Origin of the sequence: Rhodococcus sp. LB1, assembly GCF_001583455.1 — a bacterium.
GTDB classification, from domain to species: Bacteria; Actinomycetota; Actinomycetes; order Mycobacteriales; family Mycobacteriaceae; genus Rhodococcus_F; species Rhodococcus_F opacus.
The window spans coordinates 1-54,522 of the sequence record NZ_LTCZ01000398.1; the positions used below are offsets into that span (position 1 = coordinate 1).

Below are 54,522 nucleotides of genomic sequence, written 5' to 3' on the forward strand. Positions count from 1 at the left end.
CTGGACGTGCTGGCACGTCCGCTGGCCTCGGCCGACACCGAGCGACTGTCGGCGCTGGCCGCCGCACTCGCGGACGCCGCGCACAACCGCGACGTCGCGACCGTGAACACCTCGCTGCCCAGCGGATGGCGGAACCTGGCGTCCGCGCCGCAGAGCAAGACGTTCACGGGAACCGACGGTGACATCGAGATCCGGTACCTGCTCACCCGGTACGGGCTGAAGGCCGAGGGCTTCGACGACGTCGCGCTCGTGTCGGCCACGGCGCGGCACGTCGCACTGGACGTCGCGGGGCTGCGCCGCTCGTTCGAGGTGTCCCGGTACGGGGACGACGTGTTCGTCGACTCCGCCCTGGGCCCGGTGAGCCTGCTCGCCGCACCGCGATTCACCGATCCGAGCGCCGTCATCGCCGAGGGGTCGCTGCTCGCGCCGATGCCGGGTTCCGTCATCCGCCTCGGCGCCGCGGCCGGCGACTCCGTGACCGCCGGTCAGCCGATCGTGTGGCTCGAGGCGATGAAGATGGAACACACGATCAAGGCGCCGGCTTCCGGTGTCCTCACCGAACTTTCCGTGACCGCCGGTCAGCAGGTCGACGTGGGAACGGTCCTGGCAGTAGTCGAAGCAGTGCAGCCTGAAGGAGTGTCATGAGCTTCATCGAGACAGAAGAACAGAAGGAACTCCGCGCCTCCGTGTCGAGGCTCGGGGAGCGATTCAACTACGTCGACTACGTGCTGCCCCGGGCGCGGCGCAGCGAACCGCTGACCGAATTGTGGAACGAGGCAGGTAAACTCGGCTTCCTCGGCGTCAACCTCCCCGAGGAGTACGGGGGCGGCGGCGCAGGTATCTACGAACTCGCCCTCGTCCAGGAAGAACTCGCGGCCCACGGCGCCGGCCTCCTGCTGGTGGTCGTGTCGCCGGCCATCTGCGGCACGATCATCGGCAAGTACGGCACCGAGGAGCAGAAGCAGACCTGGCTCCCCGGCATCGCCGACGGTTCGAAGATCATGGCGTTCGGCATCACCGAGGCCGACGCGGGTTCGAACTCGCACCAGATCACGACCACCGCTCGTCGAGACGGTGACGATTGGCTGCTGTCGGGGAACAAGATCTACATTTCCGGGGTCGACCAGGCCGACGCCGTGCTGATCGTCGCGCGGACCGAGGACTCGAAGACGGGCAAGCTGAAGCCCGCGCTGTTCATCGTCCCCACCGACGCCGAGAACTTCGTGAAGACGCCGATGGAGATGGACATCGTCGAGCCCGACCACCAGTTCATGCTGTTCCTCGACGACGTCCGGCTACCCGCCGACGGCCTCGTCGGTGAGGCCGATGCGGCGTTGATGCAGCTGTTCGCGGGTCTCAACCCCGAACGCATCCTCGGCGCCGCCATGGCGATCGGCATGGGCCGCTACGCGCTGGACGCCGCGGTGCGGTTCGCGAAGGAACGCACGGTGTGGAAGCAGCCGATCGGCGCGCACCAGGGCATCTCGCATCCGCTGGCGCAGATCAAGATCGAACTCGAACTCGCCAAGCTGATGATGCAGAAGGCGGCCGTCCTCTACGACACTGGCGACGACTTCGGCGCCGCCGAGGCCGCCAACATGGCCAAGTACGCCGCCGCCGAGGCCAGCATCAAGGCACTCGACCAGGCCGTCCAGACGCACGGCGGCGCAGGCCTGACCAAGGAATACGGTCTCGCGGCGATGCTCGGCGCGGCACGCATCGCCCGTGTTGCCCCGGTGAGCCGGGAAATGATCCTCAACTTCGTCTCCCAGCACTCGCTCGGGCTGCCGAAGTCGTACTGATGTCGAACGGACAGCACATGACCGACGTGGAAGCCGACCGGTACGTCCGGTACGAGGTGAATCGGGGGTTCGCCACCCTCACCCTCGATTCGCCCCACAACAGGAACGCGATCTCCGGCAGGCTCGTGGACGAACTGCTGCAGGGATTGCGGGACGCCGCCGCGGACGACGACGTCCGCAGCGTCGTCCTCACCCACACCGGCGGCACGTTCTGCGCCGGCGCGGATCTGAGTGAGACGTCCGGCGACGTCCGCTCGCGCACCCGGCAGATGGCCGACCTGCTGCGGGCCATCGTCGAGTTGCCCAAGCCGGTGATCGCCCGGATCGACGGTCACGTCCGGGCCGGGGGCATGGGTTTGGTCGGGGCCTGCGACATCGCCGTCGCCGGCCCGCGCAGCACGTTCGCGCTCACCGAGGTCCGGCTCGGACTCGCCGCGTCGATCATCTCGTTGACCGTGTTGCCCCGGATCGATTCGCGCGCCGCGAGCCGCTACCTCCTCACGGGCGAGAAGTTCGGTGCCCACGAGGCGGAGGCCATCGGGCTGATCAGCGAGTCCGCCGAGGATCCCGAGGACACCGTCGAGGAAGTGCTCGACCAGTTGCGGCAGGCGTCGCCGCAGGGCCTGGCCGAGTCGAAGACCCTGACGACGCGCGGTGTGCTCGCCGATTTCGACCGCTACACCGACGAGCTGACCGCCCAGTCGGCGAGGCTGTTCGAATCCGAGGAGGCACGGGAAGGCATGATGGCGTTCCTGCAGAAGCGGCCGCCGAGATGGGCCTCCGGCCCCGTGCGTGGTTGACGAGTCTCAGGACTCGTCGAGCACTCACGGGCGCGCAGCGCGACGAGAGGAAGTGACACATGACCCGCGAACCGAAGCAGGACCGTAGCCGGGTCACGCGCGGGCACCTCCTCGAGGTCACCATCGACTGCCTCGCCGAGCTGGGGTGGGGTGCCACCACGGTGAGCCTCGTCGCGCAGCGCGCCGGGGTGTCCCGCGGCGCGACCCAGCACCATTTCCCCACCCGCGAGGACCTCATCACCGCGGCGCTCGAGGTCATGTTCGACGCCCGGATGGAGCAGGCCCGGCGCGAGGCCACCGACCTGCCGACCGGGGAGGGGCGCACCGAGGCCGTGGTGTCGCGGCTCGTCGACTACTACACGGGCACCCTGTTCAAGGCGGCGCTGCAGGTCTGGACGGCTGCGGCCGCCGACCCCGAACTCCGGGCCCGGATCGTGCCGCTCGAGGAACGGTTCGGGCGGGTCGCACACCGCACCGCCGTCGAACACTTCGGATTCGACGACGCCGATCCGGTGGCGCACCGGCTCGTCCAGGCCACCCTGGATCTCGCCCGCGGACTCGGCCTCGCCGACGTGCTCACGGACGACTCCAAACGACGAGGGGAGATCGTGCGGCAGTGGGCGGCGCAGCTGGATGCGGCGTTACCGTCGGCACAGCCGCGGCCGCTGGACGCGGCCGTTCTCGACTGACCGGGCAAAGAGCGCGGGGATCGGTAGAGTCACCGACCATGGGCCGGAAATGGGGAGCGCTCGTCCTGATCACCGTCGCCGCCGGTCTGGCCGGCTGTGGGGGAGACGGAGACGATTCCGGTACCGATCCTGCCGCGCAGCAACTCCCGCAGGTGACCGATCCGGGCCCGTTCTTCGGTCAGTGCGGTTCGGTCACCGACGACGAGGTCGCGAAGGCGTTCGGGATGCCGCCCTTCACCGGCGTGACGCGAAATTCCGTCGGCTGCGAGTGGGAAACCGCGGGAATAGGCGGTCCCAGCGTGACGTTCTCCTGGTACCGCGGCAGTCCCATCGGCCGCGAGCGGGCAGGTTCCGAGCTGATCGGCAGGCCGGCCACCGACATCGACGTCCAGGGGCATCCCGGATTCATCGCATCGTCCGAAGGAATTCTGTGTGAACTCGGCGTGGAGTTCGGGGGCGACTTCGTCCACTGGTCGGTGATGTACGCGGACGCGCAACCCGCGGCGGACCCGTGCACGGTGGCGCGCGATCTCGCCGAACTCAGCGTGTCGAGGGCCAAATGAGCGGGGGAGTGATGAACGGCGGGACGTGGCGTGCCGTGCGGGTGCTGGCCGCGGCCACGGCGGTCGGGCTGATCGCGGGGTGCGGGTCGACGATCGAGGGCTCGCCCAGGGCGGAGGGGGCGTCCTCGTCCGGTGACACCGAACAGTTCACGGCCCTGTTGGAGGAGTGCAACGCCGTCGCCGACGAACAGATCGCCCAGACCGTCGGCGCCGACGCCATCGAACGGGGCTTCTTCGGCGCGATCTGCCGCTGGGACGCGGTCGGCTCCAACGGTCCCGTGAAGGTGACGTTCAACTGGTTCGAGACGGGTTCACTCGACACGGAGAAGTCGACCGGCGAGAAGCTCGGCTACACCGTGGAGTCCGCCACCATCCAGGGGCGCAAGGCCGTCGTGATGCGTCCCCCCGGCGATCCGGGGGCGTGCGGAGTGACGGTCGGATCACCCTCCGCGGGCGTCGTCGGCTGGTGGGTACAGTTCCAGACGGGGGCGGCAGACCCGTGTGAAGCGGCATCGACGCTTGCGGATCTGACGCTCAATCTGAGTAGTTGATGTGCCCGTGTCCGTACCGACAGCTCCGAGCAGTACCCCACATCGCAGGTCAGCCCTTACCACTGCCAGCCCACTTTGACCTTCCGGCGCGCCGCCGGGTATCGTTGTGGGTCGTGTCCGGCATGCCCGGGCCGATCTGTGTGCCTAGCGAGGTATTGCCGTGCGCGCGTTCGTGCAGATTTCTGCATGGAACGAGCATCCGGCTGCCTGTGTGGGGGTATGCGACACACCCGACCTCGGGTGCAGCTCGAGGTGCGGGTGAGGGGCAGCAGCTCTCTTGCCCCAACTGCTAGATCCCTAATTTCAGAACAGCCAAGGTTGCTTGTCCAGAGCAGTCTGTTCAACACGAAGAAAGCCGGTAAATGCCAACCATCAACCAGCTGGTCCGCAAGGGCCGCCGCGACAAGACCGCGAAGGTCAAGACGGCAGCCCTCAAGGGCAGCCCGCAGCGTCGTGGCGTGTGCACCCGCGTGTACACCACCACCCCGAAGAAGCCGAACTCGGCGCTCCGTAAGGTCGCGCGTGTGCGCTTGACCAGCTCCGTCGAGGTCACCGCTTACATCCCGGGCGAGGGTCACAACCTGCAGGAGCACTCGATGGTGCTCGTCCGCGGTGGTCGTGTGAAGGACCTCCCCGGTGTGCGCTACAAGATCATCCGTGGCTCGCTCGACACCCAGGGTGTCAAGGGCCGCAAGCAGGCCCGCAGCCGCTACGGCGCCAAGAAGGAGAAGAGCTAATGCCACGTAAGGGCCCCGCTCCGAAGCGTCCGCTCATCAACGACCCGGTCTACGGTTCGCCCCTGGTGACGCAGCTCGTCAACAAGATTCTCCTGGACGGCAAGAAGTCCACCGCCGAGCGCATCGTCTACGAAGCACTCGAGCAGGCGCGCGAGAAGACCGGTACCGATCCGGTCGTCACCCTCAAGCGCGCACTGGACAACGTCAAGCCTGCCCTCGAGGTCCGCAGCCGCCGTGTCGGTGGCGCCACCTACCAGGTGCCGGTCGAGGTCCGTCCGGGCCGCTCCACCACCCTCGCGCTCCGCTGGCTCGTGACCTTCTCCCGGCAGCGCCGCGAGAAGACCATGGTCGAGCGTCTCGCCAACGAGCTCCTCGATGCCAGCAACGGCTTGGGTGCCGCTGTGAAGCGCCGTGAGGACACTCACAAGATGGCCGAAGCCAACAAGGCATTCGCCCACTACCGCTGGTGACGTCACGTCGGAGCAGTCACCTACCGTGACTGCTCCGGCGTCGTCGCACGTCGGGCCCCTACCGGGGACCGGCTGATCTACAACTCGAGACAATGGCCCCGCTGGTGGAACACCGGGGAGGCCGACACCCGATACACGAGCTACGAGCGGGGAAGAATCCTGTGGCACAGGAAGTGCTGACCGACCTGAACAAGGTCCGCAACATCGGCATCATGGCGCACATCGATGCCGGCAAGACCACGACCACCGAGCGCATCCTGTTCTACACCGGTGTCAACTACAAGATCGGTGAGACGCACGACGGTGCCTCGACCACGGACTGGATGGAACAGGAGAAGGAACGCGGCATCACGATCACCTCTGCCGCGGTGACCTGCTTCTGGAACAACAACCAGATCAACATCATCGACACGCCGGGCCACGTCGACTTCACCGTCGAGGTGGAGCGTTCGCTCCGCGTGCTCGACGGTGCCGTCGCAGTGTTCGACGGCAAAGAGGGCGTCGAGCCCCAGTCGGAGCAGGTGTGGCGTCAGGCCGCCAAGTACGACGTTCCGCGCATCTGTTTCGTCAACAAGATGGACAAGATGGGCGCGGACTTCTACTTCACGGTCCAGACCATCATCGACCGCCTCGGCGCGAAGCCGCTCGTTCTCCAGCTGCCGATCGGCGCCGAGGACGACTTCGACGGCGTCGTCGACCTGGTCGAGATGAAGGCTGTCACCTGGCGTGGCACGGTCGCCATCGGCGCCGAGCCCACCATCGAGGAGATCCCGGCCGATCTCGCCGACAAGGCTGCCGAGTACCGCGAGAAGCTGCTCGAGACGGTCGCCGAGTCCGACGAGAAGCTCATGGAGAAGTACTTCGCCGGCGAGGAGCTCTCCGTCGAGGAGATCAAGGGCGCCATCCGCAAGATGACGGTCAACTCCGAGCTGTACCCGGTGCTGTGTGGTTCCGCGTTCAAGAACAAGGGCGTTCAGCCCATGCTCGACGCGGTCATCGACTACCTGCCGAACCCGCTGGACATCGGCGAGGTCCAGGGTCACGCCCTGGGCAACGAAGAAGAGATCCTCACGCGTAAGCCGAGCAAGGAAGAGCCGTTCTCGGCTCTGGCCTTCAAGATCGCTTCGCACCCGTTCTTCGGCAAGCTGACGTTCGTCCGCGTGTACTCCGGCCGGATCGATCCGGGCGCCCAGGTCATGAACGCGACCAAGGGCAAGAAGGAGCGCATCGGAAAGCTCTTCCAGATGCACGCCAACAAGGAGAACCCGGTCGACGAGGCCGTGGCCGGCCACATCTACGCGATGATCGGTCTGAAGGACACCACGACCGGTGACACCCTGTGTGCACAGGACGCGCCGATCGTGCTCGAGTCCATGAGCTTCCCGGACCCGGTCATCCAGGTCTCGATCGAGCCCAAGACCAAGTCCGACCAGGAGAAGCTGGGCACCGCGATCCAGAAGCTCGCCGAAGAGGACCCGACGTTCTCCGTCGAACTCGACGAGGAGACCGGCCAGACCGTCATCGGCGGCATGGGCGAGCTCCACCTCGACATCCTCGTCGACCGTATGCGTCGCGAGTTCAAGGTCGAGGCCAACGTCGGCAAGCCGCAGGTTGCCTACCGCGAGACCATCACCAAGAAGGTCGAGAAGCACGACTTCACCCACAAGAAGCAGACGGGTGGATCGGGCCAGTTCGCCAAGGTGATCATCGCGCTGGAGCCGTTCGTCGGCGAAGACGGTGCCACCTACGAGTTCGAGAACAAGGTCTCCGGCGGCCGCATCCCTCGCGAGTACATCCCTTCCGTGGATGCAGGCGCGCAGGACGCGATGCAGTACGGCGTTCTTGCCGGCTACCCGCTGGTGAACCTGAAGCTGTCGCTGCTCGACGGTGCGTACCACGACGTCGACTCGTCGGAAATGGCCTTCAAGGTTGCCGGTTCGCAGGCGCTGAAGGAAGCCGCCCGCAAGGCCGGCCCGGTCATTCTCGAGCCGCTCATGGCTGTCGAGGTCACCACACCCGAGGAGTACATGGGTGACGTGATCGGCGACCTGAACTCCCGCCGTGGCCAGATCCAGGCCATGGAGGAACGCAGTGGTGCCCGTGTCGTGAAGGCGCTGGTTCCGCTCTCGGAGATGTTTGGTTACATCGGTGATCTGCGGTCGAAGACCCAGGGCCGGGCGAACTTCTCCATGGTGTTCGATTCCTACGCAGAGGTTCCCGCGAACGTCTCGAAGGAAATCATCGCCAAGGCGACCGGCGAGTAACCTCGGTTCCAGCCGGCCGAAGCACGACCCAGTAATAACAACCGCACTGCTGCATACCGCAAGCATCAATCAGTCCAGGAGGACACACAGTGGCGAAGGCGAAGTTCGAGCGGACGAAGCCGCACGTGAACATCGGCACCATCGGTCACGTCGACCACGGCAAGACCACGCTGACCGCGGCCATCACCAAGGTTCTGCACGACGCGTACCCGGATCTCAACGAGGCTTCGGCCTTCGACGAGATCGACAAGGCTCCTGAGGAGAAGGCTCGCGGTATCACGATCAACATCTCGCATGTTGAGTACCAGACCGAGAAGCGCCACTACGCGCACGTCGATGCTCCCGGTCACGCCGACTACATCAAGAACATGATCACCGGTGCGGCGCAGATGGACGGCGCCATCCTCGTGGTCGCGGCCACCGACGGCCCGATGCCCCAGACGCGTGAGCACGTGCTGCTCGCCCGCCAGGTCGGCGTGCCGTACATCCTCGTCGCCCTGAACAAGGCCGACATGGTGGACGACGACGAGATCATCGAGCTCGTCGAGATGGAGGTCCGTGAGCTCCTCGCTGCGCAGGAGTTCGACGAGGACGCTCCGGTTGTCAAGGTCTCCGCACTCAAGGCGCTCGAGGGCGACCCGGAGTGGACCAAGAACATCCTCGAGCTCATGGCTGCGGTCGACGAGTCCATCCCGGACCCGGTCCGCGAGACCGAGAAGCCCTTCCTCATGCCCGTCGAGGACGTCTTCACGATCACCGGTCGTGGCACCGTCGTCACCGGTCGTATCGAGCGTGGCGTGATCAACGTCAACGAGGACGTCGAGATCGTCGGCATCAAGGAAACCAAGACCAAGACCACGGTCACGGGTATCGAGATGTTCCGCAAGCTCCTCGACTCGGGCCAGGCCGGTGACAACGTCGGTCTGCTGGTTCGTGGTATCAAGCGCGAAGATGTCGAGCGTGGACAGGTTGTCGTCAAGCCCGGCACCACCACCCCGCACACCGAGTTCGAGGGCCAGGCGTACATCCTGTCCAAGGACGAGGGCGGCCGCCACACGCCGTTCTTCAACAACTACCGTCCGCAGTTCTACTTCCGTACCACGGACGTGACGGGCGTTGTGACGCTGCCCGAGGGCACCGAGATGGTCATGCCCGGTGACAACACCGAGATGTCCGTCAAGCTGATCCAGCCCGTCGCCATGGACGAGGGCCTGCGCTTCGCGATCCGCGAAGGCGGCCGTACCGTCGGCGCCGGCAAGGTCACGAAGATCAACAAGTGATCTAGCTCCACCAACGCCAATGGCGCTCACCCTCCGGGTGGGCGCCATTGGCGTTTTCGGGGTACGGACTCAGCGGTAGTTCAGCGCATCCCATTCTCGGATGTCGCCGGGATGTGCGATACCTTCGAGAACGAACGGGTCGCGGGCGATGAACTGTTCTGCTCGCTCGCGGCTGCTGAAGATCGCCATCGATCCGTTATGCGCCGAGTCGTCGAACGGTCCGATACCCAGGAGCCCACCTTCCGCGGCGAACGCGTCGAGGTACTCCCGGTGCCGTGGATAGATCTCCGGGATCCGGGCGGCGGTGGTCGGATCGGTCGTGTAGAACACCACGTACTCCATGGCACCGAACCTACCGAGACCGGAACACCCGCGTCAGCTTTCGACGTGCGCCGGGTGGTCGGCGCGGTCGAGGTGGAGCAGGACCTGGGTGGCGACCTCTTCACCGCCGAGGGTCGATGCGACCCACGACGCGACGTCCTCGGATTTGCGGGTGAAGTCGTAGATGTCGAGGGTGGGGTCGGCGGTCACGACGATCGACAGGGTGGGGAGGCCGCGTTCGATGACGGCGCGAGCGCGTGTCTGCCGGACTCCGGGGTACTGTGCGAGTTCACTGGCGACCCCGTTGGCGAGGGAGCCGAGATCGACGGTGACGTAGGTGCCCGATTCGCGATCCGGTACGGCGACGGGGGACGTGCGTCGCCGGGTGAGGTCCAGGGCGAGGAGCACGATCCCGAAGACCAGTCCCACGACGACCGTGGCGGCGAGCGCCCAGCCCCACCAGTCCTGGTCGGGGAGTGCGGTGACGCGCGCGCGGTCGTACCGCGACACCCATTCGCGGACGATCGGAACCTGCAGGTCCCAGGCCACGGCGTAGACGCCGAACCCGAGGAGTGCGAGCCCGACGATCAGGACGATGACCCGGTTGACGGCGGCGGTCCGATGTCTCACGGCTTCACCTGCACTCGGAGTTCGGGGGACGTGCCGAGCAGCGACAGCGTCGGTTCCACTGCCTCGCGGACGGAGATGGCCACGTCGCCGGCGGGTGTCGATTCGGTGCGCACCACGCGGACGGTGACGTGCTTGCGGTCGACTGTCGTGTGCGCCGACAGCACCCCGGGGACGGTCTTGGCGTGGCTACTGGAATTGCGAGCGAGGTCGGTGGGGCGCAGCCAGACGATCGGGGTCTCACCCACCGCGAGCGGCAGGTGGGTGCGCGGCCGCGGTTTGAGGGCCGCGACGATGAACACGACCCCCAGGACGATCGCGCCTGCCGCGACGGGGACGATCCACTCGGACCAGTGCAGGCGGCCCAGCCATTGCACGGTGTTGCGGATCCAGGGCGCGTTGGCGAAGGTGCCGCGCATGATGAGCAGCTCACGCGCCGCGACGACCGCGAGACCGAGGGCTCCGACGGCGACGATGATTGCGGCGGGCACGGCGGCCGGGGTCGCGCGCGGCGTGCGTGGCCGGATGGGCGTCACCGGGGCGGGCGGCACGGCCGGGTCGCCTTGTTCGGAGTAGCGGCTTTCGGTCGAACTGTCTTCGGGGGCTGCGGATTCCGTTCCGACGACCACGATGTTGAGTTCGATGACCGGCATGCCCGTCATCTGCTCGACCTGACGGTGCACCTGCGCGCGGAGCCGGCGGTTGACGAGGTCGAGGTGGCACGGCCACTGCACCGCGATGTACAGGTTGATCGCGACGGCGCCCGCTCCCGTCGAGACGTCGGCGCGGGGCAGTTCCCGGCCCGTCAGGCGGGACAGCCCACCGGACTGCTTTACTACGCCGGGTACCTGGAGCGCCGCGGCGACGGCGATCTTCACGACGGCGCGCTCCTTGATGACCAGTTCGCCGCGCAGGGCGGTGTCGTCGAGCGCCGCGTCGTCGTGGGGACCGGCGGGGGGTGCGGTGAAGGGTTCAGCCACGGCCGCGGCTTCGGAGGATGGCGCCGAGGTCGAGGTGGCCGTCGCGGTGCGCGCCGACGGCCATACCCAGCGCGCCGAGGAGGACTGCGAAGACGAATCCGCTGAAACCACCGAGGATCCCGGCGATGGCGAGAAGTAACCCGACGATCAGGCCTGTGATTGTGCTGTTCATTGAGCTTGTCCTGTCTCTGTCAGGAGATCTTCGATGGTCACGTCGACGGGGACGTCCACCAGCGATTCCACTGCGGCCCGCACTCTTTCGGCGGTGTCGACGACGTTGGCGGGGTAGCGCGCCGCGAGGTGGACGGCACAGGACGTGGGGCCGACGGTCACCCCGGTCACCCGGCGTCCGGGCAGGTAGGTCGCGACTTCACCGAACGCGCCGCCGTGCATCGCTGCCACCCCGGGCGTTGCGAGGACGGCCGCGACGATGCGTTCGGAGATGTCCTCGGCGTGGGTATCCGGTGGAAGTGGTCCGGTCACTGCACCCTCGGTTTGCCGTCGAGCTCGGACGCGGCCTCGGATTCGTCGAACAGCATGACGTCGAAGACGGTGATGTTCACTTCGGTCACTTCGAGCCCGGTCATGCGCTCGACGGCCGCGATGACGTTGCGGCGGATGCCGACCGCGAGTTCGTGCAGTGCGACGCCGTACTCCGCGACGATGCCGATGTCGATGGCGGCCTGTTTCTCGCCGACTTCGACGGCGACGCCCTGGGCGTGGTTGACGCGGGCGCCGGGGATCCGATCGCGGAGAGCGCCGACAGCGCGTGCGGTGCCGCCGCCGACGTCGTAGACGCCGTTGATCTCACGGGTGGCGATACCGGCGATCTTGGCGACCACGGCGTCCGCGATGATGGTCCGTCCCTCGGAACTGACGAGTTCCGGCGTCGCCCCGGCACCGAACTGCACGCGGCTGCGTGCGCCTGAATCGCTGGTCATCGTGGATCCCCTTCGAGTCGCCTGCCTTCTCTTCAACAGTAATGATCACCGACCGTACGCGGGGTCTCCCACGCGCCTTTGCGCCCGCGGATCTGCCGACGGGAGGCACCGAAAAATATTTGATATGACTACCCGGTAGCATCTGACGTGATGCAGGTAACAGAGGCACGGCACGACGGAAGGAACTCCATGGCGGAAGAGCCCACCGGTGAGGACGCCGCTCCCCAGGCCCGGACGCCGGCCGTCACCGCGAGTGTGGTGGTTCTGGCCGTCCTCGCGCTCGCGTTTCTCGCGGTGAGCGGCTACTTCGGCTACACGCACCGGCAGGCGGAGCAGGAGGCGCAGCAGAGATCCGAAATCCTCGATGCAGCGCGCCAGGGCGTCGTGAATCTGACGACGATGGACTTCGAGCGGGCCGACGAAGACGTGCAGAAGGTGCTCGACGGTTCGGCCGGAGAATTTCGCGACGAATTCGACGCTCGGTCCGCTGACCTGATCGCGGTCATGCAGGAGGCGAAGGTCAAGTCCCAGGGGGAGGTGCGCCAGGCTGCGATCGAGGCGCAGAACGGCGACTCCGCGGACGTGCTCGTGGCGGTCGCGCAGAAGGTGTCCAACGCGGGCGGCGCTGCCGAGGAACCGCGCGGTCAGAGAATGCGCGTGACGATGCAACTCGAGGACGGCACATACAAGATCGTGAAGGCAGGGGTCGTGCAGTGAGTACCGACGCATCGCCGAAGTCGCGCAGACTCCTCCTGATCCTGGGCGCGCTCACCGCGGTCGTGGCCGTGCTGGCGGGGGTCCTGTACTTCACGCTCTACCGGCCCGACCAGCGTGTCGACGACACCGTCCGCGCCGCCGTCACCGATACCGCTTCGCAGGGCGCGATCGCCCTGCTGTCGTACAAGCCGGACACGGTGGAGAACGACGTCGGTGCCGCGAAGGAACGCCTGACGGGGGAGTTCCTCGACTACTACACCCAGTTCACGACGGACGTCGTCGTGCCGGCGGCCAAGGAGAGTCAGGTGGCCACCCAGGCGACGGTGGCCGCGTCCGGTCCGGTCGAGGTGGCGGCCGACACCGCGACCGTGCTGCTGTTCGTCAACCAGACCACCACCAGTGCGGCGAAACCGGAACCGGCGGTGACGGCGACGAGCATCAACGTCGAGCTGACCAAGTCCGGCGAGAACTGGCTGATTTCCGGCTTCGATCCGGTCTGGTCGCACGGGTAGCGTTGGCGCCCATGAGTACTCTTCGAGAGGTCGGCGACCGCGAGTCGTGGCGTTGCTGGCTGTGTGACGAACCGGTGGATCCCGACATGTCGGTCAACGATCCGCGCGGCCCCAGCATCGACAGCGTCGTCACCGCGAAGAAAGCCAAGGCGAAGGGCGGCGTCGAACGCCTCGCCCACCGCGCGTGCAACACCAAGAAGGGTGCCGTCAAACCGGTCGTGCCGTGGCCCGACCGGTTGTTCGTCGTCGATCCCGCTCCGATCATCGGTGTGGTCGAACAGCTCGGCCGCAAGGGTGGCCGGGTGGCGGTGGCGCGGTGCCCGGGCAAATCGGACGCCGAGGACGCGGCGGAGTGGTTGCTCGACAGGTTGTCCCGTCTCGCACCGGAACTGAACGTCGAGACGCAGATCGACGCCGCCGGAGGTGCGTACCTGCTCGTCCTCCGCACCGCCTGAAAGTACTCACGGGCGGCGGAGCCGCACGAGGGAGTAACGTCGGGACCAGAACATGAATCCGACCTCGAGTGCGAAGGAATTCCGATGAATCTGGCCTTGACCGACGAGGAGCTGGCGTTCCGCGACGAGATGCGAACGTTCTTCACCACGCAGATTCCGGCGGAGATCCGCGAGCGGTATGCGCGTGGAGAGGAAGTGGGGAAGGAAGGGTTCATCGAGTCCCAGCGGATTCTGAACTCCAACGGTCTCGCGACGCCGCACTGGCCGGTCGAGTGGGGCGGCCGCGACTGGACGCCGGTGCAGAAGCACATCTGGCTCGACGAACTGCAGCTCGCGTCGGTACCCGAGCCGCTTGCGTTCAACACCAGCATGGTCGGCCCCGTCATCGCGGCATTCGGTTCGCAGGAGCAGAAGGAGAAGTTCCTTCCCCCGACCGCCAACCTCGACATCTGGTGGTGCCAGGGATTCTCCGAACCCGAGGCCGGCTCCGACCTCGCGTCGCTGAAGACCCGCGCCGTCCGCGACGGCGACGACTACGTGATCAACGGCCAGAAGACGTGGACCACCCTGGCGCAGCACGCCGACTGGATCTTCGTCCTCGCCCGCACCAACCCGGACGCTCCCAAGAAGCAGGCCGGTATCTCGTTCATCCTCGTCGACATGAAGACGCCCGGCGTCACGGTGCGCCCGATCAAGCTGATCGACGGCGGCTACGAGGTCAACGAGATCTTCTTCGAGGACGTGCGCGTGCCGGCCGAGAACCTCGTGGGCGAGGAGAACCAGGGCTGGAGCTACGCCAAGTTCCTGCTCGGCAACGAGCGCACCGGTGTGACCCGGCTGGGATTCTCCAAAGTCCGTCTCGCGCAGGCGAAGGAACGCGCCGCCGAGATCTCGGTCGGCGAGGGGACGCTGCTCGACGACCCGCTGTTCGCCGCCCGGATCGCCGAACTGGAGAACGAGATCATCGCGCTCGAACTCACCCAGCTGCGGGTGGTCGCCAGTTCGGCCGACGGCAAGCCGAACCCGGCGTCGTCGCTGCTGAAGCTGCGCGGGTCCGAACTGCAGCAGGCCACCCTCGAACTGCTGACCGACGTCGCGGGACCCGACTCCCTGCCCTTCGCCGCCGGTGACGGCATCTCCTCGCCGCTCTGGGCGCAGCGGACGGCCCCGACCTACCTGAACTACCGCAAGGTTTCCATCTACAGCGGATCGAGCGAAGTGCAGCGCAGCATCATCGCCTCCTCGATCCTCGGATTGTGAGGGCGTGACATGGACTTCGAACTGACCGACGAACAGAAACTGCTGCGCGACACCACCCGCGAACTGCTCGGCCGCAGCTACGACGCGGAGAAGCGCAACGCCGTCACCGACACCGAGCAGGGGTGGAGCCCGCAGGTGTGGAAGCAACTCGCCGAGGTCGGACTGCTGGGTCTGAGCTTCGACGAGGAAGACGGCGGAATGGGCGCCGGACCTGTCGAGGTCGCGTCGGTGATGACGGAGATCGGCCGCCGCCTCGCGCCCGAACCCGTCCTCGACGCCGTGCTCGTTCCCGGCGGTCTGATCGCCGCGTCCGGCAGCACGGAGCAGCGGCGCCGGATTCTGCCGGACGTGTCAGAGGGCAACGTCCTGCTGGCCTTCGCCGATCGGGAACCGGGTGTGCGCTGGCCGTCCACCCAGGTGTCCACGACCGCGAAGAAGGACGGCGACGCGTGGACCCTCACCGGTACCAAGAATCCCGTTCCGCACGGCGGCAGCGCGAACACCCTGGTCGTGACGGCGGCACTCCCGGACGGGGGGGTCGGACTGTTCCTCGTCGACGCCGACGCCAGCGGCTTGACCCGCACCGCCTACGCGACCCACGACGGTCTGCGGGCCGCGCAGGTCGAATTGTCGGACACCCCGGCTGAGCCTCTCGGTGAGGGCGGTGACGCGTCGTCGGCGATCGAGGGCGCGCAGATCCGGGCGCAGGCGGCACTGTGTGCGGAGGCCGTCGGCGCGATGGAGGAAGCTCTGCGACTGACCACCGAGTACCTGAAGACCCGCAAGCAGTTCGGTGTTCCGATCGCGAAGTTCCAGACGCTCACGCACCGTGCGGCCGACATGTATGTGCTGCTGGAACTGGCTCGCAGCATGAGTCTCTACGCGACGATGTCGCTGGCCGACGGAACCGTCGATCCGGTGGTCGCGTCCCGTGCCAAGCTGCAGATCGGCCGCTCCGCCCGCACGATCGGGCAGGAAGCGATTCAGATGCACGGCGGCATCGGCATGACGGCCGAGTATCCGGTCGGGCACTACCTGAGCCGGCTGACCGCCATCGAGCACACCCTCGGCGGGTCCGACGACCACCTGCGGGTGCTCGCGTCGGCGACAACCCAGGGCACCATCAGCATCATCTAGCCGCGCCCGTGAGTACTTCTCAACCGCCCGCGGTTGAGAAGTACTCACGGGTCCAGGTCTCGGATTGGTATCGGAACACGCGTTTTCGACGTGTCGCACAGGGACCCCAGTGTGACGCGGCTAACGTTCTGCGCGCACACCAGAACTCACGGGGGATGTACGTAATCTCGGTGAAGGAGCATTGCCATGGGGTCCGGTCCAGTCAAAGCGATCATGTGGAGCCTGCTTTTCGTGGGACTCGTCGGTGCGGGAGTCGGGATCTCCGAACTGCACGTCCCGTGGACGGTCGCATCGCTGATCGTCGCGTCGGTCTCCGGCCTGGTCCTGCTCAGGATCCGCGCCGACGCGCACCCCGAACTGCACAGCGACCGCCGGATGGCCGCCGGCTGACCCCCCGGTTACTCCGTCTGGAGACTGGCCGCCCACCTGCCGATGTCGCCGCGTTCCAGTGCGAGCGCCAGCAGTTCCGGGAACTTGTCCGGAGTGCAGGCGAACGCGGGAATGCCGAGCCCACCCAGGGCCGCTGCGTTGTCGTGATCGAACGACGGGGCGCCGTCGTCGGACAGTGCCAGCAGAACAACCACCTGGACGCCCGCGTTCTTCATCGCCGCCATCCGCCGCAGCATCTCCGCGCGGATCCCGCCCTCGTACAGGTCCGAGATCAGCACGAACAGCGATTCCGTCGGCCTGTCGATCAGTGACTGGCTGTAGGCGATGGCCCGGTTGATGTCGGTGCCGCCGCCGAGTTGCGTGCCGAACAGCACGTCGACCGGATCGGACAGCTTGTCGGTGAGGTCGACGACCGCAGTGTCGAACACGACCAGCGACGTCTTCAGCGCGCGCATCGAGGCGAGCACCGCGCCGAACACGGACGCATACACGACGCTCGACGCCATCGACCCGGACTGGTCGATGGCGAGGACGACGTCGCGGTGCACGGCCTGCGATCGGCGGCCGTATCCGAGCAGTCGCTCCGGCACCACCGTCTTGTACTCGGGCAGGTAGTGCGCGAGGTTGGCGCGGATGGTGCGGTTCCAGTCGATGTCGCGGTACTTGGGGTTGGTGATGCGGGCCGACCGGTTCAGGGCACCGGTGACGGCGGTCCTGGTCTTCTGCGCGATCCGTTCCTCCACCTCCCGGACCACTTTCTCGACGACCATCCGGGCGGTGGCTTTGCTGGTCTCGGGCATCACCCGGTTCAGGCTCAGGAGCATGCCGACGAGGTGGACGTCCGGTTCGACGGCGTCGAGCAGTTCGGGTTCGAGGAGCAGCTGGGTGAGGCCGAGCCGGTCGATGGCGTCCTTCTGCATCACCTGCACGACGGTGCTCGGGAAGTAGGTGCGGATGTCGCCGAGCCAGCGCGCGACCTTCGGCGCCGATCCGCCGAGACCCGCGCCGCGACGGCGGCTCTTCGACCCTTCACTGCTGGCGTCGTACAGGGCGGCCAGAGCGCCGTCCATCGCCGCGTCCGTCTTGGACGCGAGACCGCCGGTGGACTCCTCGGCGGCGTTGCCGAGCAGCAGCCGCCACCGTCGGAGCCGCTCCGCGTCCTCTGTCACGACCTCACCCCCAGAATGTCCGCGACGGTCCGGATCGCGATCGTGCCCCGACGAGCGTCGACCTCGGCGCGGGCATCTTCCGCGGACCCGCCCTCCACGGACTGCCCGATCGCCCGGCGTTCCCCGGTTTCGAACCCGCCGAACGTGCGCCGCAGCAATGGGAGCACGTCGACGAAGTCCTGCTCGCGCAGTCCCGACACCCAGCCGTCGAGCAGTCGCAGCAGCTGCCGGTCGTGGACCAGCAGCAGCCCTCCGCCGCCGAGGAAGCCGTCGACCCACCCCGCCTTGGCGGAGGGATCGGCGCCGACGGACAGCGCCCGCGACAGTCGGGTGGCGGACTCGGTTTCGCTGACGGTGCCTGCGTCGCGGAGCAATCTGACCATGCGTCCGATCACGAGACCGTTCACGTCGCTGCGGTCGACGAGGCCGGCGAGCGTGCCGAGCCACCGCGCCGACGCACGATCGTCGTCGCGCAGCATCACCGCCGCGTGGACGCCGTCGACGGCGCGGCGCAGGTCGAGTGCGCTGTCGTCGTCCAGACCCGACAGCGCGGAGGGCAGTCCCGCGCAGATGCGGACGAGCAGGCTGTCGGTGACGCGAGTGAGGGACGAGACGTCGGTGCCGCGGACGTCGCCGTATCGCAGCGTGCGGGTGAGCGCGGGCAGGGCATCCATCAGGTGCATCACGTCGTGGTCGAGCGTGGCCGCGGTCTCCAGCGCGCGCAGCAACTCGGCGAGTGCATCCCCGAGATCCGACAGCAAGGCCTGCTCCAGCAGCCCGGTGAGCTGGGCGAGGGAGACGTCACCGGACGACGCCTCCTCGCGCACCTTCGCTGTCGCCGCGGCCTCGACGGTGGTGCCCCACAGCGACGCCTCGATGATCGACACCGCCAGTTCGGGTTTCCAGGTGAGGGACCACGTCTCGCGGAACGTGCCGGTGCCGCGGACGTCGCTGTCGGCCGGCGTGCCCCAGCCGACACCGAGGATCTGCAGGCGATGCAGGAGCCGGGACCGCGCGACGTCGTTGTCTCGGCGCAGGTCGAGGTCGATGGTCTTCTCGGTGGCCTGCTGCTCGAGCCGCAGAGTTTTCGCCCGCGCCCTCAGGTCGGCGTCGAGGGGAACTGTCGGGGTGTCGTCCGGGACGGCGCCGAGTGCCTCGCCGACGACGAGTCGCCGCGTGATCAGGTCGAGCAGCACGTCGTCGCCGTCGCACATCACGGCGCGGGTGGCCTCGGTGACCTCGGAGAGACCGGCCAGCGGCCGCGCACGCATCGCTGCCAACGTGTCTGCGAGACGGACGGATTCGATGACATGCGCACTCGATACGGGAAGGTCCTCGTCCCGCAGCACCCGCGCGACCTTCGTGAGCCATCGGGTGATCGTCCGGTCCGGTGCGGTGAACAGGTGGTGATACCAGCCGGGGGAGGTGATCCCGGCGCCGTACCCCGACGCCGCGGACAGTCGTGAGTGTGTCCACGGCACCCACGTGAGCGAGGTCTTGATCTTGGGGATTCCCTTGAGGATTCGCGCGTCCGAGGTGGCCGGTCCGAGAGGACCGGCGAGTGCCGGGGCGTGCCAGGCGCCGCACACCACCGCGATCCGTTGCGCGCCGCCCTTGATCACCTTCCGCAGCGTCTGGCGCATGTACGCCTCGCGCCTGCTGGTGGATTCGTCGAGTTCGACGGTGTCCCGCAGGGCGGTCATGGCCTCGGTGATCGCGTCGAACGAGTCGGGACCCGAACCTGATTCGATGACGGCGTCCCACCAGCGTTCGGTGTCGTCGTAGCCCGCCGCGGCGGCCAACTGGGTCAGCGGATCCTCGGAGCGGGGCTCGGAGTCGTCGGCGGCGAGGGTGTTGGCGGCGGGAAGGTCGCAGAAGCGGACGTCGACGCCGCGTCCGGCCGCCCACGACAGCGCCTGCCACTCCGGGGAGAACACGGCGAACGGCCAGAATGCCGCCGTCCTGGGCTCCCCGGTGGCATACGCGAGCAGGGCTACCGGAGGTTCCATGGTGTCGGAGACGGTCAACGCGACCAGTGGATCGGCGTCCGCGGGCCCTTCGATGAGGACGGCGTCGGGGACGAATTCGTCGAGGGCGCGACGCACCGATCGTGCCGAACCGGGCCCGTGGTGGCGGATGCCGAAGACACGGACGTCGGAGTTCACCCGGTGACCTCGCGGCACGCCCGGTAGAAGTCGGCCCAGTCCTCCCGTTCACGGACCACGGCCTCGAGGTATTCGGTCCACACCACCTTGTCGGCCACCGGGTCCTTCAGCACCGACCCGAGGATGCCGGCGGCGACGTCGGACGGACGGAGCACCCCGTCGCCGAAGTGCGCGGCGAGGGCGAGTCCGTTGGTGACGACCGAGATCGCCTCCGCCGTCGACAGCGTTCCGGACGGCGACTTCAGTGTGGTGCGGCCGTCGCCGGTGACGCCCGACCGGAGTTCGCGGAACACGGTGACCACACGCCGGATCTCGTCGACGGTCGCCGGGACCTTCGGCAGTTCCAGCGAGGACCCGAGTTGCTCGACGCGCCGCGCGACGATGGCGACCTCGTCCTCCTCGTTGGCGGGCAGGGGCAGTACCACCGTGTTGAACCGCCTGCGCAGCGCGGAGGACAGTTCGTTGACCCCGCGGTCGCGGTCGTTCGCGGTGGCGATCAGGTTGAAACCCTTGGCGGCCTGCACCTCGGTGCCCAGTTCGGGGATGGGCAGCGTCTTCTCCGACAGCACGGTGATGAGTGCGTCCTGCACATCGGCGGGAATGCGGGTGAGTTCCTCGACCCGTGCGATCCGCCCGCCCTGCATGGCCGTCATGACGGGGGACGGGACGAGTGCGCCCGCTGTCGGGCCCTCGGCGAGAAGCCGGGCGTAGTTCCAGCCGTACCGGATGGCCTCCTCCGGTGTCCCCGACGTTCCCTGGACGAGCAGGGTCGACTCGCCGGAGACCGCCGCCGACAGGTGTTCGGACACCCACGTCTTGGCGGTTCCGGGGACGCCGAGCAGAAGCAACGCGCGATCGGTCGCGAGCGTCGCGACGGCCACTTCGATGAGCCGGCGGGGACCGACGTATTTGGGGGTGATGACAGTGCCGTCGTCGAGTTCGCCGCCGAGCAGGTACGTGACGACCGCCCACGGAGACAATTTCCACGACGGTGGCCGGGGCCGGGTGTCGTGCGCGGCGAGGGCGGCGAGTTCGTCGGCGTAGGCCTGCTCGGCGTGGGGGCGTAGCAGGTCGGCCTGGGCGGCCGCGATCTCGGTCACTCGAGCTCCTTCAGGACTGTTCTGCGGTGGTCGATGTTGGTGGCGACAGTGGCGAATGCCTGGTGCCAGCCGGGATCCCGGGTGCGTTCGGCGGCTGCTCGGAGAAGCGGCGCCGCAGCGAACGGGAAGTGCGTCTCGGCGCTGCGGAGGGTCGAGTAGTGGCTGTGCCGGGAGAATTGCCCGAGGTCCTTGCCGGTCTCGGCGTGCCGTCCGGCGACGTTTTCGAGGCGAGTGATCACCCGCTCGGCCAGGTCGAGCGGCCAGGGGTGGGGCAGACCGTCGAACAGCGCGGCGCCGTCGACGCCCAGCAGGTAGGAGTCGGCGCGACCCGACAGGATGTATGCGAGGCGTTCGCGGGCGGGGACGATCGGCACGACGCGGCGTTCGGTCTTCCGCCCTTCGCGGTGCAGCAGAGCCGACGCCCAGCGCGGATTGCGTTGCAGCACGGTCGCGGTGGTCCACGCCTCCGTCATCACCTCCCGCCACTGGTCTTCGATCCGGATCTCCAACGCGGTGGAGGCGGAGCCGATCATGTCTTCCCACACCGACAAGGGCGCGGCGGTGACCACCATCCGCAACCACCAGCTGCGGATTCCCTTGTTCTTGAAGTGGACGTCCTCGATGCCGTCACGACGGGCCGAATCATCAAGCGAACCGGGCATGTTCACCACGAGACGGGTGCGCAGCGGCTTCTTCTCCACCCGCACCCATGCCCGGGCGCGAGCCGCCATCCGCTCGGCGTATGCGGAGTTCGGCAGCTGCCGCAGCAACTGGACCGCCTGCTGGCGCACCTCTTTCCGCCGGTCGTCGAGTGCGTGCTCGAGCAAGGCGGAGTCGGCGTCACTCAGCCCCGTTCCGAGAACGGCGATGAACGCCGCCCGGTGCTCGCCCCGTTCGGAATCCCAGGTGCGGCTCAATTCGGCCATCGCGACCGCCGGGTTCACCGCCCGCATGGTCGTGAGCCATTGCAGTCGTTCCTGGTGTGCGCCGTGCGTCCACACGTCGGTGCGATCGGACCGGCGGACCAGCATCGACCAGTCCTGGTTCTGCGCGGCGAGCCATTGGCCGCGGGGACCCACCAGTCGGAGAATGCTCTCGCGGTGGGTGTCGTTGGTGCGGGCCACGGCCATCAGGTCGGCGACGAGATGATCCGGCGCGCGGTAATCCCGCTCGGCCACGACCGCGAACCACTCGGTGAGAGTCCACGACTTGGCCGCGAGCAACTGCATCAGATGCGACGCGGACGCGGGCGGCAACTGCAGTCTCGGATCGTCCTCGGCAGGCGCGGGCAGCACGCGCGCGGTGGCGGCGACTCCGCCGTCGCGGTACGCGTTCTCGAGGGCGGCGGCGCCCAGCAGTGTCTCCGCCGGATCGCCGTTGACCGTCTGTGCCAGTTCGCCGGTGGCCAGATCCTCGAACGACGGGGCGGTCCGTGCCGTGCCGAGAAGGGCGGCGGACAGGAGTTCGCTCATCGCCGACTCCCCGCCACCGCGGCCGTGGGTGTGCCGGCCCCGAGCGGGTACACGTCGCCGCGATCGAACACCGACACGGGAACCAGCGCTTCGCTGGTCCACTCACCGAACACGGTGACGGGACGGCCGCCGGACAGTCCGAGGAGCCGCCACAGCACGGGGTCTTCGCCGGAGAGCGGCAACGCGCGCCCCTGCGCGTCGACGACGAACCAGTGCCCGTCGTCGAACGCCGGGGTGACGCCGGTGAGCAGAGCCGGCCACGAGCGGACCCACGGGTCGGCTCCGACCGCGGCGGCGAAGTGGTCGAGAGCGGTGTCGATGTCGCTCGGTGCGACCGTGGTGAACGGTTCGGGGGTCTCGTGGGCGTCGCCGAACTGGGCGCGCAGCGTCGCGGCGCCGGGGTAGAAGTGCAGGGTGGCGTCGACGAGCGATCCCAGCGGCGGGACCACTGTCGAGAAGTTCGCGGAGCCGTGCGCGAAGTCCAGGAGGATCGCGCGGCGACCGTGGTCGCGGCCGATCAACCACACCTTGCGGGTGAAGAGGCGCTTCTCCTCGGTGGTCTGCATTCCCAGGACCATCCACCGGTCGCGGACTCCCGGCTCGCTGCGCACGCTGTCGGTGGCCACCGGGTATCCCACGTGTGAGCGCACCGAGGCCTGCAGGGGTTCCGGTAGTTCGCTCAGACGGCGATGGGCGACGACGAGAAGGTGCAGCCTGGCGTACTCGCGGAGCAAGCGGTCCGGCCAGTCTGCTCGGGTGGCCACGACGATCGGCAGGCGACGCAGCGCGGACGCGACGCCGGGCGCCTGCGCGTCGACCATCCGGGCCGCGATCGCGTCGAACGCGGACGCCGAGATGTCGGCTGCGCCGAGCCCGCCGCGGATCTGGTCGGTGAGCCACAGGTCGAGTTCGTCGAGGCCCGCCGTCACCCGCTCGGCCCGGCGTTCGGTGGCCTTCGCACCGGCCGTCTTGGTGGTCGCAGCCGCCGGCACGGCTGCCCGCCCGGCCCTGCGGCTCAGCCATTCCGCCGCAAACGGGGGCGGTTCGGACTGCTCCGGGACCCGGCCCTGCGACCAGATCAGCAACAACCCGAGCGTGTGTTTGCAGGGAAATTTCCGGCTCGGACACGAGCAGTTGTACGCCGGCCCGAAGAGGTCGACGACCGATCGATACGGGGTCTTGCCGCTGCCCTGGCACAGTCCCCAGAGCGCGCCGCCGTTGCTGCCCGTCTCAGACCACGCGGCCGACAGCTTTCCGGCGGCAGCGAGCGAGCCGGCATCGGGGGCGACCGATGCGACCTGTCCCTCCGACCAAGGCGACGTCACTCCGTCACCGTAGGGGAGTTGTCCGACAGGAAGGGAGGAGGGTGGCCGGAATTGTCGGCCAACTTCGGTGTGGACGTCGGTCTCCCGTGTCAAGCTGTCGTCAGGTACGACAGCGAGGGAGTGGGCCGGTGATCCACGGAAGGTATTTCGAGTTCAAGGGTCGTCCCGCCGTGCGGTTCCGCTGCACGTACCCGTTCGCCGTCCAGAGGCTGTGGGAGGCGGTGTCGGAGCCGGACGAGCTCGCGCGCTGGTTTCCATCGCGGGTCCGCATCGACCCCTACGCCGGTGGCGACATCGAGTTCTTCCCGGAACCGCACAGCGACCCGGAGACGGGGACGGTCCTCGTCTACGGCGCCCCGTACACCCTGGCGTTCACGTGGGGCGGGGACGAGATCCACTTCGAGGTCGAGCCGACTGCGGACGGGTGCGCCCTGACGCTCGTCAACGTCCTCGAGGTCCGCAACACGGCGGCCAGGAACGCGGCCGGGTGGAGTGTCTGCCTTGCCGACCTCGACCGGCACCTCGACGGCTCCGACGCGCCCGGTCACCGTGGAGATGCGTCCGCGGACTGGCGGCCGTTCTATCAGACCTATTTGGGGGAGGGGATGCCGTCCGGTGCGCAGATCCCCGGGGAGTCCGCCTGATCGTGGCCGGCGGCGGTCCGGCGGCGAGGGCGTTCGAACAGGCTCTCCACGTCCGACGCCGGCTCGTCCGGTTCCTCGACCGCGATGTTCCCGCCGGTCCTCAGCCACCCGTTCCGCAGCGACGACGTCAACCAGTTGTCCAGCGCGGCTTGAGTTTCGAACTTCAGCACGATCACGCAGACATCTGAGGTGCTGCTCTCCTTGAGCCATCCTCCGCCGAGGAATCCGGGAAACAGCCGGGCGAGCCCGAGTCCGGTCTGGATCCAATCGGCGAACTCCTCGTCGCAGCCGGGGAGGACCCGGCGGACGATGGTCGTCGTGACGGACGCATCCACAGGCCCGGCTGTTCCGGCGCCCTCGGCCGCGTGCTCCATCGTTTCCTACCTCGGTTCCCGCTCACCCCCGTGACACGTGCCACCTCAAACTACCAGCGGATACGACCTCACAGGTCGTAGAAGGGCGCGGCGTACCTGAACGTGCCGGTGATGCTCGGATCCCAGCGTGCGAGCCGGCGAACCTGGAAGTGGGACGACCACGAGGGCTGGTCCGGCTCGATCCCGACCGACGTTCCGGAGACGAAGCCGAATCGCGGGTAGTAGTCGAGGTGGCCGAGTAGTGCCACCAGGGGTTCGTCTCCGGCGTCGGCGCCGCCGAGCGCGGCGTGCATCAGTGCCGAGCCCACGCCGTCGCGCTGGAGGCCGGGGAGCACGCCGATCGGGCCGAGCGCGAGTACGTCCGTGGAGTCGACTGTCGCGCGGGTCAGGCACACGTGACCGGCGACGGACCCCGCCAGTTCGGCGACGAGGGACAGCTGCGGAATCCATGCGTCGCTCGAGCGCAGCCGGGTCACGAGGCCGACCTCGAGGGGAGCGTCGCCGTCGAACGCCTGCCGGTGGACCTCCGCCACCGCGTCGAGGTCGCCCGGATTCTCGCGTCTGATCAGCATGCGGACAGAGTGCATCGACGGGCCCGCGGCCGCAACGGATTTCTGGCGGCGCTCGTTGTCCGGCCGGTAGCGGTGGACGGAAAGCGTTCTCCAATTGTGACCGTGTGACGTTTCCACCCGACTGAATTTCCGAAGCATCGATAGCAGTATGGGCAGAACGTGAGTCGAGCAAAGGACAACGGGAATCGAGGTGCGGGTGGTCGAGGCCAGAGTGGTCGGATACAGTTGCGGTGTGCAACACAACGAGGTCGAGCCGGAGGAAACGCCCGCATCGGGCGTGGTGGCCGTCCATGACGAACTCGTCCGCCTCGTCCGTCAACTGGTTGCCGGTGACCGCCCTCCCGTCGGATCCCCGACGTTCGCTCAACATTCGCTGCTCTCCTTCGTCGCCCGCAATCCGGGATGCCGGGCCACCCAGATCTCGGACGCATTCGGCGTGCACCGCTCCACGGTGTCGCGTCAACTCCGGGGCTGCATCGACGAGGGATGGGTGCATGCCGAGCCAGGACCGCTCCGCAGCGGTCACCCGCTGAGCCTCACCGACGGCGGTGTCGCGGTGTTGGCCGGCGCCGACGCACGCCGCGTGGAGGAAGTACGGGACCGGGTGGCCTCGTGGTCGGACGGCGAAATCGCCGCGTTCGCCCGGCACCTCCGGAAATTCCGCCAGGGCGGCGACACAGACCACGACAACATCGGAGACGACACCCGTGCGTGAGTACACCAGCGCCCCGACGTTCACCGTCTCCGACCACGAGAACGCCGTGCTGAGGGTGTTCGCGCACGCCGAGAGCCACCCGGATCGGGTGATGTACACGCGCCCGGAGTCCGGCGGATGGGTAGACGTGACGGCCAAGGACTTCGGCGCGCTCGTCATCGGGGTCGCGAAGGGTTTGATCGCCAACGGTGTCCAGCCCGGCGACCGCGTGGCACTGCTGTCGTCGACGAGATTCGAATGGTCGCTGCTCGACTACGCGATCTGGGCGGCGGGCGCCGCGTCCGTTCCGATCTACGACTCTTCCTCGCACGACCAGATCCGGTGGATCATCGAGGATTCGGGGGCCGTCGCCGCGCTCGTGGAGACGCCGGCGCACGCGTCGAGTTTCGAGGGCGACGGCATCCCTTACACGCTGAAGCGCATCCTCACCATCGACGAGGACGCGGTGGGCACGCTCATCAGGGACGGGTTGTCGATCGACGATTCCGAGGTGTTCAAACGCGTGGTGGCGCTGACCGCCAGCGATCTCGCCTCGCTCGTGTACACGTCCGGGACCACGGGCCGTCCCAAGGGCTGCATCCTCACTCACCGGAACTTCCTGTCGGAGGTGCGGGCGTTGCTCGCGGCACCGATCGGTGACGTCGCCCGGCCGGGAAACCGCGTCCTGACGTTCCTTCCGCTGGCACACGTGCTGGCGCGCGCGGTGTCGCTGGCGATGTTCGAGGCCGGTGCGACGCAGGCGCACTGGTCCGACTTCGGCACGGTCACGGGCGAATTCGAACGGTTCCGGCCCAACACCATTCTCGGTGTTCCCCGCGTGTTCGAGAAGGTGCGGGACGGTGCGGCGCGCAAGGCGGCGTCGGCGGGCGGCCTGCAGAAGCGGATCTTCGACTTCGCCGAGGCCACGGCGGTGGCGTACAGCGAGGCCCAGGACGCGGGTGGTCCGTCGTTGCGCCTCCGGTTCGAGCGTGCGCTCGCCGACAAGCTCGTCTACGCGAAACTCCGTGCCGCCCTGGGCGGCGACTGCTGGTGGGCGATCTCGGGTGGCGGCGCGCTCATGCCGAGGCTCGGTCATTTCTTCCGCGGCATGGGAGTTCCGGTCTACGAGGGTTACGGTCTCACCGAATCGACTGCCGCGCACTGCGTGAACGTCCCCGGTGTCCAGAAGATCGGGACGGTCGGTCAGCCCCTGGGCGGCAACAGTGTGCGCATCGCCGAGGACGGTGAGATCGAACTGCGCGGCGGCGTCGTGTTCGGCGGCTACTGGCGCAACGAACACGCCACCCGGGAAGTGCTGGACGACGGCTGGTTCCGCACCGGCGACCTCGGCGACCTGGACGACCAGGGCTACCTCACCATCACCGGCCGCAAGAAGGATCTGCTGGTCACCGCCGGCGGCAAGAATGTGTCGCCGGGACCCCTCGAAGACCGGCTGCGCTCGCACACCCTCGTCTCGCAGGCCGTGGTGGTGGGGGACGGTCGCCCGTTCGTCGGTGCCCTGCTGACCGTCGATCCGCAGGAATTCGACAAGTGGAAGTCCGCGCACGGCAAGCCGTCCGACGCCACGGTGGCGGACCTGCGCGACGACGAGGAGCTGCGCGGGGATCTGCAGGACGCGGTGGACGACGCGAACACCACCGTGTCGCACACGGAGTCGATCAAACGGTTCGTCGTCCTCGGCCGCGACCTCTCGGAGGCCGACGGGGAACTGACCGCCACCCTGAAGATCAAGCGTCCCGTGGTGACCGAGCGCTTCGCCGACGACATCGCGAGCCTGTACCGGCGGGGCTGACCCGTTACGGTGGCGGCATGACAACAGCGTTCGTTCTGTCGGGCGGGGCGAGCCTCGGGGCCATCGAGGTCGGCATGTTGCAGACCCTCATCGGCAGGGGAATTCGGCCGGACCTCATCGTCGGCACGTCCGTCGGCGCGCTCAACGGCGCCTGGCTCGCCGGCGGCTCCTCCGACGCAGACCTGCGCGAACTCGCCGACCTGTGGCGCGGTCTCACCCGCAGTGCGGTGTTTCCCACCGGGTTGCTCACCGGATTCACCGGTTTCGTCGGTCTCCGGAACCATCTGGTGTCCAACCGCGCCATCCGGAGGCTGCTGGAGAAGAATCTGCGGTTCGAGCGGATGGAGGACGCGCCGATCCCGTTGCACGTCATCGCCGCCGACGTGCTGACCGGCAAGGACGTCCGGTTGTCGACGGGGCCGGCCGTCGACGCCGTCACCGCCAGCGCGGCGCTGCCCGGCATTCTCCCACCCGTGGTGATCGACGGCCGCGCGCTGATGGACGGTGGGGTCGTCAACAACACGCCGATCTCCCACGCGATCGAACTGGGGGCCACGACCGTGTGGGTGCTCCCCACCGGATATGCGTGCACGCTGTCGAAGGTCCCCGGAAGTGCCCTGGGTATGGGGCTGCTCGGTGTGACCCTCGCGATCAATCAGCGGCTCGCCCTCGACATCGAGCGGTACGAGAGCGCCGCCGACATCCGGGTGGTGCCCCCGCTGTGCCCGCTGGACACGAGTCCCGCCGACTTCGGCGACGCCGACGAGCTGATCACGCGGGCGCGGGAGCAGACCGCAAAGTGGCTCGACGAGGCGCGGGTCGTCCAGGTCGGTCAGGCCGATCTGCTGCTGCCGCACGTGCACGGATAACCGTCAGCGGCACCCCGCAGGTGCCGGCACCCCGGCCAGTCGCTCGTCGATCCAGCGCACCACCTCGGGCAACGCGAACACGGCCGCGGTGAGGTGCTCGCCGAACTGCGGGGCGTAGGCGACGTCGCCGCCACTGCCGCACCACTCCTGCTGCAGAGCGATCACCCCTTCCTCCGGAATCCACTCGTCGCCGAGGAACACCCGCGACGACCCGTGGTACAGCAGCACCGGCGTGGCCGGGGTGAGCGCGCCCATCCTGTTTTCGGCGACCACCGTTCGGGCCGTGGGACTGCCGAACGGGTCGGGTAGGGCCGCGAGCAGTTCGGCGGGAAGCAAGGTGATCCCGGCCGGTGCGAGCGCCAGGATGCACTGGTCCTTCAGCGGGGACGTCGCCAGCAGCACACCGAGCGGATTCGCCAATGTCAGCATTTCCGGATACTCGCGGGCGAGCCCGAGAACGGCGGACAGGTACAGGCCCGAACCGAGCCGGCCGTTCATCGTCCTGCGCAGCAAACCGAAATCGGCGGGTATCCCGCCCGCGGCGGCGCCGGCGAGTTCGACGTCCGGCGCGTACGACGGTTGCAGTTGCGCTGCCCAGCCGGTGGCGATGGCACCGCCGCTGTAACCGGTCGCGACGACCGGACTGTCCGAGAGCCCGAGACCGGGCAGCCGCTTCATGCCGCGGATGCTGTCGAGCACGGCATGTCCCGCCATTCGTCCCGCGCTGTACGCCATCCGCGGTCCCTGGTGGTCGGGCACGAGCACCGCGTAGTTCTTCGCGAGGAACAACGACAGCACCGGTGGGATGTCCAGGTCCAGGGTCTGCCAGTCGTGCACCATCTTGTAGGACGGGGTGCACCGGGCGCCCAGGGAGTCGATGGGCATGTTGTAGTCGACCACCGGTCGCGGTCCCGGCGCCGTCCACGCCGCGGTCGGCACCAGGACCGTCGCGGTCACCGGCACGGGGCGGTCCTTGGAATCGTTGGAACGCACCATGATCTGGTGGGCCCGGTGCGGTACCAGCATGTTCGGGAACGCCCGGAGCGTCACTTCCCGTGCGCGGATGATCTCGCCGGCACCGAACTCCGAGACGTTCGGCGGCCACGCGAAGAAGTCGTCGTCCAGAATGGGGGACGGGAGAATGGATTCGGTCCCCAGGGGCTGGGCGGACACACGTGGGGGATGGGCGCAGACATACGCGGCTGCGCAGGTAGACAGTGTCATCAGGACCACTGCACGAAACAGCTTCATCGCTACCACCGCCTGAGGTAACTGTCCCAGAATGTAACTGTAACTCCAGTCACATCATCGCAGATCGACACGGGTACAGTGGTGGTTTGTTTTCGCCGCTGGGTGGTTACTGTGTGTGCATGGCGGTCACCGTGGAGCGGGCAGTACTCGAGCAGGCTGAAGACATCGTTCAGATGCATTGGGACGCCGAGGATTGGATCCTGGCCAGGGAACTCGACGCACCCGCCCGGGGTGAGGTGTCGCTCGCCGACGTTCGTGAACAGATCGAGTTCGGGGAATGGCGCGTCGCACTGTTCGCGGGCATCGTGGTGGGGGCGCTGCGGGTGCTGCGGTCCGACCCCGACGTGTGGACCGAGGACGACATACCGGCCGCCTACGTGGCCCGCGTCATGACCGACCGCCGGCACGCCAGCGCGGGACTCGGCGCCCAATTGCTCCGGTGGGTCGACGAGCACGCCCGCTCCGAGGACGCGTCCGTCGTCCGGCTCGAGTGCGTCGAAACCAACGCCCGGCTCCGCGACTACTACGAGGAGCAGGGATTCTTCCTGGTGGGTCGCAGGGACTTCGACGTGGAATGGCCGAGCGTCGTGCTCATGGAGAAATCCCTGCGCTGACCGTTCACAGCGGGTCGAGGATGCGGTGCAGGAACTGGCGCAGTCTCGGCCCGGTCGGATTGGCGAGTACGTCTTTCGGTGTGCCGCGTTCGAGTACGACGCCGTTGTCGACGAACAACACCTGGTCGGCCACCTGCTGCGCGAACCGGATCTCGTGGGTCACGATCACCATCGTCCAGCCCTCGGTCGCGAGATCCCGGATCACGCGCAACACCTCGCCGACCAGTTCGGGGTCGAGTGCGGACGTGGGCTCGTCGAACAACATCAGTTTCGGCTTCAGGGCGAGCGCCCGGGCGATACCGACCCTCTGCTGCTGACCGCCCGACAGCTGGTACGGGTACTGGTCCGCCTTCTCCGCCAGGCCGACCTGGGTGAGCAACCGCTTCGCGTCAGCGCGCGCCTCGTCCTTGGGGCGTTTCTGCACCACGATCGGGCCCTCGGTCACGTTCTGGATCACCGTCTTGTGCGGAAACAGGTTGTGGGCCTGGAACACCATGCCGCTCTGCCCGCGGAACCTGGTCAGCGTCGACCGGTCCACATCGGCGCCGAAGTCCACGGACACGTCGCCGATGGAGATCGTCCCGCGGTCCGCACGGTCGAGGGCGTTGAGGGTGCGCAACACCGTCGTCTTGCCGGAGCCCGACGGCCCGATGATGACGGTCACCGTTCCTGCCCCGACGTCGAAGCTGATGTCGCGCAGGACGTGATGGTCGCCGAACGACTTCTCGACGCCGGATACCTGAAGCAGGGGAGAGGTGTCGGTCATGTGGCCACATACCTGTCGAGTCGGGCTTCGAGGCGGCCCTGGATGGCCGACAGGAAGATGCAGATCACCCAGTAGTACAGGGCAGCGACGCTGTACAGGGCGAAGAAGTCGAAGGTGGGCGCGGCCGCGAGCTGGGCGACGCGCAGCAGTTCGGTCACCAGGATCGTCGACGCCAGCGAGGTGTCCTTCACCAGCGAGATCAGCGTGTTCGACAGCGGCGGCACCGCGACCCGTGCGGCCTGCGGCAGGACGATCCGCTGCAGAGTGGTCGTGTACCCCATCCCGATGGTCTGCGCGGCTTCCCACTGCCCCTTGGGGATCGACAGGATCGCCGACCGGATCACCTCGGCGGCGTACCCGCCGACGTTGAGGCTGAACGCGATCACGGCCGCCGGGAAGGGGTCGAGAACCACGCCGAACTGGGGCAGCGCGTAGAACACGATGAACAACTGCACCAGAAGCGGCGTGCCGCGGATGATCGAGACGTAGAACCGGGCGATCACCGACAGTGGTCTGATCGACGAGATCCGGGCGAGCGCCACCAGCAACGCGATGACGAGTCCGATGCTGAAGCTGATGATCGTCAGCGGAATCGTCATGGTGACGGTGGCCTTCAGCATCGGCCACAGGTTGTCCAGAATCAGCTGGACTGTTGCGTCGTCCACAGGCAGGCTCTCAGTTGGTCGGTGCCGAGACGTCGGTGCCGAAGTACTTCTGCGAGATCTGGGCGAGCGTTCCGTCGGCGCGCAGTTCGTCCAGGGCCTTGTCGATGTCGGGCATCAGACCGCTGTCCTTGCGGGCCGCGAACGCCTGCTCACTCGTGTCACCGGTCTCGGCGGCCACCTTCACGCCGGTGTCGCTCGTCTGCTTCTGGTATTCGGCGACGGCCAGATTGTCGTTGACGGTGGCATCGACGCGGCCGTCCTTGAGCAGCGTGATGGCCTGCACGAAGCCCTCGACGGATTCGACGTTCGCGCCCGCATCCCTGGCGACCTGTGCCCAGTTGCTCGTCGCGGACTGCGCCGTCGTCTTGCCGTTCAGGTCGGCGAGCGAGGTGATCGAATTGTCGTCGGCGCGGGTGACGATCACACCCTCGGAGTAGGTGTACGGCGTCGACAGGTCGTACTTCTGGGTGCGCTCGTCGTTGACGGTCACCTGGTTGGCGACGAGGTCGTAGCGTTTCGCTTCGAGGCCCGCGAAGATCGAGTCCCACGGTGTCTGCGTGAACTCGACGGAGACGCCGAGTTTGTCACCGACCGCGCGGATGACATCCACGTCGTACCCGGTGAGCTGACCGTCGGGGCCCTGGTAGCTGAACGGTGTGTACGTGCCCTCGGTGCCGACCTTCAGTACCCCGGCCTCGCGAACCTGGTCGATGACCGGCCCCGAGTCGGAGTTCCCACACCCCGCCAGCGACAGCGCGGTCAGGACGGTGATCAGGACGGCCGGAAGTGTGCGTCGCACGGGGTTCCTCCTCTGTCGGCGGATCAGCTAACCGTACTGGTCGAACGCTACCCGGATAGGATCTTCCGAGTCCCCTCAGGAAGTAGGTTTGTCTCGTCGTGCCTTCTCTCGCTCTCCGACGGCCGGTGTGGCTGCATCCGACGGTGTTTCGTATCGAGTCGTTGTCCGCGCTCGTCGTGGCGATGGCCCTCATCCCGGAGGCGTTGTCGTTCTCCATCATCGTGGGGGTCGATCCGCGGGTGGGCTTGTTCACCGCCGCGATCATGGCGATGACCATCGCGTTCACCGGTGGCCGTCCCGCGATGATCTCCGCGGCCACCGGTTCGGTGTCGCTGGTGCTGGCCCCGCTCATGGCATCACACGGATTGCAGTACCTCATTGCTGCCGTCTTCCTCGGCGGTGCGATGCAGATCCTCCTCGCCGTCCTCGGGGTCGCGCGTCTCATGCGGTTCCTGCCTCGCAGCGTGATGGTCGGGTTCTGCAACGCGCTGGGAATCCTCATCTTCGTCCACCAGTTCCCGTATCTGACGAACGTGCCGTGGGCGGTGTACGCGCTCCTCGCCGCCGGTCTGGCGCTGCTCGTGTGGATCCCGAAGCTGACCACCGCGGTGCCCGCCCCGCTGCTGGTGATCGTCGGTCTCACTGCGTTCACCGTCCTCGCCGGTGTCGCGGTGCCCACCGTCGGGGACCAGGGGGAACTGCCCGACGGACTGCCGACCCTGATCGGGCTGCCGGACGTTCCGCTCACGGTCGACACCCTGAAGATCATCGCCCCGTTCGCGCTGGCGATGGCAGTCGTCGGACTGCTCGAATCGTTGATGAGCGCCAAACTCGTGGACTCCGTCACCGACACGCATTCGGACAAGACGCGGGAGTCGTGGGGCCAGGGCGTCGCGAACATCGTGACCGGACTCTTCGGCGGCATGGGCGGGTGCGCACTGATCGGGCAGACCATCATCAACGTCAAGACCGGTGGCGCGCGAACCCGGTTGTCGACGTTCCTGTCCGGTGCGTTTCTGCTGATTCTCGTGGTCGGGCTCGGCGACGTGGTGGGGACCATTCCGATGGCGGCGCTCGTCGCCGTGATGGTGCTGGTGGCCGCCACGACCTTCGACTGGCACAGCGTCCGCACGCTCCGGCGGATGCCGCTGAGCGAGACGATGGTGATGCTCAGCACCGTGGCGGGCACCCTGGCCACCGACAACCTCGCGATCGGTGTCGGTGTCGGCGTGCTGGTGGCGATGGTTCTGTTCGCGCGCCGGGTGGCCCACATGGTGGACGTGCGCGGCGAACTCGACGGCGACGTGAAGACGTACCGGGTGAGCGGTCAGCTCTTCTTCGCCTCGTCCAACGACCTCGTGTTCTCGTTCGACTACGCCGACGACCCCGGCCGTGTCGTGATCGATCTGTCGGGCGCCACCATCTGGGACGCGTCCACCGTGGCCGCGCTCGACGGCATCAACACCAAGTACGCGAGTCGCGGCACCGACGTCACGGTGGAGGGCCTGAATCCGGTCAGCGAGGAGCGGTACCGCAGGCTGACCGGCCGGCTGGGCGACTAACCTACGGTTTCCCGCAGGTATGCGAGGTCCTCGGCCAGCCCCTCCGCCGGCGTTTCGAGGACGACGGGCGCATCGGCGGTGCGCACGACCTCGGCGAGCAGTTCGGCGTCGATGGTTCCGTCGGCGAGGTTGGCGTGCCGGTCGCGGGCCGAGTTGAATTCGTCGCGGGAGTTGTTGAGGTGCACCAGGTCGATGCGTCCGGTGATGGCCTTGATGCGTTCGACGACGCCCACCAGTTCCTCACCGCCCGCCCACGCGTGACAGGTGTCGAGGCAGAATCCGGCGCCGAAATCGCCGACCTCCTGCCACAGCCGGTCGATGGCGTCGAAGTGCCGTGCCATCGCGAAGTCGCCGCCTGCCGTGTTCTCGATCAGGATGGGGACCGGGAATCCGCCCTTGTCGGCCTGGCGTTCGAAAAGTTTGCGCCAGTTGACGATCCCCGCGTTCACGTCCTCTCCGTCGCGGACGTGGCCACCGTGGACCACCAGCCCGAACGCACCGATGTCGGCGGCGGCCTGGGCCTGCTGCGCGACGGCGTTGCGGGACGGCATCCGGAGCCGGTTGTTGAGGCTGGCCACGTTGATCACGTACGACGAGTGCACGACGACGTCGATGGGGCTGTTCCGGATCTCGTCGGTCCGCGGATGCGTCGGCGGTTTGTCCCACTTCTGCGGGTCCGTGAGGAACATCTGGATGACGTCGGCGCCGAGCGTTTCGCCGTATCCGATCGGATCTTCGTCCTGGCGGACGTGTGCTCCTATGCGCATGTATCCAGGGTAGGGGGTGGGTGTGTCGACGTGTCTTGTGCTTGTGATCGCAGGCTTAAAGCGGGAGATGATCCGTTTTATGTTCTTCTCGTATCTTAAGCTTGCGCTCGCAGTCATAGGGATGGACTTCGGGGCAGAATCGGCGCACACTGTCGTTAAGCATCCGTCGACAAGCATTGCACCGATCAGGGAGGCTTCATGGCAACCCCACGCCGCCGCGAGCGAACCGACACCGGTGGAGTCGCCGACGGGTTCGTGGCGCGGCGACACCAGCTCGGGCTGACGCAGGCGGAGCTGGCAGACCTGGCCGGGGTGTCGAGGTCGAGTGTGCAGTCGATCGAATCTGGTCGGGGGACCGTGCAACTGGATCTCGTCGACGCCGTCGCGGACGCGATGGGATGCCGTCTGGCGCTCGTCACCCGCTCGGGTGTGGAGGTGGCGTCCTGATGGTCGAGAACCTCAGCAGTGTCGACCGGGCCGACGTCTACAAGGGCGAGCGCCTCGCGGGCAGTCTCGTGCGGGAGGGCGGTGACGTCGTCTTCCGCTACGACGCCGCGTACCTGCAGGACCCCGGCGCCCCGCAGGTTGCATGGACGATCCCCACGTCGTCGGCCGAGGTGCGCGCGAGTGGGGGCAGCGTCCCGCCGTTCTTCGCGGGGCTCCTCCCGGAAGGAATCCGGCTGCGAGGCGCAGTGGCAGCCACCAAGACGTCCGAGGACGATCACCTCACGATCCTGATGGCGGTCGGGGCCGACACGATCGGCGACGTGCGCGTGCTACCCGCAGGGGTGCCGCCGCCCGAGACCGCACCGGTGTTCGACCCCGACGCGGTCGAGCGCCAGGACCTGCGGGCGTTGTTCGAGCACATGTCGGGGCACGAGGCGGTGAAACTGGACCCCACCTCGCTACCCGGTGTGCAGGCGAAGGTGTCGGCTCAGATGTACTCGACGCCGATCGCCACCGAGAAGGGTCCCGCGATCCTCAAACTCTCACCACCGCAGGGGTATCCGCAGTTGGTCGAGAACGAGCACTTCTTCATGGGGCTCGCCGCGCAGTGCGGGTTGCCCGTCGCCGATCATCAGCTGGTGCGTGACGGGAAGGGTAATGCCGGTCTGCTCGTCGCCCGATTCGACCGGCGCGTCGATTCGTCCGGCCGCGTCATCCGCACACCCCAGGAGGATGCGTGCCAGGTGATGGGGATGTTCCCCGCCGCCAAGTACCGGCTGAAGACCGAGAGCGTGATCACTGCACTCGCCGGCGCGTGTGAGCGCGGCGGCGGTTCGGCCCGGGTGGCCACCCTGGAACTGCTTCGGCTGGTGGCCTATTCGTACGCGATCGGCAACGGCGACCTGCACGGAAAGAACTTCTCGGTGCAGCTTGCCGAATCGGGGTTGTGGAGTGTCACACCAGCCTACGACCTTCTGTGCACCCAGCCGTACCTCGGATGGCGCGACCCGATGGCTCTCGACTTCTACGGCAAGGCGAACAAGCTGAACCGCAGGCACTTCGTCGAATCCGGTGGCCGGCTCGGTGTCCCTGAACGCGCGGTCACCAGAATGCTCGACGGCGTCCGCAAGGGCATCAGACGTGGCATCGGGGAGATCGAGACGATCGGCTTCACCGCAAAGGAGAACGCCCTGCTGCGCACGCTGATGGAACGGCGCTCGGACGAACTGGGCTGAACCGGCTCACCACACTCGAAACGCGCTGTCCGAGAGCGTGAATCCGTGGCCCGCATCGCTGCGGCACGTGACCCCGGACGTCTCGTCGACGAGGCACGTCAGGTCGTTCACCTGCAACGCGGTGCCGTACGACAGTGCGGGGGCGGCGGATCCGTCGAGGGGGTAGTACCGGGGATCGCCGGCACTGGCGAACTGACCGAGGCGGCCACCGGTGACCTCGATCGCGTTGGGAGTCACCGGGGTGCCGGACGCGCCGGCGCCCGGGACCTTCGGCGCCGACGCCGGCATCGGGCCGTGACAGCCGGCGGTCGGGAGGTCGCCGCCGGTGAGGATTGCGCAGTGGAACTTGGTGCTCGGCGTCGTGAAGTAGTAGCTCCCCGCCGCGGTGCCGGCAAACGTCTGCGGGTTTGCCTCGGCAGGGGTGCTCGCGGTGGTGGTGGTGGTGGTAGTCGTCGTGGTGGTGGGGCTCGTCGACGTGGTCGTGCTCGTCGTCGCAGTGGTGGTCGTCTTCGGTGCGGTCGTCACCGTCGGGGTGGTCGCGGGCCCCGCGACGGCGCCGGTCTCGGGGGATCCGTCGACCGAGCGACCGCAACCGGCCACCACCAATGCCGTCGCGAACAGAATCACCGCACGCACCGTGTAGGTCATGGTGGAGAGCCTAGAACCGCGCGCAGCCTCGGCGGTCGCGGCGCGTCGGACGAAATTCTGGGACAGTGGTGACCAGCGAACTGCCAGGAGGTCCGATGCCGGAAAGCCCCCACTACGAGGAGCGGCGTGCACGCATCTCCCTGCAGGTCCGCCAGTGGTGCGAACGATCCGCGATCACGGGCACCCACGCCCCGTTGTCGGACGCCGCTGCCGTGCTGATCGCCGCCGGACACCTCGATTCGCCCACCCGGCAGGTACTCACCAACCGGCGTCGCGCGGGCCGCACCATCCCGTCGATCGGCGGCTTCGGGGCACTGCGTCTGCTGACGGACGAGTACCACCAGGTGGCGCGCCGCGCCGGCAGCCTGCGTCCCGGCCCGGCGCAACTTCTGTTCAAATACCGTGCCACCGAACTGGGCCGCAAGCTGCAGTCGTCTCGGTCTGCGGTCGTGATGTCGCCGGCGCACTACGGCAACGGTGTCCGGGCGATGCGCCGGGATCGGCGTGAGGGTGTCCATCTCGATCTCGAACAGCGTGAGGCGCTGTTCCGGGCGTTGCAACGCACACCGGCGCCGACCGCCGGTACCGCGCTCGAACGTGCAGGCAACTATGCCCGCGGCACCGCGGCGGAACGACTCGGCCAGGCGGCCGAAAACACGCCGATGGCCGCAGTCGGACGACGCGTCGCCGACGCCATCGGCAAGGGCGTCGATCTCGACAACGACAGATTTGCCGACTCGTACGACACCCTGCTCTACCTGGCGGGGATGCTCTTCGACAGGATCGACGGTTCCGCAGTCTGGCATTCGGAGCACTTCGCGATCCAGCGGTACCAACTCGACCTCGCCGAAGAACTGACACAGATCGCCGTCGACACCGTGGCGCTGCGCGGAATCCGGACCGAGCTCGACGAAGCGCTGCGCGCCACCCATTCCGACACGGCGCGTGAACAGATCGAGGCCCGGCAGAACGCGCTGAAGCCGGTATGGGATCAACTGGTCGACCGCGTCGCCGCACTCGCACGAATCGGCGACCTGCTGTCCCGAGCCGAGGTGCAACTGCGGTCCGTGCTGGCGGTCAACCGGGCGATGAGTCTCGACAGCCGCATCGACGAACTCATCTCACGGTCCGGTGACCGCGAGCTGTCGGCGGAGAACACCCACCACGTGGGCGATCAGTTCGGCGGGGTGGAGGAGCTGATGCTCACCTACCAGTCGGCGCTGTACGGAGACATTGCCGAACTCACATCCTGGTCGGGTGGGAACAAGTGACCCCGGCGACCGAGAGGATGACCCCCACCACCTCATGACACGCGCAGGTACGCCGGGGTCGGTAACGGAGGCGCCGTGGACCGGTAGTGATGTCCGGTCGGGGTGCCGAGATCGATCAGATGCCGGCCGCCGGGACAAGCGACCGGGCGGGCGGTCCATCCCTCGCCTTCCTTCGCATAGTTGCATGCCTCGCACAGGCCGGACCCGTTGTCCGCCGACGTGGCACCGGATTCTCGGCGCGACCGGATGTGGTCATGATGCCGAATCGGCGCATCGCACCACGGGGTTCGGCACGTCCGGTCGCGGAGGTCGATCAACTTCGCCAGACCCTTCGGGAACGTGCGGGATTGCGATTCCATCGCGGTCAATGCTCCCGACTGCGGGCAGGAATAGATCCGCTGCAACGTTGTGGCGGTGTGCGCATCGAGAGAGTCCGCCACGAGTTGCCGGGCGATCCCCGCCGGCACCGGCCCGTACCCCTGCAACTGCGCCGGCTCATGTCCACCGGCGAGCAGTGTTTCGTCCGACAGCACCAGGTTCACGGCCACCGGCCCGCCGGAGGCCACGGCTTGCCCGGTGGCACGTGCGAACAGCAGATCCACCATCAGCTGATTGCGGGTGCGGCCACCACTGTTCCCCGTGGCGATGAGGCTGTCCGCATCCCGCCCCAGCGTTGCCTGTAAGCACACGGCCTGCTCGACGGGCATCAGCACGCTCAGGTACGCCATCGAATCCGGGGCGGGCCGTGTCGTCACCCGCCGTTCGGAGACGGCCTTCCTGTGCCTGCGGACCACGGCCGCGGCGTCGAGTTCTACCGCCAACGCCTTCGCCCGCGCGACCAAACCCTGGTCACCGACCCCGTCGAGAATGGCCGGGTCCGAGCACAACCGGCGGTCGACGATCCCCCGATCCTCGGCCGACAGACACGCGGATTCCCGCACCAGCAATGTTGCTCGCCATTCGTTCAACCGCCCCGACCGCAACATGGCCAAAGTGTGTGGCATCTCGTGCACCAGAGCCTGTGCGAACCCCAGGTGCCGTCCGCCACGGTTCGGGGATTCCCTGCGTGCCAACGCAATCTGCGAGGCAATGCCGCGGTTCCACTCCACTCGCGGCAACCCGCGAGCCCTGCGGTCCGCGCGAATACTCGTCGCGACGCCGTCGGTGATCACCGCCTGCGCCGCGCACCCCACCGACTTCAGGGTTTCGATCGCGTCGAGCCAATCGATCCCCGAGCCCGCATCCCCGCCGGCCTCGACACACCGCAGCCGCGCGGTGAACGCCCGCAGCTCCTCCAAATCCGGTGCCCCCACAACCAACCTCCCCCAAGGTCGTTCGAATATATGTTCGACTATACCAATCATGTTCGACCGGGGCAATACTCGGCGGTTTCGGTCTACGGTGGTCGTGAGGATCTTCGTCGAACGAGTGTGGCGGGAGCTGACTGCGATGACCGATGACGCCGATCTCCAGCGGGCGGTTGCGAACGAGTTCTCGGCACTGGCCGATCTACTCGACGGGATCTCGGACGCAGAATGGGACACGCCGTCGCTGTGCGAGGGCTGGCGGATTCGGGAAGTGGTCGCGCATCTCACCATGGCGGCGCGCTACTCCGAGGAGCAGTTCATGACGCGCCTGCGTGAGTGCGAGTTCGATTTCACCCGGCTCTCCAACGAGATCGCCCGTAGCGACGCCGAATTGGCACCGGCGGAACTCGTCGCCAACCTGTGCTCGGATGTCATGCGCCAGTGGACCCCGCCGGGTGGCGGCTATCACGGCGCGCTCAATCATGTGGTGATCCACGGTCTCGACGCCACCGTGCCGCTCGGGGTGCCGCGACACGTACCGGAGGAGACGATGCGCGTCGTCCTCAACGATCTCACGGCGGGTGGTGGGCACTCGAATTTCGGCATCGACATCGAGGGACGTGGCCTGCGGGCCACGGACCTCGACTGGTCGTACGGGTCGGGCGCCGAATTACGCGGAACGGGCGAGGATCTCGCGCTGATGATCTGCGGCCGCACGCTGCCGGCAGGGCGGGTCGCGGGCGACCCGTTGTAGTCCGGTTCAGATACCCGGGATGAAGCCCGGGTAGACGAAGTGTCCGGGACCTCCGCCGGGGAGGGTGGCGCCGAGGGATCCGGGGAAGTTCATGGACAACTTGACTAGTTTGTGTGGTTGCCCGTTCTGGTCGGCTTGCCAGCAGTCGAGCAGTACGCCGTGGAATCCGGTGCAGACGATGCGGTTGGCGGTTCCGAACGGTGACGTGAGCCGATTCGCGCTGACGAACGGATTCCAATAGTCGAGATCGGTGGGGGTGAGGAAGTTCTGGTTGTCGAACGGCGCGACCGGACTGGGCTCGGTGGGTACCGGCGGCCATTCGTCGGCGGCGGCCACACCGGCGCTCCCGAGGAGGGCGGCTGCGGCGACGGCCACGGTCGCGGTGATCTGTATGAATCGGCGAGTAGCGGTAGTCATCTCCACCAGGCCACAGTAAACGGCCGAGCGATACTACGTCCGCAATCCGGGATGACGGCTGGCCAGGACGGGGACGAGGAGCTTGTTCGGCGCGAGGTGGGCGAACACGGACGCGGCCCGGTTCGCGAGGCCGGGGATGGCGATCATGTGCCCCTTGTCGAGGCCGTCGATTCCGGTCCTGGCCACGGATTCTGGGCTTTCCCACATGAAGCTGGGCAGTGCGGCTTCGGCGTCTTCCTTCGCGAACCCGGCCGTTTCACCGAAACCGGTGTCCACGGGCCCGGGGCAGAGCGCGGTCGCTGTGACACCGGTGCCTTTCAGTTCGCCGGTGAGGCTCTCGGTGTAGGACAGGACGAATGCCTTGCCGGCGGCGTAGGCAGCTTGTCCGGGCAGCGGCTGGAACGCGGCCGTGGAGGCGACGTTGAGGACGGCTCCTCGGCGTCGTTGCACCATGCCGGGCAGGGCGCGGCTGCAGAGGTCGGGCGACGGCCATGACGTCGACCTCGATCATGTTCATCTCGGCGTCCGGGTCGGACGCGGCCACCGCGCCGAGCGTGGACAGGCCGGCGTTGTTGACGAGGATGTCGAGGGTGAGCCCGAGCTCGCCGACCCGGTCGAGCAACGTCGCGCGGGCCGAGCGGTCGGAGAGATCGGCACCCAGCACATGCGCCCGACCGCCTGCGGCCCGCAGTTCGGTGGCCAGTTCCTCCAGCTTCTCCGCCCTACGGGCGACGAGTACGACCTGGTGACCGCGGCGGGCGAGTTCACGGCTGATCGCTTCGCCGATCCAGGACGACGCTCCGGTGACGAGCGCGGTGCGATCGGCGGCAGGGGTGGGCAGGCTCTCAACTGTCGACTTAATGTCTAATACTGGCACCGTGTACCGGGTCTACACCGATCGTGGTTCAGGTCTGCGGGAGAGACTCGAGCGGGACTGAATCGGATGTTCGACGACGCAGCCAAGGGTCACTTCACGGTGGTGCGAATGGTGTGGCGGGACCGGTTGGCGCGGTTCGTCGGTGGCGTGGATCGAACGTTACTTGTCGGTGGTCGGCGTTAAGGTCGAGGTCCTACGGGAGCATGGGGACACGTCGCTGGTAGAGGAGCTGATGGATGACTTCATGGCAGTGCTCGCTTCATTGTCCGGCCGCTTCCACCCATTGCGGTCGAAGCAGAATCAACGTCGACTTCTTCCGGGCGATGCGGCAGCACGGTTGGAGATGGACTAACTGATGGCCGATACCGGATTCACTGCGCTGCGGCAGTTCTCGTTCACCACCCGCCCCTACCTGGCTGTCGATGACGAGACCGGTGCGCCGATCGGGCTTGACGACCTCGACGTGCGTGTCGGGTGGCTGCTCGACCTGATCTCGGGCGCTGAAGCGCAACTGTTGTCGCGGCTGTGGCAACCGGCCACCTTCGATGTCCTGGCCGCCGGATGTGACCGCCAGGGCCGGAAACTGCCGATGCAAGGTCATGTCGCTGCTGCGCGTCTGGGCTGGACCCCGCATTACCCGGACGGTGTCTACGTCCCGTCGCGTGTCACGCGGGTGGTGACCGCGCAGGCAGTCGGCACTTTGCGGGCGCTGGCCTACCGAGACACGGCGATCATCGCACTGTCGGCCCGGTTCGACCCGGCCACCGGCCGGATCGCCGCACCCACTACTGCTGCGGAGTACGTCCCGTCCGGATTCGCCCGGGGCGTGGTGCGGCAGCTCGCGGCGCACGCGCGCGGCGCGGCAGACGCGCGCCTGCGGATCACCGACGTGCAGGGACCGCCACAGACGAGCGCGATGGCCCGGCTCTCGGCCGCCGATCGACAACTCGCACAGCTTGCCGTCACCGGTCACGAGCTGGTGTTGACGGTGAAGCTGCCCACCTGCCCCGCCCCGGCGGGGCGGGCGCAGTGGCGCAGTGTCCGGCTGAGCGCGACCATCCCCGAGCACCTGCACGGCCGGGCGGTCACCGATTGGCATCTGCCGACCCTGGTCCTCGACCGCCGGGGACTGCTCTGGCGGTGCGCCGCGACCGAGATCGTCTCAGCAGCCGACCTGGAATCGGCCTCCGTCGCGGTCGGGGTGGACTGGTCCCCGACCACTCTGGGTGCCGCCGCCATCACCGCCGAAAACCCCGACGGGTTGTCCTCGGATTACCGGGGTTGGACCTACGACGACCGCGGGCTCGGGATCAAACTGGCCCGCCTGCAGGCCGAGGGGCAGCTACTCCATGGCAAGGCGGCCCGGTTGACACGACTGTCCGCCACCGCCCCGCCCGAGGTGCGCGCCGAGCTGGAGGAGAAGATCGCCGTGCTCGATGCTCACCGCACCGCGGTGGGTATCAAGCGGGGGAAGATCAACCGGGAACTGGCCTTCGACTTCGCCCGTCAGGTCACCGACTACGCCACCGACGCCCAAGCGCAGCTGATTGCGGTGGAAGATCTCACAACCCTCGAGAGCCGTGGGCACGGGCGGGTGAACAACAATCGGGCCGCGCAATCGGCCCGCCGCAAGGCCGTCGACGCGCTCACCCACACCGCCGCCGGTGTCGGTGTGACGGTGGTGTCCGTACCGGCCCGCGGATCTTCCGCGTGGTGTCCGGGCTGCAACGAACCACTCTCTCGCCCCGGCGGTTACCACCGGGCATGGTGTGAGCAGTGCAAAATTGGCGGCAACCGGGACCACGTCGCCGGGGTGAACCTGGCCAAACGCGCGCTGCTCGGCAGAAACAAGACCACCCGGCGGCGCGGAGGACTACCGGCGGTCCGGGTGACCGAACATGCGCCGGTACGGCAATCGCGCGACAAACACGCTCCTACCCCGAGCAGGCCGCGGCATCGCCGGGTCCGCCGCAGCCTGCCCACCGTGACACCGCGGTTGGGGGTGACTCCGAATCAGCATGTTCCTGCATCACAAGCGTCGGTGTGGGACACGGTCAAACCCACACCGCCGCACGGTGATGCGGGTAGCCGTGACACACGTCCATCTCCCACGCCCGCCACGCAAGTGGCAGATAGTATGAGATCTACGTAGGCGCAAGGGTTCAACCGGTCAGGCGTGGGTTCCGCCGTCGATGCGGATCTCGGTTCCGGTGACGAACGCGCCGTCGTCGGAGGCGAGCATGGCGACGACTCCGGCGACCTGCTCGGGTCCGCCCATCGCCGCGCCGCCTGATTCCAGGGTGGTGGGCAGGATGGGTGAGAGTTTGGCGAACAGGCTCCAATCGGCATCGGACGGAACGTATCCGGATGTGGCGTCGGTGATGCCGGTCTTGATGCTGCCGGGGGCGACACCGACGGCACGCAGACCCTGCTTGCCGTATTCGAGAGCCAGCGCATGGGTGAACGACTGGATGCCGCCCTTGCTCGCGGCGTACGCGGCCATGTAGGGGTGCGCGAACGCGGCGGACGTGGAACTGAAGTTCACGACCACGCTGCGTTCGTTGCGCAGCAGCGCGGGCAGGCATTCGCGGACCATGAGGAACGTGCCGGTGAGGTTGATCCCGATCACCTGATTCCACAGGTCCAGCGGCGTCTCGTGGGTGTGCGAGGCGCGGAGGATGCCCGCGGCGTTCACGAGTACGTCCAGTCCGCCGAGCTTCTCGACGCTACGGCTCACGCCGTCGGTGACGGACTTCTCGTCGCCGATGTCGATCGCGGCGACGCTGAGGCGTCCCGCGGTGCCTGCCGCGTCGGCCAGTTCCGCTGTCCGCGCGAGGCCGTCCTCGGAGACGTCGGCTGCCACGACGGTGCCGCCTTCCTCCAGCAGTCGGAGGGCGGTGGCCTGTCCGATCCCCGACGCGGCTCCGGTCACCAGGATCCGCCGGTTGTCGAATCGATTCATCGTGTGTGCTCCTCGTGTGTTTCCGAATGCGATCTCATTGGCCCATGACGTACTTGACGGTCGGTCCGGCGGTCCATCCGCCGTCGACGGCCAGTTCCGCTCCGGTGACGTACGTGGACGCATCCGACAGCAGGAACCCGACGGCACCGGCGATCTCCTCGGGCACGCCGACCCGGGCCATGGGAGTGTTCGGGTAGTTGCCCTCGCCCTGCTGGATTCCGAGGCCCGCAGTCATCGGGGTGTACGTCATTCCGGGGTGGACGGAATTGACGCGGATCCGGTCGGTGCCCAGTTCCACGGCGGCGATCTTCGTGAGCCCGCGCACGCCCCACTTGGACGCGCCGTAACCGGCGGTCAGCGCGAGTCCCATCAGGCCGGCGGCCGACGAGATGTTGACGATCGATCCGCCGCCGGCGGCCCGCATCGGGGCGATCACGGCCTGCAGGCCGTTGAACACACCGGTCAAGTTGATATCGAGGACCGTCCGGAAGTGTTCGAGCGGTTCGTGCTCGATGTATTGGCCGGTGGAGATGCCGGCGTTGTTGACGAGGCCGTCGACGCGTCCGAATTCGCTCGTCGCCACGTCGACCGCGGCCTGCCACTGCTGCGGGTCCGTGACGTCGAGGTGGCTGTACCGCGCCCGGTCGCCCAGTCGGTCGACGGTCGCGCGGCCGTCGTCGTCGAGAACGTCGCCGATCACGACGCTGCCGCCCTCGTCGACGATGCGCTGGGCGAATGCCGCGCCGAGCCCCCGCGCCGCCCCGGTCACGATCACAACCTTCCCCGCCAGTTGCTGTGCGGTCTCGGTCATCTCAGCTCACATCCTCGTCGTCAAAGAATCACGTTCGTCGGGGCACGTCGGCTGCCGACGGCCCGAGTCTGCTGTGGGCGCCGCCGGTGGGAAACGGGTTCTCCCGGTGATCGGAACAACTCGTAGCCACGGGAAACGTCCGACCACTGTGATGTGGGTTACCCGCTGACACTCCGGACATGCCGGACGAGCGGATCTCCCCGACAGCCCATCGAAAGGCTTCCCCTATGTCTCGACGCGTCACCTCCACCGCCGCGGTGCTGATCACCGGCAGCGTCCTGTTCGCGGGTTTCGGCACGCCTGCGCTCGCATCGGCGGACCCACTGTCGCTGCCCGGAATCAGTCTCCCGGGGTTCGGCTCGTCCGACTTCGGGAGCGCGGGCCCGGTCGTCGAGACACCGCGACTGGCGTCGGTCGACAACTTCCGCGACGTCGGGGGATCGGGTAGGGGGTACGCCACCACCCGCGGAGGGCACGTCACGAGGGGGCTGTTCTACCGTTCGAACGCTCTGGTTCCGAACGATCAGGATCTCGCCGTCCTCGCCGGGCTCGGACTGACGGCGGTGTACGACGTGCGGACCGTCGAAGAGGTGGCGGCGAAACCCGACCGGCTCCCGGGCGGGCCGCGCTACCTCGGCATCCCCATCCTGTCGGGAGACCTGGGTGCCGCAGTCGCGCAATTGAAGTCGCCCGCCGACGCCGTCGCGTTCATGCAGCAGATGAACCGCAGCTTCGTCGACGACGCGGCGACCCGGGCCGGGTTCGCGCAACTCCTGACGGCATTGGCCGACACCGAGGGGCCGCAGATCTTCCACTGCACGGCGGGCAAGGACCGCACCGGCTGGGCGTCCGCGCTGCTGCTCTCCATCGCGGGCGTCCCGCAGGACACCATCTTCGACGACTACCTGCTCACCAACGAGTACACCGCCGCGTCGATGAAGGTCACGTACGACCAGATCGCCGCCAGCCGCGGCGAGGCGGTGGCGCAGATCTACCAGCCGCTGCTGGGCGTCGACCGGAGCTACCTCGAGGCCGGACTCGGCCGGCTCACCGAGCAGTACGGCACGGTCGACCGCTATCTCACCGAAGGGCTCGGTCTGAGCGCGGCGACCGTCGACCGGCTCCGGGGCAAGCTGCTGAGCTGAGGTCAGGCGCCGATCGCGTCCGAGAGAGTCGTGAGCCGGCTGATCTCGGATGCGGTCAGGGTCACGGTCGGGGCGTCGAGCAGAGCGGGAAGTTGTTCGAGGCGGCTCGCGCTCGCGATCGGCGCGGTGATGCCGGGCCGGGTGAGGAGCCACGCGAGCGCGATGGTGGAAATCTCCGCCGAGTGCGTGTCGGCGATCTCGGCCAGGGCGTCGACGACGGCGAGGCCGGACTCGGAGAAGTAGCGGGTCGCCATCCGCTGGCGCGGCTGACCGTCCAGGTCGGCCTGGGTGCGGTACTTGCCCGCGAGGAAGCCCGCGGCGAGTGAATAGTACGGGAAGACGCCCAGGCCGTTCTCGGTGGCGATCGCGGCCACCTCGGGCTCGTAGTCGTGGCGGTGCACTAGGTTGTAGTGCGGCTGCAGCGCGATCGGGGCCGCGAAACCGTTCTCGGCCGTCAAGGACAGCCACTCGCGGATGCGCTCGGGCGAGTAGTTGGAGATGGCGACGTGGCGGACGAGTCCGTCGCGGACCAATTCGTCGAAGGCGCCGAGCGTGTCGACGAGGGGAGTCTCGGCGTCGTCGAAGTGGGCGTAGTACACGTCGATGTGGTCGGTCTGCAGCCGCTTCAGGGATGCCTCCGCCGCCGCGCGGACGTTGGCGGGGGCCAGGCCCTTGAACTCCGGGTGCTGGCTGACCTTGGTGGCGATCACCACGTGGTCGCGGTTGCCGCGGGACGCCATCCAGTTGCCGAGGACGGTCTCGGACTCGCCGCCGGAGTTGCCCTCGGCGAACGCGGAGTACGAGTCCGCCGTGTCGACGAAGTTGCCGCCGCCTGCGGCGAAGGCGTCGAGGATCTCGAACGACGTCGGTTCGTCACTGGTCCAGCCGAAGGTGTTACCACCGAGGGCCAGGGGAAAGATGTCCAGATCCGAGTTGCCGATCGCGACCACGGGTGCTCCGTTTCTAGGTGTGTCCTGTCCGGGAATGTGCGAAGAGTTCGCCTGACGACGCTATCGCAGCCGCTAGGCGCACGTGCGTCCGGCTACCGGACACAGTCTTCTCGGACACGGATACCGTCGCGAATCGGACATGTGTGCGCGATCCCCGCCCACCGCGACTCCGACGGCATACCGTAAAGGGGGTGCGTTCGTTCCGGCGAGACACGGAGTTGAGTGATGCAGGACCAGTCGATCGATGACCTCTTGAACACGGGCCTGTTCGTCGACGGGCAATGGATCCGCTCCAGCTCCGGTGAGACCCGGGACTGCATCAATCCGGCCGACGGATCGGTGGTCGCCACCGTCGACGAGGCCTCCCCGGAGGACGCAACTCGCGCAGTCGCCGCGGCCCGCGCGGCGTTCGACGAGGGAACCTGGCCCCGCACACCCGTCGCCGAGCGCACGGCGTTGGTCGCGAGGATCGCCGATCTCCTCGAGCGAGACAAGGAGACCCTGGCGCGCATCGAGACGCTCGACACCGGAAAAACTCTGGAGGAGAGCAGGATCGACATCGACGACGTGGTGTCGGTATTCCGGTACTACGCGCAACTCGCCGCGGTCGAAGCCGACAATCTGGTCGATGTCGGGCGCCCCGAGGTGATCAGCCGGGTGGTGCGTGAGCCGATCGGTGTGTGCGTGCTCATCGCACCGTGGAACTACCCGCTGCTGCAGATCTCGTGGAAGGTGGCGCCCGCGCTGGCCGCCGGATGCACCATGGTCCTCAAACCGAGCGAGGTGACCCCGCTCAGCACCATCGCGTTCACCGCGCTGATCGCCGAAGCAGGTGTCCCCGCCGGGGTGGTGAACCTCGTGCAGGGCAGCGGCGCCGTCCTGGGCGCCGCACTCACGGGCACCCCCGACGTCGACTTCATTTCCTTCACCGGCGGGCTGGCCACCGGACGCGTCATCCTCGAGACCGCGGCGAAGAACGTCACCAAGGTGGCGGTGGAACTCGGTGGCAAGAATCCGCACATCGTCTTCGCCGACGCGGACGGAGACGACTCGGTGGACCAGGTGCTCACCGGGGTGTTCCTGCATTCCGGGCAGGTGTGCTCGGCGGGAACCCGCCTGATCATCGAGGAGTCCATCGCCGACCGGTTCGTCGCCGCGCTCGCCGCACGGGCGGAGAAGATCCGGATGGGCAACGGTCTCGATCCCGCGAGCCGAACCGGCCCGCTGGTATCCGAGGCCCACCGGGAGAAGGTCGAACGGTACGTGGCGCTCGGCCTCTCCGAGGGCGCCCGGTTGGTGACCGGGGGAGCCCGGCCCTCCGATCCCGCGTTGGCGGACGGGAGCTACTACCTGCCCACCATCTTCGACCACTGCGACCGCACCATGCGCCTCGTGCAGGAGGAGACGTTCGGACCGATCCTCACCGTCGAGCGCTTCACTACGGAGGAGGAGGCGCTGCGACTGGGCAACGACACCGAGTACGGTCTCGCCGCGGGCGTCCGGACCGCCGACAGTGCGCGGGGCGAGCGGATGGTGCGGGGTCTGCGCCACGGCACGGTGTGGCTCAACGACTTCGGCTACTACACTGCCGCCGCCGAGTGGGGCGGCTTCAAGATGTCGGGTAACGGGCGCGAACTCGGCCCCACCGGTCTGGCGGAATACCAGGAGACCAAACATATCTGGCACAACACCTCGCCCACGGCGGCGGGGTGGTTCGACAACGGCTAGGTCGGCGCACGGAGAGGCGAGAGAACCATGGCTACTCGGCACGGAGCAGTGGGTGACGGAGGTGCGCCGGGAGACAGTGGACTCGGCGAACTGGGGTACAAACAGGAATTGGACCGCAGCCTCGGCAAATTCGCCAGTTTCGCGGCGGGAGTCAGCTACATCTCGATTCTCACCGGCACGTTCCAGTTGTTCTACTTCGGGTTCGGCACCGCCGGACCGGCATATCTGTGGTCCTGGCCGATGGTGTTCGTCGGGCAGATGGCGGTCGCCCTGTGCTTCATGGAGCTCGCGGCCAAGTACCCCGTGGCCGGCTCGGTCTACAACTGGGCCAAGCTGCTCGGCAGCAGGATCGTGGGATGGTCGTCGGGCTGGCTGATGCTCACCGCGTCGATCGTGACCCTCTCCGCGGTCGTGCTCGCGCTGCAACTCAACCTGCCGAGGTTGTGGAGCGGGTTCCAGATCATCGGTGACGGCAGCGGTGAATACGACTTCGCCACCAACGCCGTCATTCTCGGCACCATCATGATCGCGTTCACCACGGCCGTCAACGCGTTCGGCGTCAAGCTGATGGCCCTCATCAACAGTTCGGGTGTGTTCGTCGAACTGATCGCGGCCGTCCTCATCGCGATCATCCTCGCCGCCAACATCACTCGCGGTCCGGACGTGTTCTTCTCCACCCACGGTTACGGCGCCGGGGAGAGCGGCGGATATCTGACCGTCTTCCTCGTGGCGTCACTCGCGTCGGGCTACGTGATGTACGGATTCGACACCGCGAGTTCGCTCGGCGAGGAGACGGTCGACCCGAGGCGGACGGCGCCCAAGGCGATCCTGCGGGCGATCCTCGCGTCGTTCGTGATCGGCGGGGCGATCCTGGTGTTCGCCGTGATGGCGGCCCCCGACCTCGAGGATCCACTGATCGGCAGCAGTGAGGGCGGCCTGCAGTACATCGTCGAGCAGGTGATGTGGGGACCGCTCGGCAAGATCTTCCTGGTCTGCATCGTCGTCGCGGTCACGGTGTGTTCGCTCGCGGTGCACGCCGCGGCCATCCGGCTCACGTTCGCGATGGCCCGCGACAACGCGCTGCCCTTCGGGGAGCGGCTGGCCCACGTCAACCCGAAGCATCAGACGCCCGTGGTCCCCGCCATCGTGATCGGTGTGCTCGCGGCGTTCATCCTCGTCATCAACATCGGTCAGCCGCAGATCTTCACGGTGCTGACGTCGATCGCGATCATCATGATCTACCTGGCGTACCTCATGGTCACCGGGCCGCTGCTGAAGAAACGCCTGCAGGGGCAGTGGCCGCCGAAGGAACTCGCGGAGAGCGGCTACTTCACGATGGGCCGGTGGGGGCTTCCGGTGAACATCTTCGCCGTGCTGTGGGGAGTGGGGATGGCGCTCAATCTGGCGTGGCCGCGCCCCGAGGTGTACGGCACGCCCTGGTACAACACGTGGGGTGCGTTCGTCTACATCGGCATCATTCTCGGGCTCGGTCTCCTCTGGTATGCGGTGAAGGGCCGCAACCACATCGGATGTCTCGCCTCGCACGCGGCGTCGTCCAAGGACGAGGCGGAGAGTGAACTGCCATGACGGACACCGTGTTCGACTACGTCATCGCAGGCGGGGGAACGGCCGGATGTGTGCTCGCCGCGCGGCTCAGCGAGGACCCCTCGGTGACCGTCTGCCTCGTGGAGGCCGGGCCGTCCGACGTCGGTGACCGCAACGTCCTCGAGCTGTCGCAGTGGATGCATCTGCTGGACTCCGGCTACGACTGGGACTATCCGGTCGAGCCGCAGGAGAAGGGCAACAGCTTCATGCGGCACGCCCGCGCCAAGGTGCTCGGCGGATGCTCCTCCCACAATTCGTGCATCGCGTTCTGGCCCCCCGCCGAGACACTCGACGACTGGGCGGCGGCGGGCGCCACCGGCTGGGGTGCGAAGGACGTGCTGCCGCTCGTGGCGCGGGTGGAGAACAACGACGCCCCCGGCGAGCAGCACGGCCGCAGCGGTCCGGTGCGGTTGCGTGACGTCCCGCCGCACGACCCGTGCGGCGTGGCCCTGCTCGAGGCCGCGGCGAAGGTCGGGTTGCCCACCGTGCAGTTCAACCGGGGCACGGCGGTGCTCGACGGGGCGGGGTGGTTCCAGATCAACGCGTCCGAGGACGGCACGCGCATGTCGACGTCGCACGCCTACCTGCATCCGATTCTCGGGTCCCGCCCCAACCTGGACGTGCGCACCGACTGCTGGGTCAGCGAGATCGTCATCGACGACGCGCTGGCGGCGACCGGCGTGCGGTACCAGCGCCCCGATCTCACCGGATACGACACGGTCTCGGCGCGCCGCGAGGTGATCGTCACCGCCGGGGCCATCGACACACCGAAACTGTTGATGCTCTCCGGTATCGGGCCGACGGTGCACCTGCGTGAGATGGGTGTGCGGGTTCGGGTCGACGCCCCCGGGGTCGGGCAGAACCTCGACGATCACGTCGAGGGGCTGGTGTTCTGGGATGCGTCCCGGCCGATGGTCGAGACGTCCACGCAGTGGTGGGAGATCGGACTGTTCGCCACCACCGAGGAGGGGTTGAACCATCCGGACCTGATGATGCACTACGGCAGCGTGCCGTTCGACATGAATACACTCCGGTGGGGGTACCCGACCACGGACAACGGCTTCTGCCTCACCCCGAACGTCACGCAGGGACTCTCCCGCGGAACGGTGCGGCTGCGGTCCCGCGACTTCCGGGATCGTCCGCGAGTGGATCCCCGGTATTTCACCGACCCGGACGGTCACGACGAGGCCGTGATGCTCGCCGGGATCCGGCTGGCTCGTCGCATCGCCGAGCAGGAACCTCTCCGCGGCTGGATCACGAGGGAACTGGCCCCCGGGCCGGAGGCGGTCACCGACGACGAACTGATCGACTACGCGCACCGGACGCACAACACGGTGTACCACCCCGCCGGGACCGCCCGGATGGGTGCGGCCACCGATCCGATGGCCGTCCTCGATCCGGAACTGCGGGTGAAGGGCGTTCGCGATCTGCGGGTGGTGGACGCGTCCGCCATGCCGAAACTGCCCTACGTCAATCCCAACATCACGGTCATGACGATGGCCGAGAAGTGCGCCGACCTGATCCGCGGAACCTGACCCGGCGACGTGCCGGAGGCCCTGCATGAACCGCTGGTTACTTTGAAGTCCTACTATCTCTCCGTACTGGTAGAGAGACGGAAGGGCACGTCATGAATTCTCCTGAACCGATCGTGGTAGTCGACGGCGCGAGGACCCCGATCGGCAGCTTCGGTGGTGCGTTCAAGGACGTGCCCGCTCATGAACTGGGTGCCACCGCCGCGAAGGCCGCGCTGGACCGTGCCGGCGTGCCGGGTGAGGACATCGACGAGGTGGTGATGGGCTGCATCGGTCAGGTCGGACCGGACGCCTACAACGCCCGCCGTGTCGCCCTGGCCGCCGGACTTCCCGAGAAGACCCCCGCGTACACCGTCAACCGGCTGTGCGGGTCCGGTCTGCAGGCGGTGTGGTCGGCGGCGCAGCAGATGCGCTGGGGTGGGGTGGACTTCGCCCTCGCCGGCGGCGACGAGAGTATGTCGCGGATGCCGTTCTACGACTTCTCCGCCCGCTCGGGCTACAAACTCGGCGACCGTAAGCTGGTGGACGGCACGGTCGCGATTCTGACCGACCCGTTCGGTGGCGTGCACATGGGCCGCACCGCCGAGGCCGTCGCCCGCAAGTACGACGTCAGCCGCCGGCAGCAGGACGAGTTCGCCGTCGAATCCCAGCGCCGCGCCGCCTCCGAGGCCGCGAAGGCCGCGTTCGCCGAGGAGATCACGCCGGTCGAGATCGGGGGCCGCCGCCCGAAGACGATCGACGTCGACGAGCACCCCAAGCCCGACACCACCCTCGAGACCCTGGCGAAGCTGCGGCCGGCGTTCGAGGAGGGCGGCTCGGTGACCGCGGGCAACGCGTCCGGGATCAACGACGGCGCTGCGGCCCTGGTGCTGGCGACGCAGTCCGCCGCGCAGGAGAAGGGCCTGACCGGGCTGGTCACGCTCGAGGCCGTCGCGACCGCGGCGATGGACCCGGGCCTGATGGGGTACGCCCCGGTGTTGGCGCTGCAGAATTTATTCGAGCAGACCGGCACCACCCCCGGCGACATCGACGTGATCGAGTTGAACGAGGCGTTCGCGTCGCAGGCGGTCGCGGTGATCCGGGACGCGAAGCTGAATCCGGAGAAGACCAACCCGTACGGCGGGGCGATCGCGCTGGGTCACCCGGTCGGGGCGACCGGCGCGATCCTGAGCCTGCGCCTGGCGAAGGACCTCGTGCGCCGCGACCTCGAACTCGGCATCGTCACCATGTGCATCGGCGGCGGCCAGGCCCTCGCCGCACTCTTCCGGCGCATCTAGAAACAGGGCAGACGATGAAGAAGCACATCCCGTCCTGGCACGACGACGAGGTCAAGGCCCTGTCCGAGCTCGCGGTCGGGTTCTTCGAACGCGAGGTGGTCGCGCACAACGAGAAGTGGGACGCCCAGCACCGCATCGACCGTGCGGTGTGGCTCGCGGCCGGCAAGCTGGGGTTGCTGTGCTGCTCGATCCCGGAGGAGTACGGCGGCGGTGGCGGCACGTTCGCGCACGACCTCGCCGTGTTCGAGGCCCAGGGCTATGCCGGCGACCTCGCGCTCGGCATCTCGGTCTCGAGTACGGCACCGAGGAACAGAAGAAGACCTGGCTGCCGGGGATGGCGACCGGGGAGATCCTCGGCGCCATCGGCATGACCGAACCCGGCGCCGGATCGGACCTCAAGGCGATCAAGACCACCGCCATCCGGGACGGCGACGAGTAC

Annotated in this window: 56 protein-coding genes and 2 pseudogenes; 33 read left to right on the plus strand and 25 right to left on the minus strand. The window is 67.7% G+C overall.

Annotated features, from left to right (window positions below; all coding sequences use genetic code 11):
* The 10 genes from AZG88_RS38665 to tuf form a co-directional block, all read left to right on the plus strand.
* Positions 1-645 (plus strand): acetyl-CoA carboxylase biotin carboxyl carrier protein subunit (locus tag AZG88_RS38665; RefSeq protein ID WP_156517723.1); only part of this gene is annotated, 645 nt, incomplete at its 5' end.
* A complete protein-coding gene (locus AZG88_RS38670; protein WP_061700668.1) occupies positions 642-1,802 on the plus strand; it encodes an acyl-CoA dehydrogenase family protein in 1,161 nt (386 codons plus the stop codon). The genes AZG88_RS38665 and AZG88_RS38670, both read left to right, overlap by 4 nt.
* Positions 1,802-2,602, plus strand: coding sequence for an enoyl-CoA hydratase family protein (locus tag AZG88_RS38675; protein WP_082833576.1), 801 nt, complete (start codon positions 1,802-1,804; stop codon positions 2,600-2,602). Before AZG88_RS38670 ends, AZG88_RS38675 begins: the two co-directional genes overlap by 1 nt.
* 59 nt (positions 2,603-2,661) lie before the next feature.
* The gene (locus tag AZG88_RS38680; RefSeq protein WP_005252194.1) at positions 2,662-3,291 is read left to right on the plus strand and encodes a TetR/AcrR family transcriptional regulator; all 630 of its coding nucleotides are present in this window, start codon (positions 2,662-2,664) and stop codon (positions 3,289-3,291) included.
* 38 nt (positions 3,292-3,329) lie between these two features.
* On the plus strand, positions 3,330-3,854 hold the full coding sequence (locus AZG88_RS38685; protein WP_025433110.1) for a DUF3558 domain-containing protein: 525 nt from the start codon (positions 3,330-3,332) through the stop codon (positions 3,852-3,854).
* 11 nt (positions 3,855-3,865) lie between these two features.
* Positions 3,866-4,405, plus strand: coding sequence for a DUF3558 domain-containing protein (locus AZG88_RS38690; protein ID WP_061700685.1), 540 nt, complete (start codon positions 3,866-3,868; stop codon positions 4,403-4,405).
* A gap of 362 nt (positions 4,406-4,767) precedes the next feature.
* Complete coding sequence (gene rpsL, locus AZG88_RS38695; RefSeq protein WP_005252198.1) at positions 4,768-5,142, plus strand: 30S ribosomal protein S12; 375 nt, start codon at positions 4,768-4,770, stop codon at positions 5,140-5,142.
* The gene (gene rpsG, locus AZG88_RS38700) at positions 5,142-5,612 is read left to right on the plus strand and encodes a 30S ribosomal protein S7 (RefSeq protein WP_005252199.1); all 471 of its coding nucleotides are present in this window, start codon (positions 5,142-5,144) and stop codon (positions 5,610-5,612) included. Before rpsL ends, rpsG begins: the two co-directional genes overlap by 1 nt.
* A gap of 161 nt (positions 5,613-5,773) precedes the next feature.
* Positions 5,774-7,876 carry an elongation factor G gene (gene fusA, locus AZG88_RS38705; protein WP_005252201.1) on the plus strand — a complete coding sequence of 701 codons (2,103 nt, stop codon included), beginning with the start codon at positions 5,774-5,776 and terminating at the stop codon, positions 7,874-7,876.
* Positions 7,877-7,965: 89 nt separating this feature from the next.
* Complete coding sequence (tuf, locus tag AZG88_RS38710; RefSeq protein ID WP_005252203.1) at positions 7,966-9,156, plus strand: elongation factor Tu; 1,191 nt, start codon at positions 7,966-7,968, stop codon at positions 9,154-9,156.
* A gap of 69 nt (positions 9,157-9,225) precedes the next feature.
* On the opposite strand, the gene AZG88_RS38715 is transcribed toward tuf, so the two are convergent.
* The 6 genes from AZG88_RS38715 to AZG88_RS38740 are packed head-to-tail and all read right to left on the minus strand — an operon-like array spanning position 9,226 to position 12,025.
* A complete protein-coding gene (locus AZG88_RS38715) occupies positions 9,226-9,498 on the minus strand; it encodes a YciI family protein (protein ID WP_061700669.1) in 273 nt (90 codons plus the stop codon).
* A 33-nt stretch (positions 9,499-9,531) separates the two neighbouring features.
* Complete coding sequence (locus AZG88_RS38720) at positions 9,532-10,107, minus strand: hypothetical protein (protein WP_061700670.1); 576 nt, start codon at positions 10,105-10,107, stop codon at positions 9,532-9,534.
* Positions 10,104-11,084 carry a DUF6286 domain-containing Asp23/Gls24 family envelope stress response protein gene (locus AZG88_RS38725; RefSeq protein ID WP_005252215.1) on the minus strand — a complete coding sequence of 327 codons (981 nt, stop codon included), beginning with the start codon at positions 11,082-11,084 and terminating at the stop codon, positions 10,104-10,106. Before AZG88_RS38725 ends, AZG88_RS38720 begins: the two co-directional genes overlap by 4 nt.
* Entirely contained in the window at positions 11,077-11,256 is a 180-nt protein-coding gene (locus AZG88_RS38730) for a hypothetical protein (RefSeq protein WP_005252219.1), read from the minus strand. The genes AZG88_RS38725 and AZG88_RS38730 overlap by 8 nt, the downstream gene beginning before the upstream one ends.
* On the minus strand, positions 11,253-11,567 hold the full coding sequence (locus AZG88_RS38735) for an Asp23/Gls24 family envelope stress response protein (RefSeq protein ID WP_005252220.1): 315 nt from the start codon (positions 11,565-11,567) through the stop codon (positions 11,253-11,255). The genes AZG88_RS38730 and AZG88_RS38735 overlap by 4 nt, the downstream gene beginning before the upstream one ends.
* Positions 11,564-12,025, minus strand: coding sequence for an Asp23/Gls24 family envelope stress response protein (locus AZG88_RS38740; protein ID WP_005252221.1), 462 nt, complete (start codon positions 12,023-12,025; stop codon positions 11,564-11,566). The genes AZG88_RS38735 and AZG88_RS38740 overlap by 4 nt, the downstream gene beginning before the upstream one ends.
* Positions 12,026-12,214: 189 nt before the next feature.
* Between AZG88_RS38740 and AZG88_RS38745 the strand changes: the two genes are divergently transcribed.
* The 6 genes from AZG88_RS38745 (at position 12,215) to AZG88_RS38770 (ending at position 16,496) form a co-directional block, all read left to right on the plus strand.
* Positions 12,215-12,742: a hypothetical protein gene (locus AZG88_RS38745; protein WP_061700671.1), complete on the plus strand. Its 528-nt coding sequence runs from the start codon at positions 12,215-12,217 to the stop codon at positions 12,740-12,742.
* Positions 12,739-13,254: a hypothetical protein gene (locus tag AZG88_RS38750; protein WP_061044585.1), complete on the plus strand. Its 516-nt coding sequence runs from the start codon at positions 12,739-12,741 to the stop codon at positions 13,252-13,254. The genes AZG88_RS38745 and AZG88_RS38750 overlap by 4 nt, the downstream gene beginning before the upstream one ends.
* Positions 13,255-13,265: 11 nt before the next feature.
* A complete protein-coding gene (locus AZG88_RS38755) occupies positions 13,266-13,709 on the plus strand; it encodes a hypothetical protein (protein WP_005252226.1) in 444 nt (147 codons plus the stop codon).
* Positions 13,710-13,793: 84 nt separating this feature from the next.
* Positions 13,794-14,969, plus strand: coding sequence for an acyl-CoA dehydrogenase family protein (locus AZG88_RS38760; RefSeq protein ID WP_005252228.1), 1,176 nt, complete (start codon positions 13,794-13,796; stop codon positions 14,967-14,969).
* Between the two features lie 9 nt (positions 14,970-14,978).
* On the plus strand, positions 14,979-16,106 hold the full coding sequence (locus AZG88_RS38765) for an acyl-CoA dehydrogenase family protein (RefSeq protein ID WP_061700672.1): 1,128 nt from the start codon (positions 14,979-14,981) through the stop codon (positions 16,104-16,106).
* Positions 16,107-16,292: 186 nt separating this feature from the next.
* On the plus strand, positions 16,293-16,496 hold the full coding sequence (locus tag AZG88_RS38770; RefSeq protein WP_005252231.1) for a hypothetical protein: 204 nt from the start codon (positions 16,293-16,295) through the stop codon (positions 16,494-16,496).
* An 8-nt stretch (positions 16,497-16,504) separates the two neighbouring features.
* Here the strand turns inward: AZG88_RS38770 and AZG88_RS38775 are convergent, their stop codons facing one another.
* From AZG88_RS38775 to AZG88_RS38795, 5 genes are read right to left on the minus strand one after another with little or no spacing between them, the layout of a single operon-like run.
* Positions 16,505-17,665 (minus strand): VWA domain-containing protein, encoded by a 1,161-nt coding sequence (locus tag AZG88_RS38775; RefSeq protein WP_061700673.1) that lies wholly within the window; start codon positions 17,663-17,665, stop codon positions 16,505-16,507.
* Positions 17,662-19,830 (minus strand): DUF5682 family protein, encoded by a 2,169-nt coding sequence (locus AZG88_RS38780; RefSeq protein ID WP_179443235.1) that lies wholly within the window; start codon positions 19,828-19,830, stop codon positions 17,662-17,664. Before AZG88_RS38780 ends, AZG88_RS38775 begins: the two co-directional genes overlap by 4 nt.
* A complete protein-coding gene (locus AZG88_RS38785; protein ID WP_061044580.1) occupies positions 19,827-20,930 on the minus strand; it encodes an ATP-binding protein in 1,104 nt (367 codons plus the stop codon). Before AZG88_RS38785 ends, AZG88_RS38780 begins: the two co-directional genes overlap by 4 nt.
* The gene (locus tag AZG88_RS38790) at positions 20,927-22,402 is read right to left on the minus strand and encodes a DUF5691 domain-containing protein (RefSeq protein ID WP_061700675.1); all 1,476 of its coding nucleotides are present in this window, start codon (positions 22,400-22,402) and stop codon (positions 20,927-20,929) included. The genes AZG88_RS38785 and AZG88_RS38790 overlap by 4 nt, the downstream gene beginning before the upstream one ends.
* Positions 22,399-23,727, minus strand: a complete 1,329-nt coding sequence (locus AZG88_RS38795; protein WP_061700676.1) for an SWIM zinc finger family protein — start codon at positions 23,725-23,727, stop codon at positions 22,399-22,401. Before AZG88_RS38795 ends, AZG88_RS38790 begins: the two co-directional genes overlap by 4 nt.
* Before the next feature lie 128 nt (positions 23,728-23,855).
* Between AZG88_RS38795 and AZG88_RS38800 the strand changes: the two genes are divergently transcribed.
* Positions 23,856-24,371: an SRPBCC family protein gene (locus tag AZG88_RS38800; protein WP_061700677.1), complete on the plus strand. Its 516-nt coding sequence runs from the start codon at positions 23,856-23,858 to the stop codon at positions 24,369-24,371.
* Here AZG88_RS38800 and AZG88_RS38805 read toward each other — a convergent pair.
* Both AZG88_RS38805 and AZG88_RS38810 read right to left on the minus strand, forming a co-directional pair.
* Entirely contained in the window at positions 24,317-24,745 is a 429-nt protein-coding gene (locus tag AZG88_RS38805) for an antibiotic biosynthesis monooxygenase (protein ID WP_005258109.1), read from the minus strand. The genes AZG88_RS38800 and AZG88_RS38805 overlap by 55 nt on opposite strands.
* 68 nt (positions 24,746-24,813) lie before the next feature.
* Positions 24,814-25,317: a GNAT family N-acetyltransferase gene (locus AZG88_RS38810; protein WP_025433105.1), complete on the minus strand. Its 504-nt coding sequence runs from the start codon at positions 25,315-25,317 to the stop codon at positions 24,814-24,816.
* Positions 25,318-25,507: 190 nt separating this feature from the next.
* Between AZG88_RS38810 and AZG88_RS38815 the strand changes: the two genes are divergently transcribed.
* Genes AZG88_RS38815 through AZG88_RS38825 form a run of 3 tightly spaced genes read left to right on the plus strand, consistent with a single transcriptional unit; the run spans position 25,508 to position 28,693 of the window.
* Entirely contained in the window at positions 25,508-26,032 is a 525-nt protein-coding gene (locus AZG88_RS38815; protein ID WP_005252246.1) for a MarR family winged helix-turn-helix transcriptional regulator, read from the plus strand.
* Positions 26,025-27,824 carry an AMP-dependent synthetase/ligase gene (locus AZG88_RS38820; protein ID WP_061044576.1) on the plus strand — a complete coding sequence of 600 codons (1,800 nt, stop codon included), beginning with the start codon at positions 26,025-26,027 and terminating at the stop codon, positions 27,822-27,824. Before AZG88_RS38815 ends, AZG88_RS38820 begins: the two co-directional genes overlap by 8 nt.
* A 17-nt stretch (positions 27,825-27,841) precedes the next feature.
* On the plus strand, positions 27,842-28,693 hold the full coding sequence (locus AZG88_RS38825; RefSeq protein WP_061044575.1) for a patatin-like phospholipase family protein: 852 nt from the start codon (positions 27,842-27,844) through the stop codon (positions 28,691-28,693).
* Between the two features lie 3 nt (positions 28,694-28,696).
* Here the strand turns inward: AZG88_RS38825 and AZG88_RS38830 are convergent, their stop codons facing one another.
* A complete protein-coding gene (locus AZG88_RS38830; RefSeq protein ID WP_442971767.1) occupies positions 28,697-29,917 on the minus strand; it encodes a lipase family protein in 1,221 nt (406 codons plus the stop codon).
* Positions 29,918-30,063: 146 nt separating this feature from the next.
* Here AZG88_RS38830 and AZG88_RS38835 point away from each other — a divergent pair, with 146 nt between their 5' ends.
* Positions 30,064-30,558, plus strand: coding sequence for a GNAT family N-acetyltransferase (locus tag AZG88_RS38835; RefSeq protein WP_061044573.1), 495 nt, complete (start codon positions 30,064-30,066; stop codon positions 30,556-30,558).
* 4 nt (positions 30,559-30,562) lie between these two features.
* Here AZG88_RS38835 and AZG88_RS38840 read toward each other — a convergent pair whose 3' ends face one another.
* Genes AZG88_RS38840 through AZG88_RS38850 form a run of 3 tightly spaced genes read right to left on the minus strand, consistent with a single transcriptional unit; the run spans position 30,563 to position 32,788 of the window.
* Positions 30,563-31,324, minus strand: a complete 762-nt coding sequence (locus AZG88_RS38840; RefSeq protein WP_005252259.1) for an amino acid ABC transporter ATP-binding protein — start codon at positions 31,322-31,324, stop codon at positions 30,563-30,565.
* Positions 31,321-31,989, minus strand: coding sequence for an amino acid ABC transporter permease (locus tag AZG88_RS38845; RefSeq protein ID WP_005258090.1), 669 nt, complete (start codon positions 31,987-31,989; stop codon positions 31,321-31,323). Before AZG88_RS38845 ends, AZG88_RS38840 begins: the two co-directional genes overlap by 4 nt.
* A 10-nt stretch (positions 31,990-31,999) precedes the next feature.
* The gene (locus tag AZG88_RS38850; RefSeq protein WP_011594807.1) at positions 32,000-32,788 is read right to left on the minus strand and encodes an amino acid ABC transporter substrate-binding protein; all 789 of its coding nucleotides are present in this window, start codon (positions 32,786-32,788) and stop codon (positions 32,000-32,002) included.
* Positions 32,789-32,886: 98 nt separating this feature from the next.
* Between AZG88_RS38850 and AZG88_RS38855 the strand changes: the two genes are divergently transcribed.
* The gene (locus AZG88_RS38855) at positions 32,887-34,350 is read left to right on the plus strand and encodes a SulP family inorganic anion transporter (protein WP_061700678.1); all 1,464 of its coding nucleotides are present in this window, start codon (positions 32,887-32,889) and stop codon (positions 34,348-34,350) included.
* Here AZG88_RS38855 and AZG88_RS38860 read toward each other — a convergent pair.
* Positions 34,347-35,117, minus strand: a complete 771-nt coding sequence (locus AZG88_RS38860; protein ID WP_005252264.1) for a deoxyribonuclease IV — start codon at positions 35,115-35,117, stop codon at positions 34,347-34,349. The two genes, AZG88_RS38855 and AZG88_RS38860, sit on opposite strands and share 4 nt — an antisense overlap.
* 198 nt (positions 35,118-35,315) lie before the next feature.
* On the opposite strand from AZG88_RS38860, the gene AZG88_RS38865 reads away from it, so the two are divergent.
* Together AZG88_RS38865 and AZG88_RS38870 are read left to right on the plus strand one after the other, a co-directional pair.
* The gene (locus AZG88_RS38865; protein ID WP_005252266.1) at positions 35,316-35,564 is read left to right on the plus strand and encodes a helix-turn-helix transcriptional regulator; all 249 of its coding nucleotides are present in this window, start codon (positions 35,316-35,318) and stop codon (positions 35,562-35,564) included.
* Positions 35,564-36,799, plus strand: a complete 1,236-nt coding sequence (locus tag AZG88_RS38870) for a type II toxin-antitoxin system HipA family toxin (RefSeq protein ID WP_061700679.1) — start codon at positions 35,564-35,566, stop codon at positions 36,797-36,799. Before AZG88_RS38865 ends, AZG88_RS38870 begins: the two co-directional genes overlap by 1 nt.
* A gap of 6 nt (positions 36,800-36,805) precedes the next feature.
* Here AZG88_RS38870 and AZG88_RS53135 read toward each other — a convergent pair whose 3' ends face one another.
* Entirely contained in the window at positions 36,806-37,447 is a 642-nt protein-coding gene (locus AZG88_RS53135) for a hypothetical protein (RefSeq protein ID WP_179443236.1), read from the minus strand.
* 95 nt (positions 37,448-37,542) lie between these two features.
* Between AZG88_RS53135 and AZG88_RS38880 the strand changes: the two genes are divergently transcribed.
* Positions 37,543-38,718, plus strand: a complete 1,176-nt coding sequence (locus AZG88_RS38880) for a hypothetical protein (RefSeq protein WP_061700680.1) — start codon at positions 37,543-37,545, stop codon at positions 38,716-38,718.
* A 32-nt stretch (positions 38,719-38,750) separates the two neighbouring features.
* Here the strand turns inward: AZG88_RS38880 and AZG88_RS38885 are convergent, their stop codons facing one another.
* Positions 38,751-40,082, minus strand: a complete 1,332-nt coding sequence (locus AZG88_RS38885) for an HNH endonuclease (RefSeq protein ID WP_061700681.1) — start codon at positions 40,080-40,082, stop codon at positions 38,751-38,753.
* 85 nt (positions 40,083-40,167) lie between these two features.
* Between AZG88_RS38885 and AZG88_RS38890 the strand changes: the two genes are divergently transcribed.
* Complete coding sequence (locus tag AZG88_RS38890) at positions 40,168-40,779, plus strand: maleylpyruvate isomerase family mycothiol-dependent enzyme (RefSeq protein ID WP_061700686.1); 612 nt, start codon at positions 40,168-40,170, stop codon at positions 40,777-40,779.
* 6 nt (positions 40,780-40,785) lie between these two features.
* Here AZG88_RS38890 and AZG88_RS38895 read toward each other — a convergent pair whose 3' ends face one another.
* Together AZG88_RS38895 and AZG88_RS38900 are read right to left on the minus strand one after the other, a co-directional pair.
* Positions 40,786-41,196 (minus strand): hypothetical protein, encoded by a 411-nt coding sequence (locus tag AZG88_RS38895; protein WP_061700682.1) that lies wholly within the window; start codon positions 41,194-41,196, stop codon positions 40,786-40,788.
* Between the two features lie 33 nt (positions 41,197-41,229).
* Positions 41,230-42,073, minus strand: a pseudogene (locus AZG88_RS38900) (SDR family NAD(P)-dependent oxidoreductase).
* 355 nt (positions 42,074-42,428) lie between these two features.
* On the opposite strand from AZG88_RS38900, the gene AZG88_RS38915 reads away from it, so the two are divergent.
* Positions 42,429-44,225: a zinc ribbon domain-containing protein gene (locus AZG88_RS38915; RefSeq protein ID WP_061700683.1), complete on the plus strand. Its 1,797-nt coding sequence runs from the start codon at positions 42,429-42,431 to the stop codon at positions 44,223-44,225.
* A gap of 18 nt (positions 44,226-44,243) precedes the next feature.
* Here AZG88_RS38915 and AZG88_RS38920 read toward each other — a convergent pair whose 3' ends face one another.
* The gene (locus AZG88_RS38920) at positions 44,244-45,035 is read right to left on the minus strand and encodes an SDR family NAD(P)-dependent oxidoreductase (protein ID WP_061044332.1); all 792 of its coding nucleotides are present in this window, start codon (positions 45,033-45,035) and stop codon (positions 44,244-44,246) included.
* A 34-nt stretch (positions 45,036-45,069) separates the two neighbouring features.
* Complete coding sequence (locus AZG88_RS38925) at positions 45,070-45,846, minus strand: SDR family oxidoreductase (RefSeq protein ID WP_061044333.1); 777 nt, start codon at positions 45,844-45,846, stop codon at positions 45,070-45,072.
* Positions 45,847-46,073: 227 nt separating this feature from the next.
* Between AZG88_RS38925 and AZG88_RS38930 the strand changes: the two genes are divergently transcribed.
* On the plus strand, positions 46,074-46,991 hold the full coding sequence (locus AZG88_RS38930) for a tyrosine-protein phosphatase (protein ID WP_061044334.1): 918 nt from the start codon (positions 46,074-46,076) through the stop codon (positions 46,989-46,991).
* A gap of 2 nt (positions 46,992-46,993) precedes the next feature.
* Here AZG88_RS38930 and AZG88_RS38935 read toward each other — a convergent pair whose 3' ends face one another.
* Positions 46,994-47,941, minus strand: coding sequence for an aldo/keto reductase (locus AZG88_RS38935; protein ID WP_005252290.1), 948 nt, complete (start codon positions 47,939-47,941; stop codon positions 46,994-46,996).
* Positions 47,942-48,166: 225 nt separating this feature from the next.
* On the opposite strand from AZG88_RS38935, the gene AZG88_RS38940 reads away from it, so the two are divergent.
* From AZG88_RS38940 to AZG88_RS54650, 5 genes and pseudogenes are all read left to right on the plus strand, one after another.
* On the plus strand, positions 48,167-49,669 hold the full coding sequence (locus AZG88_RS38940; protein WP_061044335.1) for an aldehyde dehydrogenase family protein: 1,503 nt from the start codon (positions 48,167-48,169) through the stop codon (positions 49,667-49,669).
* 27 nt (positions 49,670-49,696) lie between these two features.
* Positions 49,697-51,256, plus strand: coding sequence for an APC family permease (locus AZG88_RS38945; protein ID WP_061044336.1), 1,560 nt, complete (start codon positions 49,697-49,699; stop codon positions 51,254-51,256).
* Positions 51,253-52,809, plus strand: coding sequence for a GMC family oxidoreductase (locus tag AZG88_RS38950; protein WP_025433097.1), 1,557 nt, complete (start codon positions 51,253-51,255; stop codon positions 52,807-52,809). The genes AZG88_RS38945 and AZG88_RS38950 overlap by 4 nt, the downstream gene beginning before the upstream one ends.
* 92 nt (positions 52,810-52,901) lie before the next feature.
* A complete protein-coding gene (locus AZG88_RS38955) occupies positions 52,902-54,083 on the plus strand; it encodes a thiolase family protein (protein WP_005252295.1) in 1,182 nt (393 codons plus the stop codon).
* 14 nt (positions 54,084-54,097) lie between these two features.
* Positions 54,098-54,522: pseudogene (locus tag AZG88_RS54650) on the plus strand (acyl-CoA dehydrogenase family protein); the annotation flags it as partial.

Coding starts and splice junctions, on each gene's coding strand:
- AZG88_RS38670 (WP_061700668.1), top strand. CDS start 642: ATGAGCTTCATCGAGACAGAAGAACAGAAGGAACTCCGCGCCTCCGTG.
- AZG88_RS38675 (WP_082833576.1), top strand. CDS start 1,802: ATGTCGAACGGACAGCACATGACCGACGTGGAAGCCGACCGGTACGTC.
- AZG88_RS38680 (WP_005252194.1), top strand. CDS start 2,662: ATGACCCGCGAACCGAAGCAGGACCGTAGCCGGGTCACGCGCGGGCAC.
- AZG88_RS38685 (WP_025433110.1), top strand. CDS start 3,330: ATGGGCCGGAAATGGGGAGCGCTCGTCCTGATCACCGTCGCCGCCGGT.
- AZG88_RS38690 (WP_061700685.1), top strand. CDS start 3,866: ATGAACGGCGGGACGTGGCGTGCCGTGCGGGTGCTGGCCGCGGCCACG.
- rpsL (WP_005252198.1), top strand. CDS start 4,768: ATGCCAACCATCAACCAGCTGGTCCGCAAGGGCCGCCGCGACAAGACC.
- rpsG (WP_005252199.1), top strand. CDS start 5,142: ATGCCACGTAAGGGCCCCGCTCCGAAGCGTCCGCTCATCAACGACCCG.
- AZG88_RS38715 (WP_061700669.1), bottom strand. CDS start 9,498: ATGGAGTACGTGGTGTTCTACACGACCGATCCGACCACCGCCGCCCGG.
- AZG88_RS38730 (WP_005252219.1), bottom strand. CDS start 11,256: ATGAACAGCACAATCACAGGCCTGATCGTCGGGTTACTTCTCGCCATC.
- AZG88_RS38740 (WP_005252221.1), bottom strand. CDS start 12,025: ATGACCAGCGATTCAGGCGCACGCAGCCGCGTGCAGTTCGGTGCCGGG.
- AZG88_RS38745 (WP_061700671.1), top strand. CDS start 12,215: ATGGCGGAAGAGCCCACCGGTGAGGACGCCGCTCCCCAGGCCCGGACG.
- AZG88_RS38755 (WP_005252226.1), top strand. CDS start 13,266: ATGAGTACTCTTCGAGAGGTCGGCGACCGCGAGTCGTGGCGTTGCTGG.
- AZG88_RS38760 (WP_005252228.1), top strand. CDS start 13,794: ATGAATCTGGCCTTGACCGACGAGGAGCTGGCGTTCCGCGACGAGATG.
- AZG88_RS38765 (WP_061700672.1), top strand. CDS start 14,979: ATGGACTTCGAACTGACCGACGAACAGAAACTGCTGCGCGACACCACC.
- AZG88_RS38770 (WP_005252231.1), top strand. CDS start 16,293: ATGGGGTCCGGTCCAGTCAAAGCGATCATGTGGAGCCTGCTTTTCGTG.
- AZG88_RS38790 (WP_061700675.1), bottom strand. CDS start 22,402: ATGAGCGAACTCCTGTCCGCCGCCCTTCTCGGCACGGCACGGACCGCC.
- AZG88_RS38805 (WP_005258109.1), bottom strand. CDS start 24,745: ATGGAGCACGCGGCCGAGGGCGCCGGAACAGCCGGGCCTGTGGATGCG.
- AZG88_RS38810 (WP_025433105.1), bottom strand. CDS start 25,317: ATGCTGATCAGACGCGAGAATCCGGGCGACCTCGACGCGGTGGCGGAG.
- AZG88_RS38825 (WP_061044575.1), top strand. CDS start 27,842: ATGACAACAGCGTTCGTTCTGTCGGGCGGGGCGAGCCTCGGGGCCATC.
- AZG88_RS38830 (WP_442971767.1), bottom strand. CDS start 29,917: ATGACACTGTCTACCTGCGCAGCCGCGTATGTCTGCGCCCATCCCCCA.
- AZG88_RS38835 (WP_061044573.1), top strand. CDS start 30,064: ATGGCGGTCACCGTGGAGCGGGCAGTACTCGAGCAGGCTGAAGACATC.
- AZG88_RS38840 (WP_005252259.1), bottom strand. CDS start 31,324: ATGACCGACACCTCTCCCCTGCTTCAGGTATCCGGCGTCGAGAAGTCG.
- AZG88_RS38860 (WP_005252264.1), bottom strand. CDS start 35,117: ATGCGCATAGGAGCACACGTCCGCCAGGACGAAGATCCGATCGGATAC.
- AZG88_RS38865 (WP_005252266.1), top strand. CDS start 35,316: ATGGCAACCCCACGCCGCCGCGAGCGAACCGACACCGGTGGAGTCGCC.
- AZG88_RS38870 (WP_061700679.1), top strand. CDS start 35,564: ATGGTCGAGAACCTCAGCAGTGTCGACCGGGCCGACGTCTACAAGGGC.
- AZG88_RS53135 (WP_179443236.1), bottom strand. CDS start 37,447: ATGACCTACACGGTGCGTGCGGTGATTCTGTTCGCGACGGCATTGGTG.
- AZG88_RS38880 (WP_061700680.1), top strand. CDS start 37,543: ATGCCGGAAAGCCCCCACTACGAGGAGCGGCGTGCACGCATCTCCCTG.
- AZG88_RS38885 (WP_061700681.1), bottom strand. CDS start 40,082: ATGATTGGTATAGTCGAACATATATTCGAACGACCTTGGGGGAGGTTG.
- AZG88_RS38890 (WP_061700686.1), top strand. CDS start 40,168: ATGACCGATGACGCCGATCTCCAGCGGGCGGTTGCGAACGAGTTCTCG.
- AZG88_RS38895 (WP_061700682.1), bottom strand. CDS start 41,196: ATGACTACCGCTACTCGCCGATTCATACAGATCACCGCGACCGTGGCC.
- AZG88_RS38915 (WP_061700683.1), top strand. CDS start 42,429: ATGGCCGATACCGGATTCACTGCGCTGCGGCAGTTCTCGTTCACCACC.
- AZG88_RS38920 (WP_061044332.1), bottom strand. CDS start 45,035: ATGAATCGATTCGACAACCGGCGGATCCTGGTGACCGGAGCCGCGTCG.
- AZG88_RS38925 (WP_061044333.1), bottom strand. CDS start 45,846: ATGACCGAGACCGCACAGCAACTGGCGGGGAAGGTTGTGATCGTGACC.
- AZG88_RS38930 (WP_061044334.1), top strand. CDS start 46,074: ATGTCTCGACGCGTCACCTCCACCGCCGCGGTGCTGATCACCGGCAGC.
- AZG88_RS38940 (WP_061044335.1), top strand. CDS start 48,167: ATGCAGGACCAGTCGATCGATGACCTCTTGAACACGGGCCTGTTCGTC.
- AZG88_RS38945 (WP_061044336.1), top strand. CDS start 49,697: ATGGCTACTCGGCACGGAGCAGTGGGTGACGGAGGTGCGCCGGGAGAC.
- AZG88_RS38950 (WP_025433097.1), top strand. CDS start 51,253: ATGACGGACACCGTGTTCGACTACGTCATCGCAGGCGGGGGAACGGCC.
- AZG88_RS38955 (WP_005252295.1), top strand. CDS start 52,902: ATGAATTCTCCTGAACCGATCGTGGTAGTCGACGGCGCGAGGACCCCG.